General features: G+C 63.5%; 49 protein-coding genes (1 of these 49 running past the window's edge). 26 read left to right on the forward strand and 23 right to left on the reverse strand.

Annotated elements, in window-relative coordinates; all coding sequences use genetic code 11:
* From NKI08_RS18270 to NKI08_RS18280, 3 genes are all read right to left on the reverse strand, one after another.
* Nucleotides 1-910, reverse strand: the 5' portion of a protein-coding gene (locus NKI08_RS18270; RefSeq protein WP_352769471.1) for an aspartate aminotransferase family protein. It extends 470 nt beyond the left edge of the window; the window shows 910 of its 1380 coding nt (coding positions 1-910); its start codon is at nt 908-910; its stop codon lies off the left edge, out of view.
* Between the two features lie 35 nt (nt 911-945).
* Nucleotides 946-2439, reverse strand: coding sequence for an NAD-dependent succinate-semialdehyde dehydrogenase (locus NKI08_RS18275; RefSeq protein WP_352771264.1), 1494 nt, complete (start codon nt 2437-2439; stop codon nt 946-948).
* A gap of 127 nt (nt 2440-2566) precedes the next feature.
* Entirely contained in the window at nt 2567-3058 is a 492-nt protein-coding gene (locus NKI08_RS18280; protein WP_352473224.1) for an Lrp/AsnC family transcriptional regulator, read from the reverse strand.
* Between the two features lie 82 nt (nt 3059-3140).
* Between NKI08_RS18280 and ehuR the strand changes: the two genes are divergently transcribed.
* From ehuR to doeB, 10 genes are all read left to right on the forward strand, one after another.
* Nucleotides 3141-4526 (forward strand): MocR-like ectoine utilization transcription factor EhuR, encoded by a 1386-nt coding sequence (gene ehuR, locus NKI08_RS18285; RefSeq protein ID WP_352771266.1) that lies wholly within the window; start codon nt 3141-3143, stop codon nt 4524-4526.
* 122 nt (nt 4527-4648) lie between these two features.
* Complete coding sequence (ehuA, locus tag NKI08_RS18290; protein WP_352683223.1) at nt 4649-5434, forward strand: ectoine/hydroxyectoine ABC transporter ATP-binding protein EhuA; 786 nt, start codon at nt 4649-4651, stop codon at nt 5432-5434.
* A 65-nt stretch (nt 5435-5499) separates the two neighbouring features.
* Entirely contained in the window at nt 5500-6351 is an 852-nt protein-coding gene (gene ehuB / locus NKI08_RS18295) for an ectoine/hydroxyectoine ABC transporter substrate-binding protein EhuB (RefSeq protein ID WP_023677200.1), read from the forward strand.
* Between the two features lie 172 nt (nt 6352-6523).
* Nucleotides 6524-7183 carry an ectoine/hydroxyectoine ABC transporter permease subunit EhuC gene (ehuC, locus tag NKI08_RS18300; protein ID WP_352473226.1) on the forward strand — a complete coding sequence of 220 codons (660 nt, stop codon included), beginning with the start codon at nt 6524-6526 and terminating at the stop codon, nt 7181-7183.
* A 16-nt stretch (nt 7184-7199) separates the two neighbouring features.
* Nucleotides 7200-7859 (forward strand): ectoine/hydroxyectoine ABC transporter permease subunit EhuD, encoded by a 660-nt coding sequence (gene ehuD / locus NKI08_RS18305; RefSeq protein ID WP_352467665.1) that lies wholly within the window; start codon nt 7200-7202, stop codon nt 7857-7859.
* Nucleotides 7856-8629, forward strand: coding sequence for an ectoine utilization protein EutA (gene eutA, locus NKI08_RS18310; RefSeq protein ID WP_352771270.1), 774 nt, complete (start codon nt 7856-7858; stop codon nt 8627-8629). Before ehuD ends, eutA begins: the two co-directional genes overlap by 4 nt.
* 10 nt (nt 8630-8639) lie before the next feature.
* A complete protein-coding gene (gene eutB / locus NKI08_RS18315; RefSeq protein WP_352771272.1) occupies nt 8640-9632 on the forward strand; it encodes a hydroxyectoine utilization dehydratase EutB in 993 nt (330 codons plus the stop codon).
* Complete coding sequence (locus NKI08_RS18320; protein ID WP_352771274.1) at nt 9629-10621, forward strand: cyclodeaminase; 993 nt, start codon at nt 9629-9631, stop codon at nt 10619-10621. The genes eutB and NKI08_RS18320 overlap by 4 nt, the downstream gene beginning before the upstream one ends.
* Nucleotides 10622-10659: 38 nt before the next feature.
* Nucleotides 10660-11838 (forward strand): ectoine hydrolase DoeA, encoded by a 1179-nt coding sequence (gene doeA / locus NKI08_RS18325; protein WP_352501332.1) that lies wholly within the window; start codon nt 10660-10662, stop codon nt 11836-11838.
* Between the two features lie 5 nt (nt 11839-11843).
* Entirely contained in the window at nt 11844-12845 is a 1002-nt protein-coding gene (doeB, locus tag NKI08_RS18330) for a N(2)-acetyl-L-2,4-diaminobutanoate deacetylase DoeB (RefSeq protein WP_352501331.1), read from the forward strand.
* Between the two features lie 3 nt (nt 12846-12848).
* On the opposite strand, the gene NKI08_RS18335 is transcribed toward doeB, so the two are convergent.
* Complete coding sequence (locus NKI08_RS18335) at nt 12849-13508, reverse strand: GntR family transcriptional regulator (RefSeq protein ID WP_352455454.1); 660 nt, start codon at nt 13506-13508, stop codon at nt 12849-12851.
* A gap of 322 nt (nt 13509-13830) precedes the next feature.
* Here NKI08_RS18335 and NKI08_RS18340 point away from each other — a divergent pair, with 322 nt between their 5' ends.
* The 8 genes from NKI08_RS18340 to atzF are packed head-to-tail and all read left to right on the forward strand — an operon-like array spanning nt 13831 to nt 22105.
* Nucleotides 13831-14958 carry a BMP family ABC transporter substrate-binding protein gene (locus tag NKI08_RS18340; RefSeq protein ID WP_352473233.1) on the forward strand — a complete coding sequence of 376 codons (1128 nt, stop codon included), beginning with the start codon at nt 13831-13833 and terminating at the stop codon, nt 14956-14958.
* Nucleotides 14959-14978: 20 nt separating this feature from the next.
* Nucleotides 14979-16103, forward strand: coding sequence for an ABC transporter permease (locus tag NKI08_RS18345; RefSeq protein WP_352452345.1), 1125 nt, complete (start codon nt 14979-14981; stop codon nt 16101-16103).
* Nucleotides 16103-17029 (forward strand): ABC transporter permease, encoded by a 927-nt coding sequence (locus tag NKI08_RS18350; RefSeq protein WP_352452344.1) that lies wholly within the window; start codon nt 16103-16105, stop codon nt 17027-17029. Before NKI08_RS18345 ends, NKI08_RS18350 begins: the two co-directional genes overlap by 1 nt.
* 15 nt (nt 17030-17044) lie before the next feature.
* Complete coding sequence (gene biuH / locus NKI08_RS18355) at nt 17045-17746, forward strand: biuret amidohydrolase (RefSeq protein ID WP_352452343.1); 702 nt, start codon at nt 17045-17047, stop codon at nt 17744-17746.
* 10 nt (nt 17747-17756) lie between these two features.
* Nucleotides 17757-19289, forward strand: coding sequence for an ABC transporter ATP-binding protein (locus NKI08_RS18360; protein WP_352617359.1), 1533 nt, complete (start codon nt 17757-17759; stop codon nt 19287-19289).
* Nucleotides 19289-19957 carry a cysteine hydrolase family protein gene (locus NKI08_RS18365; RefSeq protein WP_352771278.1) on the forward strand — a complete coding sequence of 223 codons (669 nt, stop codon included), beginning with the start codon at nt 19289-19291 and terminating at the stop codon, nt 19955-19957. Before NKI08_RS18360 ends, NKI08_RS18365 begins: the two co-directional genes overlap by 1 nt.
* Entirely contained in the window at nt 19950-20300 is a 351-nt protein-coding gene (locus tag NKI08_RS18370) for a cupin domain-containing protein (RefSeq protein ID WP_352501326.1), read from the forward strand. The genes NKI08_RS18365 and NKI08_RS18370 overlap by 8 nt, the downstream gene beginning before the upstream one ends.
* Nucleotides 20297-22105 carry an allophanate hydrolase gene (atzF, locus tag NKI08_RS18375; protein ID WP_352771280.1) on the forward strand — a complete coding sequence of 603 codons (1809 nt, stop codon included), beginning with the start codon at nt 20297-20299 and terminating at the stop codon, nt 22103-22105. The genes NKI08_RS18370 and atzF overlap by 4 nt, the downstream gene beginning before the upstream one ends.
* 5 nt (nt 22106-22110) lie before the next feature.
* Here atzF and NKI08_RS18380 read toward each other — a convergent pair whose 3' ends face one another.
* Together NKI08_RS18380 and NKI08_RS18385 are read right to left on the reverse strand one after the other, a co-directional pair.
* Entirely contained in the window at nt 22111-22668 is a 558-nt protein-coding gene (locus NKI08_RS18380; protein ID WP_352771282.1) for a cytochrome c, read from the reverse strand.
* A 17-nt stretch (nt 22669-22685) separates the two neighbouring features.
* The gene (locus NKI08_RS18385) at nt 22686-23228 is read right to left on the reverse strand and encodes a phosphatase PAP2 family protein (RefSeq protein WP_352501323.1); all 543 of its coding nucleotides are present in this window, start codon (nt 23226-23228) and stop codon (nt 22686-22688) included.
* A gap of 41 nt (nt 23229-23269) precedes the next feature.
* Between NKI08_RS18385 and NKI08_RS18390 the strand changes: the two genes are divergently transcribed.
* Nucleotides 23270-23752, forward strand: a complete 483-nt coding sequence (locus NKI08_RS18390; RefSeq protein ID WP_352452336.1) for a DUF2127 domain-containing protein — start codon at nt 23270-23272, stop codon at nt 23750-23752.
* Between the two features lie 42 nt (nt 23753-23794).
* Here the strand turns inward: NKI08_RS18390 and cueR are convergent, their stop codons facing one another.
* The gene (gene cueR, locus NKI08_RS18395; protein ID WP_352473250.1) at nt 23795-24193 is read right to left on the reverse strand and encodes a Cu(I)-responsive transcriptional regulator; all 399 of its coding nucleotides are present in this window, start codon (nt 24191-24193) and stop codon (nt 23795-23797) included.
* A gap of 269 nt (nt 24194-24462) precedes the next feature.
* On the opposite strand from cueR, the gene NKI08_RS18400 reads away from it, so the two are divergent.
* From NKI08_RS18400 to NKI08_RS18410, 3 genes are read left to right on the forward strand one after another with little or no spacing between them, the layout of a single operon-like run.
* Nucleotides 24463-25530 (forward strand): type III polyketide synthase, encoded by a 1068-nt coding sequence (locus tag NKI08_RS18400; RefSeq protein WP_352771285.1) that lies wholly within the window; start codon nt 24463-24465, stop codon nt 25528-25530.
* Nucleotides 25527-26240 (forward strand): methyltransferase domain-containing protein, encoded by a 714-nt coding sequence (locus NKI08_RS18405; protein WP_352771287.1) that lies wholly within the window; start codon nt 25527-25529, stop codon nt 26238-26240. The genes NKI08_RS18400 and NKI08_RS18405 overlap by 4 nt, the downstream gene beginning before the upstream one ends.
* Nucleotides 26237-27457, forward strand: coding sequence for an NAD(P)/FAD-dependent oxidoreductase (locus tag NKI08_RS18410; RefSeq protein ID WP_352771289.1), 1221 nt, complete (start codon nt 26237-26239; stop codon nt 27455-27457). The genes NKI08_RS18405 and NKI08_RS18410 overlap by 4 nt, the downstream gene beginning before the upstream one ends.
* Here the strand turns inward: NKI08_RS18410 and NKI08_RS18415 are convergent.
* From NKI08_RS18415 to NKI08_RS18485, 15 genes are all read right to left on the reverse strand, one after another.
* Nucleotides 27454-29988 carry an NAD-dependent epimerase/dehydratase family protein gene (locus NKI08_RS18415; RefSeq protein WP_352771291.1) on the reverse strand — a complete coding sequence of 845 codons (2535 nt, stop codon included), beginning with the start codon at nt 29986-29988 and terminating at the stop codon, nt 27454-27456. The two genes, NKI08_RS18410 and NKI08_RS18415, sit on opposite strands and share 4 nt — an antisense overlap.
* Nucleotides 29989-30404: 416 nt before the next feature.
* Nucleotides 30405-30599: a hypothetical protein gene (locus tag NKI08_RS18420; protein WP_352473255.1), complete on the reverse strand. Its 195-nt coding sequence runs from the start codon at nt 30597-30599 to the stop codon at nt 30405-30407.
* Between the two features lie 126 nt (nt 30600-30725).
* Nucleotides 30726-31292: a hypothetical protein gene (locus NKI08_RS18425; RefSeq protein WP_352473256.1), complete on the reverse strand. Its 567-nt coding sequence runs from the start codon at nt 31290-31292 to the stop codon at nt 30726-30728.
* Between the two features lie 21 nt (nt 31293-31313).
* Nucleotides 31314-32036 (reverse strand): cytochrome c biogenesis CcdA family protein, encoded by a 723-nt coding sequence (locus NKI08_RS18430; RefSeq protein ID WP_352473258.1) that lies wholly within the window; start codon nt 32034-32036, stop codon nt 31314-31316.
* A gap of 26 nt (nt 32037-32062) precedes the next feature.
* Complete coding sequence (locus NKI08_RS18435) at nt 32063-32860, reverse strand: DsbA family protein (protein ID WP_352542788.1); 798 nt, start codon at nt 32858-32860, stop codon at nt 32063-32065.
* A 62-nt stretch (nt 32861-32922) separates the two neighbouring features.
* Nucleotides 32923-33636 (reverse strand): SCO family protein, encoded by a 714-nt coding sequence (locus NKI08_RS18440; RefSeq protein WP_352771294.1) that lies wholly within the window; start codon nt 33634-33636, stop codon nt 32923-32925.
* A gap of 44 nt (nt 33637-33680) precedes the next feature.
* Nucleotides 33681-33992, reverse strand: coding sequence for a hypothetical protein (locus tag NKI08_RS18445; protein WP_352771296.1), 312 nt, complete (start codon nt 33990-33992; stop codon nt 33681-33683).
* A gap of 13 nt (nt 33993-34005) precedes the next feature.
* Entirely contained in the window at nt 34006-34527 is a 522-nt protein-coding gene (locus NKI08_RS18450; protein ID WP_352771325.1) for a TlpA family protein disulfide reductase, read from the reverse strand.
* A gap of 2 nt (nt 34528-34529) precedes the next feature.
* Entirely contained in the window at nt 34530-35138 is a 609-nt protein-coding gene (locus tag NKI08_RS18455; protein WP_352771298.1) for a DsbE family thiol:disulfide interchange protein, read from the reverse strand.
* Complete coding sequence (locus tag NKI08_RS18460) at nt 35125-35298, reverse strand: hypothetical protein (protein WP_352473265.1); 174 nt, start codon at nt 35296-35298, stop codon at nt 35125-35127. The genes NKI08_RS18455 and NKI08_RS18460 overlap by 14 nt, the downstream gene beginning before the upstream one ends.
* Nucleotides 35299-35309: 11 nt before the next feature.
* Entirely contained in the window at nt 35310-35750 is a 441-nt protein-coding gene (locus NKI08_RS18465; RefSeq protein WP_352771301.1) for a DUF411 domain-containing protein, read from the reverse strand.
* 38 nt (nt 35751-35788) lie between these two features.
* Complete coding sequence (locus NKI08_RS18470) at nt 35789-36229, reverse strand: DUF411 domain-containing protein (RefSeq protein WP_352771303.1); 441 nt, start codon at nt 36227-36229, stop codon at nt 35789-35791.
* 35 nt (nt 36230-36264) lie between these two features.
* Nucleotides 36265-37701 (reverse strand): multicopper oxidase family protein, encoded by a 1437-nt coding sequence (locus NKI08_RS18475; RefSeq protein ID WP_352771305.1) that lies wholly within the window; start codon nt 37699-37701, stop codon nt 36265-36267.
* 125 nt (nt 37702-37826) lie between these two features.
* Entirely contained in the window at nt 37827-38210 is a 384-nt protein-coding gene (locus NKI08_RS18480; protein ID WP_352501311.1) for a hypothetical protein, read from the reverse strand.
* 99 nt (nt 38211-38309) lie between these two features.
* Nucleotides 38310-38723 carry a MerR family transcriptional regulator gene (locus NKI08_RS18485; protein ID WP_352771306.1) on the reverse strand — a complete coding sequence of 138 codons (414 nt, stop codon included), beginning with the start codon at nt 38721-38723 and terminating at the stop codon, nt 38310-38312.
* 76 nt (nt 38724-38799) lie between these two features.
* Between NKI08_RS18485 and NKI08_RS18490 the strand changes: the two genes are divergently transcribed.
* Together NKI08_RS18490 and NKI08_RS18495 are read left to right on the forward strand one after the other, a co-directional pair.
* Nucleotides 38800-41001 carry a heavy metal translocating P-type ATPase gene (locus tag NKI08_RS18490; RefSeq protein ID WP_352771308.1) on the forward strand — a complete coding sequence of 734 codons (2202 nt, stop codon included), beginning with the start codon at nt 38800-38802 and terminating at the stop codon, nt 40999-41001.
* Nucleotides 41002-41032: 31 nt separating this feature from the next.
* Nucleotides 41033-41629, forward strand: coding sequence for a cation efflux transmembrane domain-containing protein (locus NKI08_RS18495; RefSeq protein ID WP_352771310.1), 597 nt, complete (start codon nt 41033-41035; stop codon nt 41627-41629).
* Nucleotides 41630-41914: 285 nt separating this feature from the next.
* Here NKI08_RS18495 and NKI08_RS18500 read toward each other — a convergent pair whose 3' ends face one another.
* Nucleotides 41915-42337, reverse strand: coding sequence for a hypothetical protein (locus NKI08_RS18500; RefSeq protein ID WP_352473275.1), 423 nt, complete (start codon nt 42335-42337; stop codon nt 41915-41917).
* Nucleotides 42338-42528: 191 nt separating this feature from the next.
* Here NKI08_RS18500 and NKI08_RS18505 point away from each other — a divergent pair, with 191 nt between their 5' ends.
* The gene (locus NKI08_RS18505) at nt 42529-43341 is read left to right on the forward strand and encodes a class I SAM-dependent methyltransferase (protein WP_352771313.1); all 813 of its coding nucleotides are present in this window, start codon (nt 42529-42531) and stop codon (nt 43339-43341) included.
* 569 nt (nt 43342-43910) lie between these two features.
* Nucleotides 43911-45446 (forward strand): tlde1 domain-containing protein, encoded by a 1536-nt coding sequence (locus tag NKI08_RS18510; protein ID WP_352771315.1) that lies wholly within the window; start codon nt 43911-43913, stop codon nt 45444-45446.
* The last annotated feature ends 304 nt before the right edge of the window (nt 45447-45750 follow it).

Genomic DNA, 45750 nt, shown 5'->3' on the forward strand with positions numbered 1-45750 from the left:
ACACGATGACGCCTGACAGCGGCGCATAGGCCGAGGTCAGGCCCTTGGCGATCGTGATCAGGTCGGGCTTGATGCCGTAGTGGTCGGAGCCGAACATGGTGCCCAGCCGGCCGAAGCCGGTGACGACCTCGTCGGCAACCAGAAGCACGTCGTATTTCTTCAGCACCGCCTGGATCTTCTCCCAGTAGCCGGCCGGCGGCGGCACGATGCCGCCGGTGCCGAGGATAGGCTCACCGATGAACGCGGCGACCGTCTCCGGCCCTTCGGCGAGAATCATCTCCTCGAGCTTGTCGGCACAGTGTTGCGAAAACTGCTCCTCGCTCAGCGAGCGGTCGGCACGGCGGAAGTAGTAGGGCGCCTCGGTGTGCAGGACCGGCGCACGCGGCAGGTCGAAGGCGTTGTGGAACAGGTCGAGGCCGGTCAGCGATCCGGTCATGATGCCGGAGCCGTGATAACCGCGCCAGCGCGAGATGATTTTCTTCTTCTCCGGCCGGCCGAGCACGTTGTTGTAGTACCAGATCAGCTTGATGTTGGTTTCGTTGGCGTCGGAACCGGAGAGCCCGAAATAGACCCTCGACATGCCCTGCGGCGCGCGGTCGATGATCATCTTGGAAAGCGTGATCGACGCCTCGGTGCCGTGCCCGACATAGGCGTGATAATAGGCGAGGTTCTTGGCCTGTGCGGCGATGGCGTCGGCGATCTTCTGACGGCCATAGCCGACATTGACGCAGTAGAGGCCGGCGAAAGCATCGATGCTCTTGCGACCGTTATTGTCCCAGATGGTGACGCCTTCGCCGCCGGCGATGATGCGGGTCGGCGATTCACCCCGTGCATGCGTGCCCATATGGGTCGAGGGATGGAAGAAGTGATCGCGGTCCCAGGCGGCGAGTTCGTTTGACTGGTCGAGCATCTTTTTACTCCTGAGGAAAAGTGTCGGGCGCGGTTCTAGGCCACGTCCAGGCAGAGATATTTGAGATCGGTAAAGGCTTCGAGCCCGTGACGCGAGCCCTCCCGGCCGATGCCGGACTGCTTGACGCCGCCGAACGGGATCGGCGCGCCGGTGATCCTGACGCGATTGATGGCGACCATGCCATAGTCGAGCGCGCGGCCCATGCGCAATTGCCGGCCGCCGTTTTCAGTGACGACATAGGCGACCAGGCCGTACTCGGTGGCATTGGCGCGGGCGGCGACTTCCTCTTCGCTGTCGAAGGGCGTCACGGCCGCAACCGGACCGAAGGTCTCCTCGCGCATGATCAGGGCGTCGTCGTCAACATCGGCCAGCAGCGTCGGCTGGTAGAACAGCGGCCCGGCAGGATGGCGCTTGCCGCCGGTCAGGCAACGCGCGCCTTTGGCGAGCGCATCGGCCACCTGCTCCTCGACCTTCTTGACGGCGCGTTCGTGCATCAAGGGTCCGATTTCGGTGTCCTCAGCGAGGCCATTGCCGGTCCGCAATGCCTCGACGCGTTTGGCGAAAGCAGCGCAGAACCGATCGTAGAGCGGACGCTGGACATAGATGCGGTTGGCGGCGAGGCAGTCCTGGCCGGAGGTGGCAAATTTGGCGTCGACGGCTATTCTCACCGCCTTGTCGAGATCGGCGTCGGCAAAGACGATCAGCGGCGCATGCCCGCCAAGTTCCATCACCAGACGCTTCATCGTCGGCGCACTTTGCGCGGCAATCAGCCTGCCGATCTCGGTCGAGCCGGTGAAGCTCATGGCGCGAACGCGCGGGTCTTCGCACATCCGCCCGACGATGGTCGAAGCCCTGCCGGTGAGGACGTTGAACACGCCAGCCGGCAGGCCGGCACGTTCGCCAAGCTCGGCCAGCGCCAGTGCCGACAGCGGCGTTTCCGAGGAAGGATGCGCGACGATGGTGCAGCCGGCGGCAAGGGCGGCAGCCGCCTTGCGGGTCAGCATGGCCGCTGGAAAATTCCACGGCGTGACGACGCCGATGACACCGAGCGGTTCGCGTCGCACCACCATCTCGGCATTTGGCAAATGGCTGGTGACGCTTTCGGCGTTGAGACGTTTGGCCTCCTCGGCATACCACTCGACAAAAGAGGCTGCGTAGTCGATCTCGCCGCGCGATTCCTTCAGCGGCTTGCCTTGTTCGAGCGTCATCAGCAGGGCCAGGTCATTTTTGGCGGCGACGATCAGATCGAACCATTTTCGCAAGATTTTCGACCGTTCCTGCGGCAGCAATGCGCGCCAGGCAGGAAAGGCGCGCGATGCCGCATCGATCGCCAATGTCGTCTGCCGGGCATCGAGCGCGGCAACGAAAGCGACGGTGGATCCGGTGGCCGGATCGGTCACCTCGAAACTCTCCGCGGTCTCGCTCGCCGTCCAGTGGCCAGCGACATAGGCGAGTTCGCGCAGCAGCCGTCGGTCGGCGAGGCGGTCAAGTGCTTCATGGCGCTGCGAGCGGGCAAAATGTGCGGACATCATCGGGCTCCCGGTTCGGGTGATGCCGCAAGACTATCTCTGCCGCGCAAACAGAGAGGCTGTTTGCGTGCCTGCACGTAGAGAGATTGTCTCTATTGCACCGAGCGCGCAGACGATCTCTCCGGTATCAGGAAGATGCCGGCAACAGGTCCGCCACCGGCAGCACACTCTCCTCCTTCACCGTCTTGGTGACGATATAGGTGAAATAGCGGTCGATGCCGATCTCGCGTTCGAGCAGAGTGTCGACCAGCCGCTGATAGGCGTCGATGTCGCGCGCCATCACCTTCAGCAGGTAATCGACGCCGCCGCCGACAGACCAGCAGGCGACGATCTCGGGAATGTCGCGGATGACGCGCTCGAAACGGTCGAAATCGGCCTGGCGGTGGCTGGCAAGCGTCACCTCCATCAGCACGGTAGCGACCGGCGAGATGGCGCGCATGGCGATCCTGGCATGGTAGCCCGAGACGATGCCGGCCTTTTCCAGCTTGCGCAGCCGCATCCAGCACGGCGTCGGCGACAGGCCGACTTTTTCGGCCAGCGCCAGCTTGGTGATGCGCCCGTCGCGCTGGATGGCGTCGAGTATTTTCAGATCGATCGGATCGAGTTTCGCTGCAGCCATGATCGCCCACTTCCGGTGCCGGACACCATGACGGCGCATTATTTCGATTGTCAATTGCACTGATTTCGATCTCTAATAAGTCATGACATTTTGGCGACCAGATCCCGCTCTTATCCGGCGGCCGGCCTATCAATCGCTGGCCGACCAGTTCGCGCGCGCCATTCATGACGGGCGCCTGGCCAATGGCGCGCGCTTGCCGACGCACCGGCAACTGGCCGACGATCTGCAACTTTCCGTGCAGACGGTCAGCCGCGCCTACGAGGAGCTGATCCGCCGCGGGCTGGTTTCCGGCGAGGTCGGCCGCGGCAGCTTCGTGCAGACGCAGCGCCGCGAGCCGGAGCCGCCCTATCTGCCGGAGCGGCTGGGCGAGGTCATCGACCTCTCCATCCTGAAGCCGGTCTGCGAACCGATGCATCTGGAGCGGCTGAGGCAGGCACTGGGCTGGCTCGCCGAAAACCTGCCGTCGAGCTCGGCGCTGTCGTTCAGGCCGAACATGGTGTTCCCACGCCACCGTGCGGTGGGTGTCGAGTGGCTGCGGCTCTGCGGCCTCGACGCGTCGCCGCAGAACATCAGCCTGACCAACGGCGCCACCGCCGGTATGACGGTAGCGCTGATGAGCGTAGCGCCGCCCGGTTCGACCGTCGCCACCGAGGCGATCGGCCACCACACGCTGATCCCGCTGGCGCGTTATCTCGGCTTCAACCTCGAGGGTTTGCCGATCGACGACAATGGGCTGATCCCGGAAGTGCTCGACGAGGCCTGCCGGCTGTCCGACATCCGCGCCGTGTTCGTGCAGCCCTCGGTGATCAACCCGACGGCAACGCTGATGGATGCCGCCCGGCGCGAGCAGATCGCTGCGGTGGCGCGCAGGCACGACATCGCCATTATCGAAAACGACGTGCTCGGCCCGCTGGTCGAGGACCGTCCGCCGCCGGTCGCGGCGTTTGCCCCCGAGCGCACGCTCTACGTCACCTCCTTTACCAAGATCGTGGTGCCGGGCCTGCGCATCGGCTATCTCGCGGCGCCCGATCGTTATGTCGCCGCGGTCGCCAATCGCCATCTCGTCTCGAACTGGATGGCGACGCCATTGGTGGCCGAGATCGCCACCAAATGGGTGACCGACGGCACCGCGATGGAACTCGTGCGATGGCAGCGCCTGGCTTTGCGGCGGCGTCTGGACATAGCCGCCGAGGTGCTTGCCGGAGTGGATTATCGGGCTCATCGCGACGGGCTGCATGTCTGGCTGCGGCTGCCCGAGGATCGCGGCGAGGAAAGCTTTGTGTCCCAGGCGCGCCTGCAGGGCGTGGCGATTGCGCCCGGTACGTCGTTTCGCATTTCGCAGATGCCTTGGCATCCCGCCGTACGGATTTCGCTGGGCTCGACCACGGAGGGGGAACTGCGTGCCGGTCTCGGCGTTGTCACCAAGCTTCTGCTCGGCGATCCCGAGCATCTCCTGCTTGCCATCTAGGCAACAAATGGCGGGGAATTGTGCGGAGTTCGGAATATTGTCATGATATTATTTTCTTGATTGACATGATTTGCCGCGATCCGCATCGTTAAAGGCATAGCTTCTCCAGCACGGGAAATTCATTGTCGGCGCCCATCATCAAGATCGACGGCATTTCGAAAAGCTTCGGCACCTTCAAGGTGCTGGACGGCCTCTCGATGCAAGTCATGCCCGGCGAGAAGCTGGCACTGATCGGCCCGTCGGGTTCGGGCAAGACGACGATCCTGCGCATCCTGATGACGCTAGAGCGTATCGACAGCGGCCACATCCAAGTCGACGGCGAACAGCTGTACCACATGGAGCGCAACGGCCGGCTGCTGACGGCCGATGAACGGCATTTGGCAAAGATGCGCCAGAAGATCGGCATGGTCTTCCAACTGTTCAATCTGTTTCCGCACAAATGCGTCATCGACAATGTGACGCTGGCACCGATGCTGACCAAAGGCGTGCCGCGGGCCGCCGCCGAAAAGCGGGCGATGGAACTGCTCGACATGGTCGGCATGGTCGAGAAGGCCAAAGCGATGCCGGCGCAGCTTTCAGGCGGCCAGAAGCAGCGCGTCGCGATTGCGCGGGCGCTGGCGCTGTCGCCGAAAATCATGCTGTTCGACGAGGTCACCTCGGCGCTCGACCCTGAGCTCGTCGACGAGGTGCTCAACGTCATGCGCAAGCTCGCCGCCGAGACCGACATGACCATGCTGCTGGTCACCCACGAGATGGGTTTCGCCCATGACTTCGCCGACCGGGTGCTGTTCTTCGATCGCGGCAGAATAGTCGAGGAGGGCAAGCCCGACGAGATTTTCCGCCATCCCAAACAGGAGCGCACGCAAGGTTTCCTGAAGAAGATCATTGCGGCCGGACATCGGGTCTGACTGCCATGCGAGGCGGCAACGCCTCAAGCAAGCCAAGAAGACAGACAAACAAGGAGTTGGGAACAATGAAGAAATTTGCCATTTTGGCCGGCGTCGCCGGTATTGCGCTGACGGCGGTGCTGGCCGCCTCGACGGCCGGCTCGGCCGACGACAGCAAGCTCGAAGAGCTCAAGGCGCAAGGCTTTGCCCGCGTCGCCATCGCCAACGAGCCGCCCTATACGGCGGTCGCTGCCGACGGCAAGGTTTCGGGTGCGGCGCCTGACGTTGCCCGTGAAATCTTCAAACGCCTTGGCGTCAACGATATCGTCGCCTCGATCTCGGAATATGGCGCCATGATCCCCGGCTTGCAGGCCGGCCGTTTCGACGTCGTCACCGCCGGATTGTTCATGAAGCCGGAACGTTGTGCTGCGGTCGCCTATTCGGAACCGGTGCTGTGCGACGCCGAGGCGATGCTGGTGAAGAAGGGCAACCCGAAGGGCTTCAAGAGCTACGAGGACGTCGCGAAGGACGCGAGCGCCACGATCGGCGCGCCGGGTGGCGGCACTGAAGAGAAGCTGGCGCTCACCGCAGGTGTGCCGCGCGAGCGCGTCATCGTCGTGCCGGACGGCCAGAGCGGCCTGAAGATGCTGCAGGACGGCCGCATCGATGCTTATTCGCTGCCCGTGCTGTCGATCAACGACCTGGTCAAGAAAGCCAATGATCCGAACCTCGAAGTCATCGCGCCGGTGGTCGGTGCGCCGGTCTATTGCGACGGCGCGGCCTTCAAGAAGGGCGACGAAGCGCTGCGCGACGCCTATGATGTCGAGCTGGCGAAACTGAAGAAGTCCGGCGAGTTCGCCAAGATCATCGAGCCTTACGGCTTCTCGGCGGCGGCGGCAATGTCGACGAGCCGCGACAAGCTCTGCTCGGCGAAGTAAAAAGTGCCGCTCACCCTAGCTTCTCCCCGTCAAAAATGGGGAGAGGGGGGCGCCAACGCTGGAGCTTCACCTTTCTCCCCGTCCCTATAACGGGGAGAAGGTGCCGGCAGGCGGATGAGGGGCGGCGCCGGCGTTCTGTAATGATCACCAAGCGAGGAAACGCTTAGCCCTAATGACCCAATGGTCCGGCTATTTCGGCCTGATATTGCAAGGAGCGCTTGTCACCATCGAGCTGACGCTGATGGGGTCGGTGCTGGCCTTGATCATGGCTTTTCTCGCCGGGCTGGGGCGGCTGTCGCGGTTTTTCGTGCTGCGGGCGCTGGCCACCGCCTATATCGAGTTCTTCCGCGGCACCTCGATTTTTGTGCAGCTGTTCTGGGCCTATTTCGTGCTGCCCATTGCCGGCATTTCGCTGACGCCGCTGCAGGCCGGGGTGCTGGCGCTGGGCCTCAATGTCGGCGCCTATGCGGCGGAAGTGGTGCGTGGCGCCATCAAGTCTATCGGCCGCGAACAATATGAGGCCTGTACCGCCCTCAATCTCGGCCGCTGGCAAGCCATGCGCCATATCATCCTGCCGCAGGCGCTTCTGGTGATGCTGCCGACCTTCGGCAACAACGCCATTGAATTGCTCAAGGCCACCGCCGTCGTTTCGCTGATCTCGCTCGCCGACCTGACCTTCCAGGCACAGGTGGTGCGCTCGCAGACCGGCAATACTCTGGTGCCGTTCAGCACCATCCTCGTCATCTATTTCGTCCTGGCGCTGCTCATCTCCTGGGGCGTGCGGTCGCTGGAACGCCGCATGGCTCGTGGCCTCGACGGGGTGCGCGTATGATGGATCGGGCCTGATAATGGAATGGGATTGGGATTTTGTCCGGCAGATCCTGCCGACGCTGATCGAGGGGGTGAAGATCACCATCCTGGCGACGCTGCTCGGCTCGGTACTGGCGGCGATCGTCGGGCTGGGCATCGCGTTGGCGCGCCGGTCGCCGAACAGGGCTCTGTCGCGCACCGTCGGTTTCCTTGCCGAGTTCATCCGTGGCACACCGCTGTTGGTGCAGCTCTATTTCATCTTCTACGTGCTGCCGGATTTTGGCGTCCTGTTGCCGCCGCTGGTCGCGGGCGTCATCGGTCTCGGGCTGCATTACGGCACTTACACGGCCGAGGTCTACCGCGCCGGCATAGACAATGTGCCCCGCGGCCAGTGGGAAGCGGCCAAGGCCTGCAATCTAAACGCCACCCAGACCTGGACGCACATCATCATTCCGCAGGCAATTCCGCCGATGATCCCGGCGCTTGCCAATTATTTCATCGCCATGTTCAAAGAGACGCCGCTGCTGTCGGCGATCACCGTGCTCGAACTGATGAACCAGGCCAAGAGCGTCGCCAATACCTATTATCGGTATATCGAACCGATCACCTTGGTCGGCGCCTTCTTCCTCGCCATCAGCCTGTTCTCGGTGGTGCTGCTGCGCTGGCTGGAACACCGTTATGGGCGGATCGAACGATGATTGCTGCACCCGAAATCCGCCTGCATTCGGCCCGGCCGGCGCTCGACGCGCGTCCGCTGGAAAAGCGGGTAGGCCTGATCATCCTTGCCACCGACCACACGAGCGAACCGGATTTTCGCCGCATGGTGGCAAGCGATCGTATCGGCGTCTATGTCGCGCGTATTCCCTACGCCAACCCGACGACGCCGGAGAATTTGCGCAAGATGCAGCCGTCACTGACGGCGGGCGCAGCCCTGATCCTTCCTGACGAGCCGCTCGACGCGATCTGCTATTCCTGCACCTCAGCTTCCGTCGTGATCGGCGATGCCGAAATCGAGGCGGCGGTGCAGGCCGCCAAGCCCGGCGTGCCGGTGGTCACGCCGCCGATGGCCGGGGTGCGCGGCCTGAAGGCGCTGGGCGCCAGGACGATCAGCATCCTCACTCCCTATACGATCGAGACCAGCCGGCCGATGGCGGCCTTTTTCACCGAGCATGGCTTCGAGATCGCCAGCTTCACTTGCCTCGGCTTCGAGGATGATCGCGAGATGGCGCGGATTGCGCCGAAATCCTTGGTCGATCTGGCTCGCGAGGCGACGGCCGAACACTCGGACGCGCTGTTTGTCTCCTGCACGGCACTGCGGTCCGCGGCGGCAGTTGTCGGTATGGAAGAAGCCATCGGCCGTCCTGTCGTCACCAGCAATCAGGCGACGGCCTGGAATTGCCTGCGGCTTTGCGACGACGACGAGCCGCGCCCTGAATTCGGCCGTCTGATGACGCTGCCGCTGAACTGATTGCAGAGCCATGACCACGTCCAGGATAAGCCTGTCCGAAATCCACGCCGCGCGCGAGCGCATCGCAGGCAAGGTCGAGCGTACGCCGACCGTTCCTTCCCGGAGTCTTTCCCAGCACTTGGACGCTCCTGTTTATCTCAAGCTCGAACACCGGCAGACCACCGGCGCCTTCAAGCTGCGTGGTGCCTCGAACGCTATCGCTTCGCTGACAGCAGAGGAGAAGGCGCGCGGCGTCGTCGCGGCCTCGACCGGCAACCACGGCCGGGCACTTGCCTATGCTGCTCAATCGCAAGGCATCCACGCGACGATCTGCATGTCGCGGCTGGTGCCGCAGAACAAGCTCGACGAGATCCGCCGGCTCGGCGCCGGGATCCGCATCGTCGGCAACAGCCAGGACGATGCGCAGCGGGAGGTCGAACGGGCGGTCGCGGAAGAGGGGCTGATCATGCTGCCGCCCTTCGACCATCCTGCCATTGTCGCCGGGCAAGGCACGCTCGGGCTGGAGATCATCGAACAGGTTCCTGATGCCGCCCTTGTGCTGGTGCCGCTTTCTGGCGGTGGGCTGGCGGCTGGCGTTGCCGCTGCCGTCAAGGGCGTCAGCCCGGCGACAAAGGTGGTGGGCGTTTCAATGGCGCGCGGTGCGGCGATGAAGGCGAGCCTCGACGCCGGACATCCGGTTTTGGTCGAAGAACTGCCGACGCTGGCGGATTCACTCGGCGGCGGCATCGGCCTCGACAACCGGCTGACCTTCTCGATGTGCCGCGACCTGCTCGACGATGTGATCCTGCTCAGCGAGGACGAGATCGCCGCCGGCATCCGCCATGCCTATGAGCAGGAGCGCGAGATCGTCGAAGGCGCCGGCGCGGTCGGCATCGCGGCCGTGCTTGCCGGCAAGGTCAAAGCGAATGGCCCGACGGTGCTCGTGCTGTCCGGCCGCAACATCGATATGACACTGCACCGCAAGATCATCTGCGGCGAAGCAATTGCGGAGAGCGCAGCATGAGCCGGATGACGATCCTCACCGAAGCTGAATTGCGCAAGATCGTGGAGCTTGATCTCGATGCCGTTGCCTGCGTCGAGAACGCGTTTCGCGCGCTCGCCACCTTGCCGGTGGCGATGCCGCCAATCCTTCGGCTCGACATTCCCGAGCATCGCGGCGAGGTCGACGTCAAGACCGCCTATGTACCGGGCATCGACGGTTTTGCGATCAAGATCAGCCCCGGCTTTTTCGACAATCCGAAGCTCGGCTTGCCCAGCGTCAACGGCATGGTGGTGCTGCTGTCGGCGAAAACCGGTCTGGTCGAGGCGCTGCTGCTCGACAATGGCTATCTCACCGACATCCGCACGGCGGCGGCCGGCGCGGTTGCCGCCAAACATCTGTCGCGGCCGGGTTCCTCCGTTGCCGCGATCTTCGGCGCCGGTGTTCAGGCCGGACTGCAGCTCGAGGCGCTGATGCTGGTGCGGCCGATCACCAAAGCCCGCATCTGGGCAAGGGATGCCGCCAAGGCCGAAGCCGCGGCCGACGCATTGTCCGAAAGACTGGGCATCGCCGTTCACGCCGAGCCCGACGCGGCAAAGGCTGCGGCCGATGCCGACATCATCGTCACCACGACGCCGTCGACCGAGCCGCTGATCAAGGCCGGCTTCGTCTCCGCCGGCCAGCATATCACTGCCATGGGCTCGGATGCCGAGCACAAGAACGAGATCGCGCCGGCGATCCTGCGCATGGCCGATCTCTACGTCGCCGATAGCGCCAAACAGACGCGCCGGCTGGGCGAACTGCACCATGCTATCGCGGCGGGCGTGATGGCGTCCGATGCCGAAATCACCGAGCTTGGCCACATCATCGCCGGCGAAAGGCATGGCCGGCGCTCGGACAGCGACATCACCATTGCCGACCTGACCGGCACCGGCGTGCAGGACACGGCGATCGCCACGCTCGCCCGCGACCGTGCGCGTGCAGCCAAGACCGGTACGATTTTCGAAAGCTGATGCTGGCCGCAAGGCCCAACAAACGAGGACCAAGAACAATGCAGCCCAATTTGAAATTCTCGCGCGGCGAATATGCGGAGCGCCTCGCCAAGACGCGGAAGGCGATGGAGGCCAAGGGCGTCGATCTGCTCGTCGTCAGCGATCCGTCCAACATGGCGTGGCTGACCGGCTACGACGGCTGGTCGTTCTACGTGCACCAGGCTGTCATCGTGCCGCCGTCGGGTGAGCCGGTGTGGTACGGGCGCGGCCAGGACGCCAACGGCGCCAAGCGCACCGCCTATCTCGCGCACGACAACATCATCGGCTATGCCGACCACTATGTGCAGTCGACCGAGCGCCATCCGATGGATTTTCTGTCCAGCGTGCTCTCCGATCGCGGCTGGGGCAAGCTCAGCATCGGCGTCGAGATGGACAATTACTGGTTCTCGGCCGCTGCCTTCGCAGCGCTGCAGAAACACTTACCCTATGCCCGCTTCGTCGACGCCACGGCACTGGTCAACTGGCAGCGCGCGGTGAAGAGCCCGACCGAAATCGACTACATGCGCAAGGCCGCCCGCATCGTGGAAGCGATGCACCAGCGCATCGTCGACAAGATCGAGGTCGGCATGCGCAAATGCGACCTGGTCGCCGAGATCTACGATGCCGGCACGCGCGGCGTCGACGGCATCGGCGGCGACTATCCGGCGATCGTGCCGCTGCTGCCGTCGGGCGCCGACGCATCGGCGCCGCATCTGACCTGGGACGACCGGCCGATGAAATCGGGCGAGGGCACCTTCTTCGAGATCGCCGGCTGCTACAACCGCTACCATTGTCCGCTTTCCCGGACTGTGTTCCTTGGTAAACCGACGCAGGAATTCCTCGATGCCGAAAAGGCGACGCTGGAAGGCATGGAGGCGGGACTTGCCGCCGCCAAGCCCGGCAACACGTGCGAGGACATCGCCAACGCCTTCTTCGCGGTGCTGAAGCGGTACGGCATCGTCAAGGACAACCGCACCGGGTACCCGATCGGGCTTTCCTATCCGCCTGACTGGGGCGAGCGCACGATGAGCCTGCGTCCAGGCGACCGCACCGAGTTGAAGCCCGGTATGACCTTCCATTTCATGACCGGCTTGTGGCTTGAGACGATGGGGCTGGAAATCACCGAATCCATCCTGATCACCGAGACGGGCGTCGAGTGCCTGGCGAATGTGCCGCGCAAACTGGTGGTGAAGAATTGAGCCCGATGTCCAGCCTTCGCCCGTCACCGATCACGCCGACCGTCGATTTCGAGCGCGACGGCGTGCAGCACGGTTTCCTGCGCCTGCCTTACAGCCGCGACGATTCCGCCTGGGGATCGGTGATGATCCCGATCTGCGTCATCCGCAACGGCAAGGGGCCGAGCGCATTGCTCACCGGCGGCAATCATGGCGACGAGTACGAGGGGCCGCTGGCGCTCTATGACCTCGCCCGTACGCTCGACCCGAAGCAAGTCAGCGGCACGATCATCATCGTGCCGGCGATGAACTATCCGGCGTTCCGCGCCGGCACACGCACCTCGCCGATCGACAAGGGCAATCTCAACCGCAGCTTTCCCGGCCGGCCCGACGGCACGGTGACCGAGAAGATCGCCGATTATTTCCAGCGCGAGCTTCTGCCCCGTACAGACATCGCGCTCGACTTCCACTCCGGCGGCAAGACGCTCGACTTCGTGCCGTTCTGCGCCGCCCACATCCGGCCCGACAAGGTGCTGGAAGCGAAGGGTTTCGCCGCGGTTGAAGCCTTCTCCGCACCATGGTCGATGAAAATGCTGGAGATCGACGCGGTCGGTATGTTCGACACTGCCGCCGAAGAGATGGGCAAGCTGTTCATCACCACAGAGCTTGGCGGCGGCGGGACTTCGCGCGCGGAAACGGTGCGGATCGCGCGTCGCGGCGTGCTCAATGTGCTGCGCCATGCCGGCATTGTCGCCGGCGCGGTCGAGATGCAGCCGACCCGCTGGCTCGACATGCCGTCCGGCGATTGCTTCTCGTTCGCCGAGGACGACGGGATGATCGAAACGATGATCGATCTCGGCGAGGCGGTGGCAGAGAACCAGGTGCTGGCACGTATCCATTCTATAGGCCGCACCGGCGGCGCTCCGCGGGAGATCCGGGCCAAAATGTCCGGTCTGTTGGCGGCGCGGCATTTTCCGGGGCTGGTCAAGGCCGGCGACTGCGCTGCCGTGGTCGCCGTGCTGGTCGATTGACGGTTAGGAAGCCGATGTCGGGAACGGTTCGGTCCTGCCTTTGGGGCGATCGCCGATGGCAAAGACGGCGCTCGCCTCGCTGACGATCGAGACATGATCCTTGGCGGCTGTTCCGGCCGCCGCACTGTCGCCGCGCATGATTGCTGTCACGATGGCGTCATGCTCCTGCCATGACTGGGCCAGCCGGCCGGGCAGCATGAATTGCGCGCGCCGGAACGGCGCCAGCCGGCCGCGGGTCATGACGGTCAGTTCATAAATGTGCTTGCTGTGGGCGCCGCGATAGAGCCGGGTGTGGAATTCGGTGTTGAAAAGCTCATACTCTTCTTCAGCACCGAGCTGCACCAAGCGCGCCGAGGCCTGGTGCTCGGCCTCCAGCGTGCGGCGCTCACCAGCGGTCATGCGCTCGGCCGAGAACCGCGCGCAGATCGCTTCAAGCTCGGCCATGCTTTCGAACATCGAGGCGAGGTGCTCCTGCGTCACCACGGCGACGGTGGCGCCGCGGTTCGGCCGCCTTTCGACCAGCCCCATGGCGCTGAGCCGGCTGAGCGCTTCCCTGATCGGCGTGCGTGAGACGTCGAAGCGGGCGGCGAGCGAGGCCTCGTCGAGCTTTTCGCCCGGGCGCAGGAAACCGGTGACGATCCGGTCGCTGATCGCCCTCACCATCTGATCGACGGTCGTGCCCGACCTGATCAAATTGCGCTTTCCCGACACGTCTCCTCCGTCCAGTCTTTTCGCTAGAGCCGTAAGCCACTCACCGGCTTCGATTCCTCCGCACCTCTGTATGCCTATGTTTTAGCCTTCATGTCAAATTGGCGATTTTGGGGGCAAAAAGTGTATGCAATTGCTACGGCTTTGTGCAGTCCACATCGGCACACTCATTGATATTGCTGAATAAATCTCATTTCTGAAACTGGCATGCTGATTGCATACACTTCTTTCATTGAGGTGTTAACCGGCCCCAAAGGCCCCACAGAGGGAGCATTCAATGTCCGAGAGATTCATGCTTAGCCGCCGCGACCTGCTCAAGACCTCCGCCGCCGGAGCGGCGCTCGGCCTTGCGTCCGCATCGTTTCCGATCAGCAGGGCCTTCGCCGCGACGGCCACCGTCGGCTTCATCTATGTCGGGCCAAAGGACGATTACGGATACAACCAGGCGCATGCCGAAGGCGCCGCCACGCTGAAGGGGATCGAAGGCATTTCCGTCGTCGAGGAGGAGAACGTGCCGGAGACGGTCGACGTGCAGAAGACGATGGAATCGATGATCAATCTCGACGGTGCGTCGCTGATCTTCCCGACCTCGTTCGGCTATTTCGATCCGCACATGCTCGCCATGTGCGCGAAATTCCCCGACGTGCAGTTCCGCCATTGTGGTGGCATGTGGAACAAGGACAAGCATCCGATGAATGCCGGTTCCTATTTCGGCTATATCGGCATGGGCCAGTATCTGAACGGCGTCGTCGCCGGTCACACCAGCAAAACCAAGAAGCTCGGCTTCGTCGCGGCAAAGCCGATCCCGCAGGTGCTGCTCAACATCAATTCCTTCCTGCTCGGCGCGCGCTCGGTCGACCCGACCATCACCTGCCAGGTGATCTTCACCGGCGAGTGGTCGCTAGCGGTCAAGGAGGCCGAGGCCACCAATGCGCTGGTCGACCAGGGTGCCGACGTCATCACCTGCCATGTCGATAGCCCCAAGGTGGTGGTCGAGACGGCGGCCGGGCGTGGCGCCTTCGTCTGCGGCTATCATGCCAACCAGAGCCCGCTGGCGCCGGAAAAATACCTGACCGGCGCGGAATGGAACTGGGCCAAGGTCTACAAGATGTTCGTCGACGATCTGGTGGCCGGCACGCCGCTGCCCAATTTCACGCGCGGTGGCCTGGCCGACGGCTTCGTCAAGATGAGCCCGCTCGGCCCCGCTGTCGGCGAGGCCGCCCGCAAGCAGTTCGACGGCACGCTGGCCGAAATGATGAAAGGCGGCTTTTCCGTCATCAAGGGTCCGCTGAAGAGCAACAAGGGCGTCGTCGTCGCGACCGAAGGCCAGGCCTTCGCCGAGACCGCGCTCGAACTCGAAAGCATGGACTACCTGGTCGAGGGCGTCGTCGGTTCGACCGCCTGAACCGGATCGGAGACGGGGCCATGGCAGACACTGTCAGCACTGCGGGCGCACCGGCGCTGTTTGGCGCCAGGAATTATCCGGCGGCGCTCGAATGGGCGGCGCGGCGGGCGGAAGCCTTCGTCATACCGCTCGCGGCGCTGATCGTCGGCATGGCGCTGTTCAGCGTGTTCATCGCGCTGGTCGGCAAATCGCCGGTGCAACTCTACGAGACGATGTGGCGCGGCGGCTTCGGCTCGTGGTTCTCGATCCAGAACTCGCTGTCGCGGGCAGCACCGCTTTTATTGGCAGCGCTCTGCGTGGCGCTGCCGGCCCGGCTCGGCCTCGTCGTCATCGGCGGCGAAGGCGCGATCGTGCTGGGCGGCGTTGCCGCCGCCGCCATCGGCGTCGCGGCGAATGGCGCGCCGGCTTTTCTGGTCATCCTACTGATGGGCGTGGCGGGCGCGGTCGCCGGCGGCATCTGGATCGGTGCCGTCGGCGCACTCCGCCACTACCGCGCCGTCAACGAAACCATCTCCAGCCTGCTGATGGCCTATATCGCCATCGCGCTGATGAACCATCTGGTCGAAGGGCCGCTGCGCGATCCGGCTTCGCTCAACAAACCCTCGACCGAGCCGCTGGCGGATGCCTACCGCATCGGCAACATTCCAGGCATGGACGTGCACTGGGGCCTGGTCGTCGGCATTCTCGCCTGCGTCCTGTCCTGGCTGTTGATCGAAAAGACGCGCTGGGGGTTTGCCGCCCGCATCGCCGGCGGCAATGTCAGGGCAGCTCAGGTGCAAGGGCTTGCCGTCGGGCCGCTGATCGTCGGCTTCACCGGGCTCGCCGGCGGCTTTGCCGGGCTGGCCGGCATGCTGGAGGTCGGCGCCGTGCAAGGCAGCGCCAACGCCTCGCTCGCCGCCGGCTATGGCTATACCGGCATCCTCGTCGCCTTCCTCGCCCGCCACAATCCGCTCGCCATCATCCCGGTCGCTTTCCTGCTCGGCGGTATCGGCGCTTCCGGCGGGCTGATCCAGCGCCGCATGGACCTTCCCGACGCCACCGTGCTGGTGCTGCAAGGCATGCTCTTCGTCGTCATCCTGTTCAGCGAAACCTTTTACGGCCGCTTCAAGGTCTTCAATCCCGATCTGTGGAAGAGGGGCTCCTGATGGACGCGACCGAGATCGGCCTGTGGGGCGTGCCGCTCGCCATTCTCGGCGGCGCCATCCGCGTTTCGACGCCCTTCATCTTCGTCTCGCTCGGCGAAGCCATCACCGAGCGCTCCGGCCGCATCAATCTTGGCCTCGAAGGCACGCTGGTCTTCGGTGCGATGACTGCCTACGCCGTCGCGGTGATGACCGGCTCGCCATGGCTCGGCCTGCTGGCTGCCGCAGGTGCCGGTCTTTGCTTCGGGCTGTTCCACGGCTGGATCTGCAAATTCCGCGGGGTGAACGACATCGCCATCGGCATCGCGCTTATGCTGTTCGGCTCCGGTCTCGCCTTCTTCTTCGGCAAGCCATTCATCCAGCCCTCGGCACCAGACCTGCCGGCCCTCGCCTTCGGTGGCTGGTCGGATATCCCGCAGGTGCAGGCGGCGCTCAACGTCAACGTGCTGTTCCTGATCGGGGCCGCACTTGCGCTGTTCCTGTGGTGGGCCTTCCGCAACACCCGCGCCGGCCTGGTCGTGCGCGTCGTCGGCGACAGCTCCGATGCGGCGCGCGCCATGGGCCTCAATCCGAACACCGTGCGCCTGCTTGCGACAGGCGTCGGCGGTGCGCTCGCCGGCATCGGCGGCGCCTATCTGTCGCTTTATTACCCCGGCAGCTGGACCGAACGCATCTCGTCGGGGCAGGGGCTGATGGCGGTGGCGCTGGTCATCTTCGCGCGCTGGAACCCGCTTGGCTGCTTTGCCGCGGCACTGTTGTTCGGCGGCGCCGGCGCGCTGGGCCCGGCGTTGCAATCGGTCGGGGTGACGCAGGGCTACTATCTCTTCTACGCCGCGCCTTACATCCTCACGCTCATTATCATGATCGCCACATCGTCGCCGAACCGCTCGCTTGCCGGCGCGCCGGGCGAGTTGTCGATCACCAAATGACTGGAGTTTTTTCCGATGAACGCCAGAGCCGAGATCACCCAGCGCTACATCGATGCCGACCCCTATCCATGGCCCTATAATGGCGAGCTGCGGCCGGACAATACGGCATTGATCATCATCGACATGCAGACCGATTTCTGCGGGCCGGGCGGCTATGTCGATCATATGGGCTACGATCTTTCGCTAGTGCGGGCGCCGATCGAGCCGATCAAGTCGGTGCTCGCAGCCATGCGGGCCAAGGGCTACACCATCATCCACACGCGCGAGGGCCATCGGCCCGATCTCGCCGACCTGCCGGCCAACAAGCGCTGGCGCTCGCGCCGCATCAATGCCGGCATCGGCGACCCCGGGCCTTGCGGGCGCATCCTGGTGCGCGGCGAACCCGGCTGGGACATCATCCCCGACCTCTATCCGGCGGCTGGCGAGCCGATCATCGACAAGCCGGGCAAGGGCTCGTTCTGCGCCACCGACCTGGAGCTGATCCTGCACCAGCGCGGCATCGAAAACATCGTGCTGACCGGCATCACCACCGATGTCTGCGTCCACACGACGATGCGCGAGGCCAATGATCGCGGCTTTGAATGCGTCATGCTGGAGGATTGCTGCGGCGCGACCGATTACGGCAACCATCTCGCCGCGATCAAGATGATCAAGATGCAGGGCGGCGTGTTCGGCGCGGTGTCGAATTCGGTATCCTTCGTCGCGCAGCTGCCGTGAGGACACGATCTTGAGCGGAAGCATCGGCAAGAAAGCCGTCGGCGTCGAGACCATCGGCATGACCATGCGCTTCGGCGCCTTCACCGCGCTGGACGATGTCTCGATCAAGGTGCCGGCGGGATCGTTCCATGCGCTGCTCGGCGAAAACGGCGCCGGCAAGTCGACGCTGGTCAAATGCATGATGGGTTTTTACCATCCGACCGCCGGCGACATGCTGGTCGATGGCCGCGAGGTCGCGATCGCCAGTCCGAAGGATGCCTCGGCATTGGGGCTCGGCATGGTCTACCAGCATTTCACGCTCGTCCCGTCGCTGACCGGCGCGGAGAACCTGGTCATTTCGCGCGAGAAGGTGCCCGGCGTCATCGACTGGCGCAAGGAGCGCGCCGCACTTGCGCAATTCATGCAGCGGATGCCGTTCAAGCTGCCGCTCGACGTCAAGGTGGCGGAACTTGCGGCCGGCGAGAAGCAGAAGCTCGAAATCATCAAGCAGCTCTATCTCGGCCGCAGTTTCCTGGTGCTCGACGAGCCGACTTCGGTGCTCACTCCCGGCGAGGCACACGAAGTGCTTGGCCTGGTGCGCGACATGACCAGGACCGGCGACCTCACCGTGCTGATGATCTCGCATAAATTCCACGAGGTGACGGCCTTTGCCGACGATATCACCGTGCTGCGCAAGGGCAGGCTGACCGGAACCGGAAAGGTCTCCGAACTTTCCCACAAGCAGATGGCGGCGATGATGATCGGCGACCAACCGATCGCCGCACTCGACAGCCGCGCCCCGGTGCCGGCCGGCGCCAGACAGGTGCTGACGGTAAAGTCGCTGAAGGCGCCCGACCGCACCGGTTTGAAAACCATCGACATCGGCGAACTCGATGTGAAGTCGGGTGAGATCGTCGGCATTGCCGGCATCTCCGGCAACGGCCAGAAGGAGTTTCTCGAAGTCCTTGCCGGACAACGGGCGCGCAATGGCGGCGACGTTCTGGTGAAAGGCTCGCCCTATGGCGCCAGCCGCAGCGAGGCGCGCACGCTCAATGTCCGCTTCATTCCGGAGGAGCCGTTGCGCAATGCCTGCGCACCGAAGATGACGGTGGCGGAAAACATGGCCTTCCGGACCTTCGACCTCAACGAGGCCGGCAAGCCGGTCAACTGGATCAGGATGAGTGCGATCAGGGACTACGCGGCCCGCCTGGTCGAACAGTTCAAGGTCAAGACGGCATCGCTCGCTTCGCCGATTTCGTCGCTCTCGGGCGGCAATGTGCAGCGCGCCGTGCTGGCGCGCGAGCTGACCGGCGAGGTCGATTTGCTCATCGTGTCCAACCCCTGCTTCGGCCTCGACTTCTCTGCCGTCGCCGAAATCCGCGCCCGCATCATGAAGGCGCGCAACGCCGGTGCCGCCGTGCTCCTTATGTCGGAGGACCTTGATGAGCTGCTCGAGCTCTCGGACCGCATCTTCGTCATGTCGGATGGCGCGCTGGTCTATGAAACGCCGATCGCGCAGGCGAGCGTGCAGACGATCGGCGAGCACATGGCGGGACATCACTGATGGCGGAGATCGAGGCGCTGCCGTTTCCGTTTGTGTTCAAGCCTGAGGCGATGGCGCTGGTCGTCATCGACATGCAGCGCGACTTTGCCGAACCCGGCGGCTTCGGCGCCAGCCTCGGCAATGACGTCAGCCGGGTCACGGCGATCGTGCCGACGGTGAAGAGGCTGATCGCGGGGTTTCGCGCCGCTGGCCTGCCGGTGATCCACACGATGGAGTGCCACAAGGCAGACCTTTCGGATCTGCCGCCGGCCAAGCGCAATCGCGGCAATCCGTCGATCAGGATCGGCGATGTCGGGCCAATGGGTCGTGTGCTGATCATCGGCGAGCCGGGAACGGCGATCCTCGATGAACTTGCCCCACTGCCTGGCGAGATCGTCATCGAAAAACCCGGCAAGGGCGCGTTCTATGCCACCAGCTTCGGCGACGACCTCAAGCGGCTCGGCGCACAGCAGCTAGTCTTTGCCGGGGTGACGACGGAGGTCTGCGTGCAGACGACGATGCGCGAGGCCAACGACCGCGGCTATGAATGCCTTCTGGCGGAGGATGCCACTGAGAGCTATTTTCCGGAGTTCAAGGCGGCAGCCCTTGCCATGATCAGGGCGCAGGGCGCCATCGTCGGCTGGACGGCAACGACGGACCAGGTGCTCGAGGGACTTTCCAATGCCTAACGTCGCATACGCGGCTCTCATCCAAGGGGGCTGGCGTGATCTGCCATTCGAGCATTTTCGCGAAGGCATCACAGTGCATTGGCTGCTCAAGGGTGGGCCGATGGAACCGTCGGTCGCCATCCTGAACTACCGGGCTGGCGCCAGCGTGCCGCGTCATCGCCATGCCGGGCTGGAGACGATCATCGTGCTGGAAGGCACGCAGAGCGACGAGAACGGCGATCATGCCGCGGGCAGCGTGATCCTGAACCCGGTCGGAACCGAGCATTCGGTGTGGACCAAGGATGGCTGCGTCGTGCTCATCCAGTGGAACCTGCCGGTAGTCATTCTGGGCGAGGCCAAATGAGCGACATCCGCTTCGACATAGCGAGCCTGCACGTTGCCTATCAGGCCGGCGTCGGCATTGGCGAGGTGATCGATGTGGTCCATGCGCGGCTCGCGGCGGCCGATGACCCCGGCATCTTCATCCATCTGGCGAGCAGGGCGGAGTTGCTTGCCGAGGCGGAAAAGCTCGGCCCGTTCGATCCCGCGGCAAAGCCGCTGTGGGGCGTGCCGTTCGCGGTCAAGGACAACATCGATGTTGCCGGCATGCCGACCACGGCGGGTTGTGCGGAATATGCCTACTTGCCGGCGAAAGACGCCACCGTCGTCGCGCGGCTCAAGGCCGCCGGCGCGCTGGTTGTCGGCAAGACCAATCTCGACCAGTTCGCCACCGGCCTGGTCGGCGTTCGCACGCCCTATCCAATCCCGAGGAATGCGATCGACCCGAAACTGGTGCCGGGCGGTTCCTCGTGCGGCTCGGCCGTGGCGACGGCGCGCGGCATCGTCTCCTTCGCGCTCGGCACCGATACCGCCGGTTCGGGGCGCATACCCGCCGGCCTCAACAACATCGTCGGGCTGAAGCCGAGCGTCGGCGCGCTATCAGCCGCCGGCGTCGTGCCGGCCTGCCGGACGCTCGACTGCGTCTCGGTCTTCGCGCTCACCGTCGATGACGCCTATCACGTGTTCGAGGCGGCGGCGGCAAAGGACGACGCCGATCCCTATTCACGTGACCTCTGCATTCAGGCTCTTGCCGCGCGCCCGCCGGTGCTGACTGTCGGCGTGCCGGCCAGGGCCGACTGGACGTTCTTCGGCGACGAGGCGATGCAGGCGGGTTTCGAGGCCGCTCTTGCCTCGCTGGAGACGCTGGGCTGCCGGCTGGTCGAAATCCCGTTCGGTGATTTCTACGCCACCGCCACTCTGCTCTACGAAGGCGCCTGGGTGGCCGAGCGTTACGCCGCGATCAGGGACTTCATGGATGCCAACGAGGCCGCCATGCATCCGGTCACGCGGCAGATCATCGGCGGTGCGCGAAAACTTTCCGCTGCGGACGCTTTCAACGGGCTCTATGCCCTGCAAGGCTATAAGGCCAAGCTTGCGCCGGTCATCGCCTCGGTCGACGTTTTCTGCGTGCCGACCGCGCCGACGCACTACACAGTCGAAGCGGTGCTGGCCGATCCGATCGTCACCAACAGCCGGCTCGGCACCTACACCAACTTCGTCAATCTGCTCGACATGTGCGGCATTGCCGTGCCGAGCGGAACCCGTAGCGACGGTCTGCCGATGAGCGTCACCTTGCTTGCCGCGGCGGGCAAGGACCACCTGACTGCGTCGCTTGCGCGCGATGTCCATGCGGCAAGCGGCCTTGCGCTTGGTGCTATCGGTTGGCCGCAGCCGCAGCGCGGCGATGTTCTGGCGGGCGTGGATGAAGGCACGATCGAACTGGCCGTGGTCGGCGCGCATCTGTCGGGAATGGCGCTGAACGGCCAGTTGCAGCAGCTCGGCGCGATGTTCGCCCGGGCTGCAAGAACGGCGCCGCTCTATCGGCTTTACGCGCTCGCCGGCCAGTCGGTGTCGCGACCTGGGCTCGAGCGCACCTGCAACGGCAAGGGGACAGCGATCGAGGTCGAAGTCTGGCGGCTATCGCCGCAAGCCTTCGGCCGCTTCGTCGCCGCGATCCCGCCGCCGCTCGGCATCGGCACGCTTCTGCTCGATGACGGAACTTCGCCGAAAGGCTTCCTCGTCGAAAGTGCCGGTCTCACCGATGCAAAGGAGATTTCGCATTTCGGCGGCTGGCGCAATTTCATGGCGGGTCAGCTGCAGCGGAGCTGACGCTATCACTCGACCTTTTGCCGGAACTTCGAATGGCAGCTCGAGCAATCCTGCAAGATGAGATGCAGGAGGTGCTCCGCCGGCAATTTAGTGGGATCGGCTTCCGCGAGTGATGGTCGCTTGCCAAGCAGGCTGCCACCGCCCATTGCCAGGCCGGAACCCATTCTCATGCCGTCGGTGATATGCGGCGGTGCCCGCTCGGCGTCGGAGGCCAGGGCGCTGGCCAGCGTTCCGATATGACGAGCCAGTGCTTCGAACTCCGCGCGGGCGAGGTCGATATCCGGCTTGGCGCCTGAAGGCGCACCCAATGTCGCGCTGGGGAATTCGGCAATCAGGGCAGGCCCGGTGCGTGCGCGGATGGTCTCGGCCGCCGCCTTGAAGGCCGCGGCGTCGTACGCCTGCTTGCCGTCGAACATCCCGGCTATTGTCTTTGCGGCCTGGGCCATTTCCTTCATCGAGGCCTGGCGAGCCTGGATGACCGCATCACGACCCGAATGGGCGGCGGCGAGCACGACAGAGACGCAGGCAAGCGACAGGACCGCTATGATAGCTGCTCGTCTCATCGTTGGCACATAAGGAGCTAGAGAATTCTTGTGACCAGACTGTCCAGTCGGGAGTTCTCGCGATAGGCAAATCGGACCACAACGGCACCTAAGACGCCAGTGGTGGCACCGCCTATCACGTCGGTGAGATAGTGGGTGCCGATATAAATTCTCGACCAGCAGATCAGCAATGCCATGATGGAGAGGGCCAGCGTCCGGCGCGGCAGACCTTGCATTGCAAGAGCAGCAACAACCGCAAAGCTGGCTGTCGCGTGGTCGGAGGGAAACGACCAGTCGGCGCTGGGCGCAATCAGCAGATGCGTCACGCCGGCATCGTAGGGCCGCAGCCGGTGGACGAATAGCAAAATGAACTGATTGATCGCCAGACCGAGCAGGAACGCCAAGCCGGCGGACAAGGCAGCATGGCGCACATGGTAGCGGTCGGCCTTTGCCCACCATTGCAGGGCAACAGCCAGCACCATCAGCGGAACGCCGATTTGTGAGACGGCGATCATTGCCTTATCAAGAAAAGGGCTGATCCCGGCTGCCGCGTTGATCCAGTGGGTTAGAGCTGCATCCATCGTTTCTCGTTTCCGCTGTTGTCGATCGCAAGGTGAATTTTGTGAAAGCAGTAGACGAACGCCGCATCCATCAGATTTTCGAGCTCAGCATCTGGCTTAAAGGGGCGCATGCCCTGATCGAATGCGTGGGCGGGATCCTGCTTTATGTCGTCACCACCGACGCCATTGCCTCCTGGGTCAATACATTCACCCAAGAGGAATTGATCGAAGATCCGAACGATTTCATAGCTGGCTATCTGTCGCAGATGGCAAGCCACTTTTCCGTCGCCAGCAAGGAGTTTTATGCCTTCTACCTGCTTAGCCACGGCCTTATAAAACTGCTGCTCGTTGTCGGGCTTTTGAGAGGCAAGCTGTGGTCGTATCCGGCATCGCTTGCGGCGCTGGGCGCATTTATGTTCTATCAAGTCTACCGCTACTCCTACACTCATTCGTTCGGCCTGCTTGTCCTGACCGTATTCGATGCTGTCGTCATGGTGCTGATCTGGCATGAATGGAAGGTCGTGCGGCAGCACAAGCCGGCATGACAGCGAAGTTTGCACGTCAGCCGCTCCGATTTTCAATCCACCTCACTGGGCGACGCCTTGTCCTGCCAGCTCGTCGATAATCGGGCAATCCGGCCGCTCGTCGCCGTGGCAGTGACTGACCAATTGGTGAAGCAAGCCGCGCAATCCGACCAGTTCGGCGATCTTCCTGTCGACCTCGACCAGCTTGGCTTTCGCGATCGCCTTCACGTCGGCGCTGTCACGTTCCCTGTCCTGGTACAGCGACAGCAGCTGGCGGCATTCGTCGACCGAAAACCCCAGGCTTCGCGAGCGCTGCAGGAAGCGCAGCCGGTGAATATCGGCCGTCGAGTAATCACGATAGCCATTGTCCGTCCGGGCCGGGTGCAAGAGCCCGATATCCTCGTAGTAACGGATCGTCTTGGCCGGCAAGCCGGATTTTTCGGATGCGACGCCGATGTTCATGGTGGAAATCTCCTTTGTCGGAGGAAATAGACCTTCCAGTAGATGGAAGGTCAACATGATGTGGCGATTTTGGATGCCTGACGCAACCGCCCGCCCGCTCCAACCGTTTGCCTGCCAGTACATACTGAACCTTCGGGAAGAAATCGGTCCTCGGAAACGTTTTTACCGAACAGTGCTCAAAACCCGGTGTTCGACACCGGGTGCCGATGAGCAAAGACCCTCCGGCGCTGGCTCGACGCAACACCGTGCAGACGCCGAGGAGACAGAACATGCCCGTCAAGGCCTATATCAACCGGATCGCGACAGCGGTGCCGGAGTACGAGGTTCATCAATTCTACCTGCGTTTCGCGGCCTCCATGCTCGCGGCCGATCGCCGGAGGATATTCGAACGCATGGCCGATCTTGCCGGCATCGAGCACCGATATTCCTGCTTTGCGCCGGCGTCCGACCCCGACGGACCGTCCGCCGACCTGGCCGGAACCTTCATCCGGGGCGCGTTTCCCGGAACGGCGGCGAGAATGGCGATGTTCGACGATGCCGCACCTGTTCTGGCGCAAAAGGGCATCGACGGATTGCAGCTTGGCGACGACGCTTCCCGCATCACCCATTTGATCGTCACCACCTGCACCGGCTTTTCGGCGCCGGGCATCGATCTCGAGCTGGTTGCGCGTTGCGGGCTGCCGAACGGGATCGAACGCACGATGATCGGGTTCATGGGTTGCTATGCGGCGATCAACGGCCTCAAGCTGGCCCGCCACATCGTCCGCTCCGACCCGCAGGCCAAGGTCCTGCTGGTCAATATCGAGCTCTGCACGATGCATCTGCGACAGACCACCGAGCTGGAAAAACTGCTGTCGTTCTGCCTTTGGGGCGACGGCTGCGCGGCTGCGCTCATCACTGCCGAGCCGGCCGGCATCGAGCTCGATAGCTTTCACTGTCTGGTGGCGAGGGAACGGCGGGACCTGATGCGCTGGAACATTCGCGACCACGGCTTCGAAATGGTTCTTTCCGGCCAGGTGCCGGCAGCGATTCATGAAGCATTGCGGAACAGCCAGGCCGCCATGCTCGGCGGCCGGCCGACCGAGGCAATCGACCTTTGGGCCGTGCATCCGGGTGGACGTTCGGTGCTCGACGCCGTCGAAAGGGCCCTGGAACTGGAGCCCACCGCGCTGGAACCATCGCGCGAGGTGTTGCGCCAGTATGGGAACATGTCGTCGGCGACCGTCATGTTCGTGATGAAGGAGATGCTGAAGGCGCCACCCGGCCTGCTCGGTTGCGGCATGTCGTTCGGACCCGGGCTGACGGCCGAAACCATGCTCTTTCGAACGGTGTCATGAGCGGCCTGGAGCACCGGCAGCTTGCGCCGGAAATCCTCGACGGACTTGCGGCCGACGATCCGCGAGCGCTGGCCGCGCGCCGCGACCTTCGGCGCATCAATATGCTGATGTTTCAGGTGCCGATCATGACGTCGTTGCTCAGGAGGTTTGTGCCAAAGCCGCCACGCCGCATTCTGGAGATCGGCGCCGGCGATGGCTCCTTCATGCTGACGGTGGCGCGGCGCATGACCAGGCATTGGCCCGGGGTCGAACTGGTGATGCTCGACCGCGTCGGCCTCCTCACCGCGCAATTGCGCGGCGATTTTGACCGGCTGGGATGGAGGGCGGAAGGCGTCACCGCCGATGTCTTCGACTGGGCAGGAAAGATCGAGGGCGCGCGGTTCGACGCCGTCACCGTCAATCTGTTTCTGCATCATCTCGACGATGCGCAACTCGTGCGTCTATTTTCGCTGATCGGGCCGAAAGCCCCGTTGCTCATTGCGACAGAGCCGCTGCGGGCGAAATTGCCGCTGGCCGCGACCCGTCTTCTGCCGGCAATCGGCGCCAACGACGTCACACGAAACGACGCGGCGCAAAGCGTGCGTGCCGGCTTTCGCGGCAGCGAGCTTTCCGGTCTCTGGCTTGCGGCCAACGGCAAACCGGTCGAGGAACGACGCGCCGGCCTGTTTTCCCACATTTTCGTCGGCGCCAGCGCCGGCAACGACCCATGACGGGATTGTCGACCCATGACGCGATCATCATAGGCGCCGGCCCGGCGGGCACATCCGTCGCGCTCACGCTGGTCCGGCGCGGATGGGCTGTGGCAATTGTGGAAAAGAGTGCGTTTCCACGCCGCAAGGTCTGCGGCGAATACATCTCGGCAAGCAATCTTGCGCTTCTCGACCGGCTCGAGATCGGCGATGCCTGGCGTACCAATGCCGGCCCCGAAATCCGCCGCGTCGGCCTGTTTTCCGGCGAGACCTGCGTCGAGGCGGCAATGCCTGGTGCAGGAGCTGGGCCTCGTGCGAAAGATGGCTTTGGCCGGGCGCTCGGCCGGGACATTCTCGACTCTCTGCTTCTACAGGCAGCGCGATCGGCGGGTGCCGAAATCTTTCAACCCTGCCGCGCCGTCGCCATCGAGCCGGACGGTGGGATGCAAAGGGTGCGAATTCAGGCCGGGGATGAAGCGGCGATATTGCGAGCGCCGGTGATTGTCGCCGCACACGGCTCGTGGGAACCGGGACCATTGCCCAGCCAGCTCGCAAAGGCCAATCGCCCGTCGGACCTGCTCGGCTTCAAGGCGCATTTCACCGGGTCGTCCCTGCCGCCGGATTTGATGCCTCTGCTGGCCTTCCCCGGCGGCTATGGCGGCATGGTTTCGGCGGATCATGGCCGGTTGTCGATCTCGTGCTGCATCCGGCGCGATATGCTCGCGCGGCTGCGTAAACAATATGGCACCAAACAACGGAGTCACGTGTCGGCCGCCGATGCGGTCTCGCGCCATCTCGTGGACTCGTGCCGAGGCGTCAGGAACGCCCTGGAACCGGCTCTCCTCGACGGTTCGTGGCTTGCCGCAGGTCCGATCCGGCCGGGAATTCGCTCGTGCTACGAAGAGGACATCTTCCGCGTCGGCAATGCAGCTGGAGAGTCTCATCCTGTCATCGCCGAGGGCATCTCGATGGCGCTTCAGTCCGGCTGGCTGCTGGCTTGCGAACTCGCATGCGCGCCAAGTGGCCGGGCAGGGCGCGAGGCTGCCGCCACACGCTACGGGGCGGCCTGGAAAAGACTGTTCTCGACACGGGTCTACGCCGCCGCGGCCGTTGCCGGAATTGCCCTTCGCCCCGGCAGCGCCACCTTGATGGCAGCGATCGTCCGGAATTTCCCGCAGACACTGACGCTGGGCGCGCAACTGAGCGGCAAGACCAAGCCGGTTCCCGGCTTCGTCTAGGCGACATAGCGGTCCCATGAGCCGTAGTGCTCCTTGCTTCGGCGCCCCCGAGGCAGGCTGAGGCCGATCACAACTAGCCCTGCAACGGCATTGTTCAATGTCGAACCTCTGGTCGCGCCGTCGAGCAGCCAGGGCGCTGCGATCAGCCATAACCCGAACGGCAGGTTGAGGAAACGCAATGGCCGTGCCACCTCGGCCATGGCGCAGACCGCGATCGTGATGATCATGGCGCCCGAGAGGTGATCGCTGTTTGCAATGGCGCCAGCCGTGCCGAAGACCAGCCGCGAGACCATCAGCCAACCGCCGACGATACAGCATGCGACCAGCGTCCATGGAAACGTGACACCGCGAATGGCTGCGGCGGACTGTGCGGCAAGCGCGGCGGAAAAGCCGGGATCGTTCTTGTCCGCCTCGCCGTTCGGCTCCGGCCCGCCTTGGAAAAAGGTGCGCCAGAACGGACGGTCTGCCCGCACGCTGCGCAGCATGTACTGGCCCATGGCGACCACCTCGTCCAGCGTCAGCGGGATCATGACCAGCATGGCCGCCGCCGCGATCAGGCACAGTGTGCAATAGGTGCCGATCATGATCGGCTGGATGATGATGAAGAAGATCGAGACGCCGCCCAGCGGCACCACCAGGATGAAGAAGAAGGTCACCATCCAGGGCATGGTGCGCCAGCGGGTCGCCGTGCCCATCGCGCCCATCAGGGTTTCGATCATATAGGCCACGGCGCCAAGCCCGGCATCAGCGACTGGCCAGGCTCGAGAAACGTCGGATGTGATGATGAATTCCGTGCCGTTCCTGCCGTCTCCGCCGGGGAAGAACGGCTCCCAGACAGCACCCACATGGCCGAGCTGGTAGGCAGTGAGATAGCGGGCGATAAGGAAACCGAAGAAACCGAGCGCGATGATCGGCAGGCGCTGCAGCCAGGATGACGGCGAGTAGGTCCAGCCGGGCGGAACGGTGCTCTCGTCCATCATCCCTTCGTGGCTCATGCCCGGCATCATCGGGACGAGCACCGAGAAAGTGATGGCCAGCGCGCCGACGATCGTGTCGTTCATGGTGGCGGCGGCGCTCGGCGTCCAAAAGAACAGCGGCGCGAACAGCAGCCATAGGCCGGCGATCGTCGTGCCCCATTGCGCCCAGGAAAAACGCGGCGACAGTGCGAGCCCGCCAAACAGCATCAGCAGCAAGCCCGAGACAATGTCGCTCCAGCCGGTGAGCGCGTTGCGCAGCACCGGTTCCCACAGTCCACGCTCTTGCGTGACGTCACGCACAGTGCCGGCCGCCGCCGGATCGAACAGCGCGAACTGAAGCGGGCTGGTGAGGAGCCACACGCCAAGCGTGATGACCAGGAAATGAGCCCAGAGCATCTGCTTGCCCATCCCCGCCATCTCGGCCATGTGTCCGGGTTTCATCTTGTCGTGTTTGGCCTCGAACGCCTTGTCTTTCTCTCGCGCTTTTGTTCCGCTGCCGGCCACCTTGGCGGCGTTGAGCTTGTTGGCCCGATACCAGCCGGCGGGATCTGCCTTGAGCGCGTCGACGATCCGCGGCAACGTCTCGCGCAGGGAATGCCGGGGCTGCCAGCCGAGGACATTGCGGGCACGGCTGATATCGATCGCGTAGTGGTCGTCGGCGATATCGACCATCCAGGGACGAACGAATGATTCTTCGCCCAGCACGTCCTGTTGGACCCAGGCACCCGCCTTGGCGAGCGCCTTCGGCACCTCCCGTGTCTCCCAGTTCTCGCCACGGATCAACCGACCAATCTCGGCTTGAAGTTCGCCGTAGCCCATGACCTCAGGCTCGCCGAGAAGCAGCGCCAGCTCCGTGGGAAGTTTCTTGCGCCGATCTATAAGGCGCGCCACCGCCTCGATGAGGTCTTCCAGATGCAGGAACGACTGCCCGGTGCGCAGGTCACCCGGATATACATGCCCGGTCGGATCCTCTTCGTAGATACGCGCAATCTGATTGGCGAGGAATGCGTTACGGCCAAGATCATCATAGACGCCGGCCGGCCTGGCATAGACGACAGGGATCGCCCCGTGCTGCTCATGGATCAGGCGCTCGGTCTCGATCTTCGAGGTGCGGTAGGGTAGGTTCGATTCGAGCGGCCAATCCTCATCGATGATGTCGCCTGGTCGGCCAGCCTTGTGCGCCAGCATCGAACTCATGAAGACAAACTGCTCGACCTCAAATTGTTTCAGGGCGCGCAGGAGCTTCTCGGTGCCGCCAACCGTAATCTTTTCGTAGAGCGGGTTCCGTTCGCCTGTGAGATCGAAATAGGCCGCAAGATGGATCACCGAGGCGAGGCGGGCGCCATAGCCCGTCCGCACGCGCGCCAAGCCGGCTGCCACGGCGTCCTCCGATGTCAGGTCGATGCAGACGCACTCCGCGGCCGGCGGCGGCTGACGCGTCGCCGCCCGGTCGAGGCCGACGAGAGCAAACCGGTCGGCGAAGCTGTTGACCAGAGCCGAGCCGATGAAGCCGGTGCTGCCGGTAACAATAACCGTGTCTTTGCGCTTCGCCATCCAGACCTCATAGCCGGCGATTTGCCACTCCTGAGAGGGCCGAAGGCGACAGACGTTAAGAGCCGGAGGGCCGGACCAGTTCCGACGCCGACCCGATGACGCTGCTGCTTCCGGTGACGCCTACAACTTTCCGTCCTTTTTGCTCTTTTGACCCCGACTGCCTATGCCGTCAGGTTCGCAAATATTTGACCAGCGCCGCGATCGCGAGCACGAGGGTGACAAGCACCAGGACCCAAATGAGCGCCATGCCGCCCATCATCCACATTGAACCGTCCATCATCATTACAATCATCCCTCCCGCCGCCGCTGCCACCGGCGATTGCGAGGGGAACTAGTTCGCCATGTACGCCCGTCAAGGCGAACTCGATCAGCCCACGAAGGCGGTGGCTTGACGGTCAATCAGGGCATGTTCAATGCTATCGACGAACGAGTTCATAGTAGGCTTCGGCCAAAACATGCTGGCCGTGCGGTAACTCGGGAATGGCAGGGCTTTGATCCAGTGCCTCCAGCGCTCGCAGCAAATGCTCCGCGACATCTGATCTGCCTTGCCGATATGCCTCTCTGAACAGGGCCAGTAGCTGCCTTTCGAAATTCATGGTTCGGTCCGCCATTGGAAGATCTCCGGAAGTTGGCAATGAGCCTAACCGTTCCAGCCACCGGAAGGTCAAGCGCTCCTTTCAAGAAGCTAGAACAGGTTGAGAGCGCTTGTTGAACCGCATCCGAGGCGTCGCCCGGCTCTACTCTCCACCGCCGCAGCCGTCGGAGAGATCCCAGACGTCGACGACCTGCTTGCCGGTGAAACCGTGCTCGCGGATCAGGAACTTCGCCAGCCCGCCATACACTTTCCAGCGCCAGCATTGACAGCAGCATGGGCCTTTCTCGTTGGAATTGGCCATCGCATAGTCGTAGGCCTGCTGCTCTTCGCCGGAGAGTTTCACATCGTAGTAGGGAATCAATTTTTGGGCGATGCCAGCCGGAATGTCGTATGGATCGACGGGGATCATGGCGATATCGCGATACTTGGTCAGCCCATTCAACTGCTCGATGTAGCGCTTCATTTCCATCGGGCTGCAACATGAGCCCTTGATCCGCGACGTGCTTGGCATGGTTGCGATCGACTCCGTGAATTTGGCCGAACACGTGCTGTTGCCATTTTCGCTGAGGTCTTTGAAGCGACCCGCCATACCGGGGTCTTCCGCAGCGATTGCCAAATCCGGTTCGTTGACAAAGCCGGCAACCATCGCGGCGCCGAAAACACCGCCGAAAACAACCATTCGTCTGTTTGGGGACATTGTCCGGACCATGACTAATTCCTTTCCCGGTCTTCAGCCGATGCGCGTGAATATTGGAAACTGTTCGAGCAGCCAGAACGAGAATGTCGACATCCGTCCGGTGACCATGGCGAGCCCCATGACGACCATGATACCCCCGGCGGCGAACTGCAACATCGAGCCGGTCCGGCGCATCGCCTTCAGCCGCCGCGCCAGACTGTCGGTGAACAGAGCGGCAAGCAAGAAGGGAAGGCCGAGGCCGAGCGAATAGACGGCGAGCAGCGTCACGCCTTCGGCGACGGTGGCCGACGCGGCGCCGACGGTCAGGATGGCGCCGAGGATCGGGCCTATGCACGGGGTCCAGCCGAAGGCGAAGGCGAGGCCGAGAACATAGGCCGACGTCGCCTTGCCACCGGGCATATCGGCATGAAATCTCGCTTCGCGCATCATCCAGGATGGGCGAAGCAGACCGGTGAGGAACAGGCCGAACAGGATGACGATCGCACCGCCGGCAAGGTTGAGCTCGATGCGGTGGCGGAGCAGCAATCGGCCGAGCGCCGTGGCGCTGGCGCCTAGCACGATGAAGACGGTCGAGAACCCGAGCACGAAACAGAGGCTCAAAGCGGCCGCCGACAGGCGCGCCGACCCGTCCATCGGCGTCCTGCCGGCGACATAGGACACATAGCCCGGCACCAGCGGCAGCACGCAAGGAGAGAGAAACGAGACGATGCCAGCCACGAAGGCGGTCAGCACGCCGATGTTGGAGAGTTCGGGCATCGGTCAATTGTTCCCGCTTGCCGGCGTTACTTCTTCAGGGCCCTTGCCTGCCCGATCAATTTCTTCATCGAAGCAAGATCGGTCGCGCCTTGAAAAATCTGGTCGCCGACGACGAAAGTCGGCGTTCCGGCGATTTTCAGCGCCTGAGCCAGTTTCGCATTTTGGTCAATCGCCGCTTGGATGTCCGGATGCTGCATATCGGTCTTCAAGCGAGGGACGTCGAGGCCGACCTCGGCCGCGATCCTGAGAACGATCGTCTCGTTCACCCGGCTCTTGGCGTCATACAGGGCCTTGTGGAACTCCGCATATTTGCCCTGCATCTGAGCCGCGAGCGCTGCCTTGGCCGCAAATACGGAATCAGGGCCGAGGATGGGGAATTCCTTGTAGACGATGCGCAACTGCGGGTCGTTGGCCGCGGCTTGCGCCATGATCGGCGCCACTTGGCGGCAATAAGGGCAATTATAGTCGAAGAATTCGGCCATGGTGACGTTGCCTTGCGCATTGCCGCCGACGGGGCTTTGCTTGTCGCGGAAAATGTCGTCCGCGCGCGACGCCAGAACCGCCTTTACCTGGGCCGCCTCGGCCTCGCGCTGGCGCTGATCCAGGCTTTGCAGCGCCTGCACCAGGACTTCGGGATGGGCGAGGATATAGTCGTGGATGCGCTGGTCGATTTGGTCCTGGGACATTCCGCCAGCCGCCATCGCCGATCGCCCGGCGCCCTGAAGGCCCGGATTTAGCAGGAACCATCCGGTCACGGCGGCAAGCAGCAGGGCGCGGACAAGCCAGCTCCCATATCGGTTTGCCTGTTTTACGCTGATCGTCATATGCATCTCTCCTTGTTCTCCGTCGAGGCGCCCGGTCGGCATGCCGCCGGCGAAATTGCGCGTCAAAAGAAGTTTTTCAATTTTGCCAGCCAGCCTTCGTCCGGCTCCCCACCCGTTTCCTGTTCATGGTGCGGACGCTCGACGCCGTTGGTGAGCGCGTTGACGAAGGTGACAAGATTGACCGGCGCGAAATCCAGGCCGTGAAAATTGGCGCGCCACCGGCCTTCCTTGTCGATGACATGAGTGACGATGCCGTGCGCCTGAATGCCGTCATCTGTCTTGCTGAATCTGTGGCCGAAGGCTTCCGCCAGCTTGCGGGTCGCGTCCTCCGGCTGATCGGGTGTCGTGGTCAGGAACAACCAATTGACCGGATCGAGCCCGTGCGCCGGCCCGTAGCTGCGCAGCACGTCCGGCGTGTCCCGCGTCGGGTCAGTGGTGATAGTCACGAAGGTGACCTGGTCCTTCATCGGCGTGGCGTTCACCATCGCCTGGATCTCGGCGATCTTCTCGGCGTGGAGCGGGCATACGTCCGTGCACGACGTGTAGACGAAGTGGAGGACGACGACCTTGCCATGCAACTCGGTCGGCCGCACGATACGCCCCTCAGCGGTGCGCAGGGTGAAATCGGGTATCGGCTTATCAATCGGCTGGAAATACTTCTCGTCGCCCTTGAGCATGGCGTCGACTTCATCGAGCGAATGCGCCTGCGCGCCGTGAAAAAGCCCGAGGATCAGCGCCGCCAGTGCGATCAGGCCGCACAGCAAGCGCGTGCCCAAAGTCGGCGAGAGCGCTTGCCGCTCGTTTTGGGTCTGGATAGGCATCAACCGCTGCCTTTCGTGGTGCCTTCCCCATCCGCTTTTGGGGCAGCGTTTTCCGTTTGGCAGGTGCGGCCTGTCATCCGGTTCATGCACAGGCCGAGCGCGCACATGGCCACGCAAGGCAGGACGCTGAGCAGCAGTGGCGCAATGCCCGCGGCGACCAGCCATGTCCAGTTGAAGGCGAGGCCGGCGACGGCAATGACCATGCCGGCAGCGATTAGTCCGCGCCGGTCACCGAGATAGTGGCGGATGGCGTGAAGAATGCTGCGGCCGAGCGAAGCCTGCGAGGTTTGGGGCGATTCTGTTGTGGTCATGTCATTTCCTTTCTCAGTTGGCCCCGAAATGGCTGCGGATGAACGCCATCATTTCGGGTGAATCCCATTCGGCTGGGCCGATCAGCCGGCCGATTTCCTTGCCCTCGCGGTCGATCAGCAAAGTCATGGGAAGGCCGAGGGCGCCGAGCGTGAACATCGCCTTGCCCGTTGTGTCGATGTTGAGGGCGAGATGCTCGACGCCGATCTCGGCGAAGAACTTTTTCACGATGTCCGGACCGCCGCGATCCATCGACAGCGCGATGACCTCGAAGTCCGGTCCGCCGAGCTTGGCTTGCAACCGGTCGAGCGTCGGCATTTCCTTGCGGCAGGGAGCGCACCATGTCGCCCAGATGTTGAGCAGCAGGACCTTGCCGTGGAAATCCGCAAGCGTTTTCGGTTGACCGTCGGCGTCCTGAAAGCTGATTTCCGGCACGGGGACGGGAGCCTCATGAACGGCGAAGTCCTGCGGCGGCTCGACGGCCGATGCGGGCTGCGCCACCGCGAGCAAGGCGCCGAAGAGTGCGAGAGCGAGCATCTTCACGGTTGCCGCTCCTTCGCCTCGGCCCTCAGGCGCTCGACGAGCGGCATGATCGTTTTCTCAAGGGCCTCTTCCGTCACCGCGCCAATGTGCTTGTAGACAATGCGGCCGTCGGCACTCACGACAAAGGTTTCCGGTATGCCGTAGACGCCCCAATCGATGGAGACGCGGCCGTTCAGATCCGCGCCGGTACGCGTATAAGGATCGCCCATCGTGTCGAGCCATTGTGCGGCGTCATCGGGCCTGTCCTTGTAGTTGAGCCCATGCAGCGGCACCGTCTTGCTCGCCGCCAGTTGTATGAACACAGGATGTTCCTCGCGGCAGGCCAAGCACCAGGATGCGAAGACGTTGACCAGCGAAACGTCGCCCCGCAGGTCACCGCTCGACAAACCAAACGTGCGACCCTGGACCGGCGGCAGGCTGAATTGGGGCACCGGCTTGCCGATCAGCACCGATGGAATGTCGGACGCATTGCGCGTGAGCCCCCAGGCGAGCAACACGGCCAGCCCGACGAAAATCATCACGGGCAGGACGACCAGTAATCGTCGAAGCAAGGCGCGCCGAACGGCTGCCGGTCCCGCATCGGATTGAATGTCACCGCTGGTCATGATGCACCCGGCCGATTGTGGTCCGACGACCCGTCAGCACGTATCTTGCGAGTGCTGCGACGGCGAGCACCAGAACCAGCAGCACGAGGAAACCGGCAACGGACAGGAAGGTCATCGCAAGCCAGGTTCTGGCCGGACAATCGGAAATATCGGTCAACATCGCGGTGCCTTTCACTCCGTCGCGTAGACGGTCGGCGCCTTGCCGTCCTTGGTGAAAGCATAGATCGTCCAGGTCCCGTCTTTCTCGCCGCCCATGCCGGGCGCGCCCGTCGGCATGCCGGCCAGCGTGATGCCGGTGATTGCTGGCCTTTCGGTCAAAAGCTTCTTGACGATCTTGATCGGCACTAGGCCGTCGACGACATAGCCGTCGACCATCAGCGTATGGCAGCCTTGCAGGTCGGCCGGCACGCCGGCATCGCCGCTAATCTGCGAGAGGTTGTTGACCGGCCTGATCTCGACCTTGAAGCCATTGTGCTCCAAATAGTTAGCATAGGATTCACAGCAGCTGCATTGCGGGTTCTTGTACATCACCGCTTCGATCGTCGCGGCGACGGCCGGAAGGGGCATGGCGATCGCGACGGCGAAGGCCGCAAGCGAGTAGGTCAGTTTCATGGCAGTCTCCTCGGGTTCCAGAAATTCATCGCCGGCCGTCACTGCGTCGCGTAGACGGTCGGCGCCTTGCCGTCCTTGGTGAAGGCGTAGATCTTCCAGGTCTCGGTCTTCTTGCCGCCCATTCCCGGCGAGCCCATCGGCATGCCGGCCATGGCGATGCCGGTGATTTGAGGCCGTTCCGTCAGCATCTTCTTGACCAAGTCGACCGGCACGAAGCCGTCGACCACGTAGTCGCCGATCACCACCGAATGGCAGCCTTGCAATTGCGCGGGAACGCCGAGCCCAGCGCTTATCTGGCTGAGGTCGTTGGTCGGCTTGAGCTCGACCTTGAAGCCGTTCTGTTCGAGATAGGCGGCGTAGGTCTCGCAGCAGCTGCAGCTCGGGTTCTTGTACATCACCGCCTGGATCGTTGCGGCGAATGCAGGCATCGGCATTGCGATTGCGACCGCGAGAGCGGCGATTGAGTAGGGCAGTTTCATTTGCAGTTCTCCTTGGGTGATTGGGTGGCGAAAAATCAGGTCACGCGGAAGACGGTCATCAGACCCGCCATCTGGTGGTCGGCGACATGGCAGTGCAGCATCCAGTCCCCGGGATTGTCGGCGACGAAGGCGCATTCGATCACATCCTTGGGGGCGAGCAGCACCGTGTCCTGCCATTGGCGGTGCGGCACCGGCGAACCGTTGCGCGAGATGACCGACAGGCTGAAGCCGTGGACATGCATCGGGTGCCACCAGGCGGTTTCGTTGCGCATGGTGAGATGGCAGGTCACACCGCGTTTCAGCGTGAACTGCGGCGCCATGCCGGCATGGCCGTCGCCGGTCATCGACATGCCGTTGATCGCCCAGGCCGCACCGCCGTTCATGCCCATCATCCCCATGCCCATCATGCCGCCGACGCCCTTGAGCTTGCCGCCGCCCATCATGCCGCCCTGCAGCACGATTTCCTGGCGCTCGGCGCCAGCGAGGTCGGGTTGGGGCAGAGGGTTGCGCGGCAGGCCGGCTGGCGCGTCGAGCGGATGCGCCCTGATCGGCGGCGCTGCGTCATAGGCCAGCGTGGTCATCGTATAGGCGAGGCCGTCGTAGAAATCGTCGATCACCGCGTGGCGGCTGCCGGGGTGGCCCTGCATGTCGAGCACGATGTCGATGCGCATGGCGGGCGCCAGCACCAGGCGACCGCCCTCCGGTTCATGCGGATCGCAGGGCTGGCCGTCGATGGCGACGACGACCGGACGGTGGCCTTCGAAGCGCAGCGCCATCATGCGGGCAAGCGAGGCATTGGCGAGCCGCAGCCTGACGCGCTCGCCGGCTTTCACGCCCCGATCGCCTGGCCCCGTGCCGTTGACGGTGACGACATTGCCGACGCGGCCCGACATCGACGCATCCATGGCGCTGCCGAAGCCGCCGGCGATCTGCCCATCGGCCGCAAGCCGCCAGTCCTGCAGCAGCCACAGAATGTCACGGTCGACGGCGACCGGCTCGACCTCCTCGACGACCAGTGCGCCGGCAAGGCCTCGGCCGAGCTGGACCAGGCTGTCGGCGTGCGGATGGTACCAGAAGGTGCCGGCGTCCGGCGGGGTGAATTCATAGATGAAACTTTGCCCCGGCCCGATCGGCTTCTGGGTCAGGCCCGGCACGCCGTCCATGGCGTTTGCCAGGCGAATGCCGTGCCAGTGGACGGTCGTATCCTCGTCGAGACCGTTCTCGACAGTGATGCGGACCGGCTGGCCTTGCCGCAGGCGCAGGGTCGGGCCGGGAATTGTGCCGTCATAGGCCCATACCGTGGTTTGCGGACCACCTGCGTCGATTAACCGGGCATGGGCTGGCGCGACCTTGATACGGCGCTCATCAACTGCGGCTGCCCGCGCCGGGCGCATCGACGTCGAGACGGCGACGCCCGCCGCCGCAAGCAGGAACCCGCGGCGCGACAGGAAAAGACTGGAATTGCTATTCACCCTTACGTTCCTTGCGATCTCGATCGACGGCGAGCGTCGACTGATTGCTTGTCCGCGCCCGTCGCGCATCAACGCGAGCGGGCGACCGGACGCCGGACATCAGCCGTGGGACGGCTGAAACGGCGTCAGACGAGAGCGCTGGCTCTGGGAGGGTATGGGTCGGGCAGGGAACTTCGCCCGTGCAGGAACGGCGCCGGCAGCGGCGATATTTGCGACGGCAGCGGGATTGTCACCATGTCGAGCTTCTGCGGCAGCAACGCAAGCGCCGGGGCAATGCAGGTCGGCGGGCAGTATATCCCCTTGCCGTCACCGCCGGCACCCTTGAGGCACCCCTTGCAGTCACCCTTCATGGCGGCATCGGCCATCTTGTCCATGCCGGGCCCCGCAGGCATGGTCATGCCATCGCCGGCAGCCATGCCGGCCGTCATCGTTGCCGACATGATGCTGGCCTGTGCACCGGACAGGCTGAGCCCCACGGTCAGGAAGACCGCGAGCAGCGTGACAAGCATGTGTTTTGGCGACAGCCGAGCCAACATCTGCTCAGGCTGACCGCAAAGTACGGTTTTTGCAAGTGCCAATGCTGTGACATAGCGACCAAGGGGAGCCAATCAGTGCCGGGCATGCTCGCATTTATCGTGATCCGCCAGCACCTCGATGACACGGCATTCGCAGACTTTTCCGTGCCGGCAGCCTTCGACCATATGCTCCAGCTCGGCTTTCAATGCTGTAAGGCTGCGTATCCGCTGAACCACGTCGGCCAGATGCGCCTGGGCAATGGCGTCGGCGGTCGCACAAGGCTGGCTGGGATTATCCTGCAGCGTCAGCAGCGCCCTGATGGCTTCGATCCCGAACCCCAACTCGCGCGCGTGCCTGATGAAGGCGAGCCGGCGCAAGTCTGCCGCTTCATACTGCCGGCGATTGGCTTCGCTGCGGGCAACGGCAGGAACCAACTCTATCTGCTCATAGTAGCGGATGGTTGGAACCTTCACGCCGCTGTATCGGGCCGCTTCACCGATGGTCATACCTGCTGGCATTTTCGCTTGCTCCTCTAGTCGCTAGAGGATGTAGCGTCGCGCTCGAAGATACAAGAGGTTCACCATGGCTGCGACCAAACACCAGACCCGCTACCGCGTGGAAGGCGTGGAGTGCGCCGGTTGCGCCAGCAAAATCGATACGGCCGTGCGGCGGATGCCTGGTGTTCAGGACATCAACGTATCCGTTTCGGCGGGCACTCTGACGGTCACTCATACTCCCGAAAGCAATCTCCGCGCGCTCGAGAGGAAGGTCACCGGCCTCGGCTACGCCGTCGCTCCGCTGACCTCCAAGTCTGGGACGCCGGCGCCCGATCAATCCGCCGATAACCATGCCGACGGAAGGCGCAATCACGACGAGAACGTAGCGGGGTCACATGATAACGATGATGCGCCGGCGTCGGAGCTATGGTGGGACAGCGCCAAGGGCCGCCTGGCCATCGCCAGCGGGGTCGCCTTGGCCGTGGCTTTCGCGATTGATTACGCCTGGCCCGCGACCGGCCCGTGGGCCTTCATCGCCGCAATGCTGCTCGGCCTGGCTCCGATCGCGCGCCGAGCGGCCATGGCCGCAGCGGCAGGCATTCCGTTCACAATCGAAATGCTGATGACTGTGGCGGCGGCCGGGGCCGTCAGCATCGGTGCCGGCGAGGAAGCGGCGACGGTGGTCTTCTTGTTCCTGATCGGCGAGTTGCTCGAAGGGGTTGCGGCCGGCAACGCACGGTCCAGTATTCAAGCGCTCACGACCCTCGTTCCCAAAACCGCGTTCGTCGAGAAAGACGGCCAGACCCGCGAGGTGCCGGCCGAAAGCCTGGCTGTGGGCGCCATCATCCTCGTGCGGCCGGGCGACCGGATTCCGGCTGACGGCGAGATCACCGAAGGCGGGAGCGCCATCGATGAATCACCCGTCTCCGGTGAAAGCGTGCCGGTGCGCAAGGACGTCGGCGACACGGTCTTTGCCGGCACTATCAACGGCGACGGCGTGCTGCGCGTCAAGGTGACGGCGACCGCCGCAGACAACACGATTGCACGCGTGATCAAGCTGGTCGAGGAGGCGCAGGAAAACAAGGCGCCGACCGAGCGCTTCATCGATCGCTTTTCGCGCTGGTACATGCCCGGCGTTGTCGCCGTCGCGGCGCTCGTGGCCACCACACCGCCGTTGCTCTTGGGCGGCGATTGGAACGAATGGATATACAAAGGGCTGGCGCTGCTGCTCATCGGCTGCCCGTGCGCACTGGTCATTTCAGTGCCGGCGGCGATCGCGGCGTCGCTTTCGGCCGGAGCCCGGCGCGGCCTGCTGATGAAAGGTGGGGCGGTGCTGGAAGGGCTCGCGACCATCAACGCCGTGGCGCTCGACAAGACCGGCACGCTGACGCTCGGCAAGCCACAGGTCACCGATGTCGTTGCGGTGGGTGCCGGTGAACGCGACATCCTTTCGCTGGCGGCAGCGCTTGAGATCGGCTCGAGCCATCCCCTCGCTTTGGCCATCCTCCAAAGGGCCAAAGCCGGCAACATTCCCGTGCCGCCTGCCGCCGAAGCCAAAGCGATCGGCGGTAAAGGGGTTATCGGTCGTGTCGGCGGCAAGAACCTGTTTCTGGGCTCGCCAGTCGCGGCGGGCGAGATAAACCTGCTGCCAGCAGACCAGGCGGCACGCATCGTGGCATTGAACGATGAAGGCAAGTCAGTGGCGGTGCTGCTTGTAGACAACGCGCTGGCCGGCTTCATTGCCATGCGCGACGAACGCCGGCCGGATGCTTTCGCCGGGTTAAAGGCGCTGACCAATGCAGGCATCAGGACAGTCATGCTAACCGGCGACAATAAGCGCACGGCGGCTGCCATTGGCAAACAGCTCGGCATCGAGGTGCGCGCCGAACTGCTCCCGGAGGACAAGCAGCGCATCCTCGGCGAGTTGAAGGGGCAGGGGCTTAGGGTAGCCAAGGTCGGCGACGGCATCAACGATGCGCCGGCACTTGCCGCCGCCGATGTCGGCATTGCCATGGGCGGCGGCACCGATGTGGCTCTTGAAACGGCTGACGCAGCGGTGCTGCATGGACGCGTCGGCGACGTTGCGGCCATGATCAGGCTGTCCCAAGCAACCATGGCCAACATCAAGCAGAACGTCACCATTGCGTTGGGCCTGAAGGCAGTGTTCCTGGTGACGACGATCGCCGGCATCACCAGCCTCTGGCCCGCCATTCTCGCGGACACCGGGGCGACGGTGTTGGTGACGGCCAATGCCATGCGGCTGTTGCGTTGGAAGAGCAGCTGGTAAGAGCGACAACGGCATCGTGTTAGGGCAGACCATGCAGCAAGCCATTGCGTCGGAAGGCCTTCGCCGGGTGGTGCTTGTCGTCGCACTGCTGAACCTGGGTTATTTCGGCATTGAATTCGCCGTCGCGCTGGCGATCGGCTCGGTGTCGCTGTTCGCCGACAGCGTCGATTTTCTGGAAGATGCCTCGGTCAATCTCCTCATACTGCTCGCCATGGGATGGTCGCTGCGTGCCCGCTCGCGGGTCGGCATGGCGCTGGCGCTTATCCTGCTGGTGCCGGGCCTGGCGACGCTGTGGACCGCGTGGGAAAAGTTCAACATGCCGGTGCCGCCGCAGCCAACGGCGCTGACGCTGGCGGGATTAGGCGCTCTGGCGGTCAATCTGTCGTGCGCCTACATGCTGGCGCGCTACCGCCATCACAGCGGCAGTCTTACCAGGGCGGCATTCCTCTCGGCCCGCAACGATGCGGTCGCCAATATTGCGATCATACTGGCCGGATTGGTGACGGCCTTCCTGTGGCGCTCGGCGTGGCCGGATTTGATCGTCGGCCTGGGAATCGCGGCACTGAATGCAGATGCGGCGCGCGAGGTCTGGGAGGCAGCTCGGGAAGAGCACCGGGCCGTTTCGTGAACTCCAAAACGCTGAGCGCGCTGCCGCATTGCCAATCCGCCAATGCAGCAGTCAGCCAGAAACTTGCGCGATCTCTAATATAATATCACCCTTTCAAAGCGGTCGGAGGGAGAACCGCTCATAAGTAAAAATCGGGAGGAAAAACCACGAACAGCATGAGCCTCACCACACTTGGACGAAGTCGACCGGGTCGAAGCGGTGAAGCGATGAACCGCTCAAGGCCACGCACGTCATCAAAAGGCCCGCGTCTCCGAAGCGGACGCGGGCCGATTTCGTCGGTATACGCTAGGCAGGTATCAAGACAGCGATGCGGTGGATGCCGACCACCTTGCTGGTGTTGGCTGCCTCGTCGGTCTTGCCCTTGGAGCAGGTGTACACGTCACCTTCCTTGAGCTTGAATTCCTTGTCCGCCTTCTTGATCGTGAATTCACCGGCAGCAATGGTGCAGACCATGTCGTTGTCCATCACCATTTGAGGGGCGGCTGCTCCGGGCTGAAAGACTATATCGACAATTGAGATGCTCTTGTAGGCGGGGATATCGGAATTGCCGGTGCCGACCTCGACCAATCTGACGCCGGGTGCAATCTCCTTGCCTTCCTTCGGGCCGTATTTCTTCACCTTTGCCGCCGCCGCCAGCGTGAACAAAGGCGTTACCGCTGCCGCCGTCACGCCGAGCGCAATCGCGGACCTGCGATTCATGGTTTTCATCGCGTCCTCCCATTTAATGTTTGGCCACGCACCAATGCGCATGACCACAATACATTAGCACACATGCAGATAATTGCAGCACGGCGTTTCGGAGCTTACGGAAGCGAACCGCCTCCCGGTCGAATGCGACCGAACAGCAAACAATTCCATGCTATGCTGGCGAGCCATCAAACGGGCGACGGGGGATAGCAATGTTGGAAACGGACAAGGTATTCGCTGGCTCAATTCCGGAAAACTACGACCGCTATATGGTGCCGTTGATTTTCGAGCCGTTCGCCGCAGATCTTGCACGACGAGCAGCGTCCTTGTCGCCAAGCGCCGTTCTGGAAACCGCCGCGGGCACCGGGGTTGTCACCCGCGCATTGGCGCCAAAACTGTCCGCCGATGCAAGCTGTGTCGTAACCGACCTCAACCAGCCGATGCTCGACTACGCCGCTTCGCGGCAAGCTCCCGACGATCGCATCAAATGGCGTCAGGCTGATGCTCTGGCGCTACCGTTCGAAAATGCGGCATTCGATCTCGTTTGTTGTCAGTTCGGTGCGATGTTCTTTCCCAACCGCTCATCCGCCTATCGCGAAGCCCGGCGAGTCCTGAAGCCCGGAGGACATTTTCTATTCAGCGTATGGGATCGCATCGAAGAGAATGTATTTGCCGACGATGTGACGAATGCCCTGGCGAGGATTTTTCCGAACGATCCGCCGCGCTTTCTGGCACGCACGCCGCATGGCTACCACGATACGGCATTGATCCGTAGCGAGCTGGAGGACGCAGGTTTTTCCGGTGTGGTGATCGAGACGAGGGCCGAACAAAGCCGTGCCTCCTCGCCGCGCGTTCCGGCCGTTGCTTATTGCCAGGGCACTCTCCTTCGCAATGAAATCGAGACCAGAGAGGCGGGAAAACTGGACGCTGCAACCGACTACGCCGCAGCCGCGATTGCTGACAGGCATGGCAGCGGCGAGGTTGCTGCCAAAATCCAGGCTCACATAGTGGTGGCTGTGGCCTAGGTGTTGGATATCCCGCTCCGGCACTTGGCGACATTCAGCTGCTGTGCGGCAAACATCTTGCCGCTATCCCGAATTCTCAGAGGTTAACGTTCATTCGCCCGAGTGGCAGGTCGACAAGTGCCAGGTCGATAATCGCCGGTTTGACCGATCGCCGGGGCTTGATGGCGGCGGCTGCCGGCCGCGCGATTCCGGTCGGCCCGGCTTCACTTTGGCAGCCATGGCCGACTCCGCCCAGCAAGGTCTAGTCATTTCGCTTTCTTGACTCGGCCGACAAAAACGGGCAGCAAAGTCATCATTGGAGGGCAGTTTTGCCACCTATGCAGGTTTTGGAGGGCGTTTTTCGGTGTGACCGTCGCCCAATCGGCGGTCGGTAGAGGGATTGGTTAACCAACTTTGTCCATCTTTTGAATCAATCGGCAACAGACGCAAAGCGTGCTGGGGGCACCAGGCGAACTGTGAATGTCACGGCTGCGAAATCCGCTAGCCGGCATCGGCCGATTGAGAGTGGTTGAATGGCGTTTGTAAGTGCGAAAACCCGGGGTGACAGTCCTGCAACTGGATTGACTTCGATGAGGCCCGGCCTGCGCTGGGTCGCGGTTCCGGCCGTCGGCGCAGCCATTGCTTTATGGTCGGTGGCGACCTTGGCCGGCCTTTATTCAGTGGGAACCTCGCTCAGCGCCGCTTCCAACGGTCTCCCGCAAAGCCTGCTCGCGCCGCGCACCATCGCGCTCGCCGATCCTCGCCGCAGCCTTCCAAAGGCGCAGGCCCCGACATGGGCCGCAGCAAACGCGGCGCTGTCGGCCAAGCTGCTGCAGCACGGATGCGATGCCAACTGCCTGCGGTCGGCGTCGAACTTCGTCCACCAGGGAAAATCGGCCCGCCTCAAGCGCAACACCGTGCCGCTTGTCGCTGATGCGTCGCGGCAATCGAGCTTCGACGACGTGGTCGCCAAGGCCGCGCTGTCGCCGCAAAAGCTTGCCGCCGCCTTTGCCCGTGCCTCAGCCGGCTCTCCCGTCATGCTCGCCAGCCTGCCGGCCGACGCCCGGTTCGCCGAGCCGGTACGCATACCCGACCCGAACGGCCCGGCGTCAGTGCGCTTCGGGCCCGCGGTGGCGGAGATCGAACGCTCGTCGCGCCTTGCGCTGGCGCTGGCGAATACATTGCCGGAGCAGATGATCGACGTGCTCCCGGCAGTCGTCGCGGCAAGCGAGCCCGCGGCTTCGCAAGAGCCGCAAGAACCTGAGGTCCAACTGGCCTCGCTGCCGCCGCAAGACGACATGCCCGACAGCATTCCGCTGCCGACGCTGCGTCCGCGGGCGGACATCGATAAGCTGGCCGAGGCGCCGCGGGCTCAAGCGTCAAGAGATCAGGCGCCAAAAGACCAGGCGCGAAAAGATCAGGCGCAAAAGGATCAGGCATCGAAAACGGAGCCGCCCAAGGCGCAGGCCTCCAGGACCGCCAAGGCGAGCAAGGTGCAGACGGCCGACGCTCCGCCGGTCGAGACGCAACCCGGCAGCCTGTCGCCTCGCAATTCGTCACAAGCGGCAGTGCCGGGTGTATCGGGCAAGCCGGGCAAACGTTCGAAGACGCAGGGCGGCGACATGCTGGCCTATGCCAAGCCCGACATGCCTTCCGGCGGACTCGGCGGAGCCTTCAGGAACCTGTTCACCACGCCCAACATGGGTACCGGCGTCGCCGTCTACGACATCTCGGCCAAGACCGTCTATATGCCCGACGGCTCGCGGCTGGAGGCACATTCGGGACTGGGCGCGATGGTCGACCAGCCACGCTACGTCCACAAGAAGAATGTCGGCCCGACGCCGCCGGACACCTACAATCTGACGATGCGGGAATCGCGCTTCCACGGCGTTGAGGCCATCCGTCTGACGCCGGCCAGCGGCAGCAACAAATATGGCCGCGACGGCCTGCTCGCCCACACCTACATGCTGCGCGGCGGCCGCGCCGAATCGAATGGCTGTGTCGTCTTCAAGGACTATGCCCGCTTCCTCGCCGCCTACAAGAAGGGCAAGATCAAGCGCCTCGTCGTGGTGCCGCGCCTGTCGAAGCCGCTGACACGCGTCGCCCAAGAGGGGCGAGGGGCTTAGGTCGCTCGCGGCAGCCCTTCATGGCTTCGTCATCCCAGGGCGGAGCGAACGCGAAGCGGAGCGCAGACCCTGGGATCCATGCCGTTACGTCAGCCGAAGAATGCAACGACGCAGATTGAAAGCCGTTCTGTAGCGATCCCTTTCACCTCCTGTCCTTCCCGCATCAAAAAGTCCCGCCCGTTGCAGCGCGGAGAGGTCACGGCATGATGGGGTGGACGGCGCCCGACGGCATCGGATGTGCCAGAATGAGTTCGTTGAGATCTCAAACAAGGGAGCCGTCCGTGGAACACCTTATCCGTATTGG

The organism is Mesorhizobium sp. M0768 (genome assembly GCF_040320195.1).
Classification (GTDB): Bacteria; Pseudomonadota; Alphaproteobacteria; order Rhizobiales; family Rhizobiaceae; genus Mesorhizobium.

Bases quoted from the DNA above. Each gene is read 5' to 3' on its own strand.
- cueR (WP_352473250.1), bottom strand. From the start codon at position 24,193: ATGAACATCGGCGTCGCATCCGAAAAATCCGGCTTGCCGGCCAAGACG.
- NKI08_RS18455 (WP_352771298.1), bottom strand. From the start codon at position 35,138: ATGACCAGCGGTGACATTCAATCCGATGCGGGACCGGCAGCCGTTCGG.
- NKI08_RS18365 (WP_352771278.1), top strand. From the start codon at position 19,289: ATGGCGGAGATCGAGGCGCTGCCGTTTCCGTTTGTGTTCAAGCCTGAG.
- NKI08_RS18385 (WP_352501323.1), bottom strand. From the start codon at position 23,228: ATGGATGCAGCTCTAACCCACTGGATCAACGCGGCAGCCGGGATCAGC.
- NKI08_RS18370 (WP_352501326.1), top strand. From the start codon at position 19,950: ATGCCTAACGTCGCATACGCGGCTCTCATCCAAGGGGGCTGGCGTGAT.
- NKI08_RS18495 (WP_352771310.1), top strand. From the start codon at position 41,033: ATGCAGCAAGCCATTGCGTCGGAAGGCCTTCGCCGGGTGGTGCTTGTC.
- doeB (WP_352501331.1), top strand. From the start codon at position 11,844: ATGTCCAGCCTTCGCCCGTCACCGATCACGCCGACCGTCGATTTCGAG.
- NKI08_RS18380 (WP_352771282.1), bottom strand. From the start codon at position 22,668: ATGAGACGAGCAGCTATCATAGCGGTCCTGTCGCTTGCCTGCGTCTCT.
- ehuR (WP_352771266.1), top strand. From the start codon at position 3,141: ATGACATTTTGGCGACCAGATCCCGCTCTTATCCGGCGGCCGGCCTAT.
- ehuC (WP_352473226.1), top strand. From the start codon at position 6,524: ATGACCCAATGGTCCGGCTATTTCGGCCTGATATTGCAAGGAGCGCTT.
- NKI08_RS18460 (WP_352473265.1), bottom strand. From the start codon at position 35,298: ATGTTGACCGATATTTCCGATTGTCCGGCCAGAACCTGGCTTGCGATG.
- NKI08_RS18430 (WP_352473258.1), bottom strand. From the start codon at position 32,036: ATGCCCGAACTCTCCAACATCGGCGTGCTGACCGCCTTCGTGGCTGGC.
- NKI08_RS18410 (WP_352771289.1), top strand. From the start codon at position 26,237: ATGACGGGATTGTCGACCCATGACGCGATCATCATAGGCGCCGGCCCG.
- NKI08_RS18465 (WP_352771301.1), bottom strand. From the start codon at position 35,750: ATGAAACTGACCTACTCGCTTGCGGCCTTCGCCGTCGCGATCGCCATG.
- ehuD (WP_352467665.1), top strand. From the start codon at position 7,200: ATGGAATGGGATTGGGATTTTGTCCGGCAGATCCTGCCGACGCTGATC.
- NKI08_RS18345 (WP_352452345.1), top strand. From the start codon at position 14,979: ATGGCAGACACTGTCAGCACTGCGGGCGCACCGGCGCTGTTTGGCGCC.
- biuH (WP_352452343.1), top strand. From the start codon at position 17,045: ATGAACGCCAGAGCCGAGATCACCCAGCGCTACATCGATGCCGACCCC.
- NKI08_RS18485 (WP_352771306.1), bottom strand. From the start codon at position 38,723: ATGACCATCGGTGAAGCGGCCCGATACAGCGGCGTGAAGGTTCCAACC.
- eutB (WP_352771272.1), top strand. From the start codon at position 8,640: ATGACCACGTCCAGGATAAGCCTGTCCGAAATCCACGCCGCGCGCGAG.
- NKI08_RS18335 (WP_352455454.1), bottom strand. From the start codon at position 13,508: ATGGTGAGGGCGATCAGCGACCGGATCGTCACCGGTTTCCTGCGCCCG.
- NKI08_RS18435 (WP_352542788.1), bottom strand. From the start codon at position 32,860: ATGACGATCAGCGTAAAACAGGCAAACCGATATGGGAGCTGGCTTGTC.
- NKI08_RS18425 (WP_352473256.1), bottom strand. From the start codon at position 31,292: ATGGTCCGGACAATGTCCCCAAACAGACGAATGGTTGTTTTCGGCGGT.
- NKI08_RS18280 (WP_352473224.1), bottom strand. From the start codon at position 3,058: ATGGCTGCAGCGAAACTCGATCCGATCGATCTGAAAATACTCGACGCC.
- NKI08_RS18505 (WP_352771313.1), top strand. From the start codon at position 42,529: ATGTTGGAAACGGACAAGGTATTCGCTGGCTCAATTCCGGAAAACTAC.
- NKI08_RS18405 (WP_352771287.1), top strand. From the start codon at position 25,527: ATGAGCGGCCTGGAGCACCGGCAGCTTGCGCCGGAAATCCTCGACGGA.
- NKI08_RS18350 (WP_352452344.1), top strand. From the start codon at position 16,103: ATGGACGCGACCGAGATCGGCCTGTGGGGCGTGCCGCTCGCCATTCTC.
- NKI08_RS18415 (WP_352771291.1), bottom strand. From the start codon at position 29,988: ATGGCGAAGCGCAAAGACACGGTTATTGTTACCGGCAGCACCGGCTTC.
- NKI08_RS18510 (WP_352771315.1), top strand. From the start codon at position 43,911: ATGAGGCCCGGCCTGCGCTGGGTCGCGGTTCCGGCCGTCGGCGCAGCC.
- NKI08_RS18420 (WP_352473255.1), bottom strand. From the start codon at position 30,599: ATGGCGGACCGAACCATGAATTTCGAAAGGCAGCTACTGGCCCTGTTC.
- atzF (WP_352771280.1), top strand. From the start codon at position 20,297: ATGAGCGACATCCGCTTCGACATAGCGAGCCTGCACGTTGCCTATCAG.
- NKI08_RS18275 (WP_352771264.1), bottom strand. From the start codon at position 2,439: ATGTCCGCACATTTTGCCCGCTCGCAGCGCCATGAAGCACTTGACCGC.
- NKI08_RS18445 (WP_352771296.1), bottom strand. From the start codon at position 33,992: ATGACCACAACAGAATCGCCCCAAACCTCGCAGGCTTCGCTCGGCCGC.
- NKI08_RS18340 (WP_352473233.1), top strand. From the start codon at position 13,831: ATGTCCGAGAGATTCATGCTTAGCCGCCGCGACCTGCTCAAGACCTCC.
- NKI08_RS18320 (WP_352771274.1), top strand. From the start codon at position 9,629: ATGAGCCGGATGACGATCCTCACCGAAGCTGAATTGCGCAAGATCGTG.
- NKI08_RS18450 (WP_352771325.1), bottom strand. From the start codon at position 34,527: ATGCTCGCTCTCGCACTCTTCGGCGCCTTGCTCGCGGTGGCGCAGCCC.
- NKI08_RS18490 (WP_352771308.1), top strand. From the start codon at position 38,800: ATGGCTGCGACCAAACACCAGACCCGCTACCGCGTGGAAGGCGTGGAG.
- doeA (WP_352501332.1), top strand. From the start codon at position 10,660: ATGCAGCCCAATTTGAAATTCTCGCGCGGCGAATATGCGGAGCGCCTC.
- eutA (WP_352771270.1), top strand. From the start codon at position 7,856: ATGATTGCTGCACCCGAAATCCGCCTGCATTCGGCCCGGCCGGCGCTC.
- NKI08_RS18400 (WP_352771285.1), top strand. From the start codon at position 24,463: ATGCCCGTCAAGGCCTATATCAACCGGATCGCGACAGCGGTGCCGGAG.
- NKI08_RS18480 (WP_352501311.1), bottom strand. From the start codon at position 38,210: ATGCTTGTCACGCTGCTCGCGGTCTTCCTGACCGTGGGGCTCAGCCTG.
- NKI08_RS18470 (WP_352771303.1), bottom strand. From the start codon at position 36,229: ATGAAACTGCCCTACTCAATCGCCGCTCTCGCGGTCGCAATCGCAATG.
- ehuB (WP_023677200.1), top strand. From the start codon at position 5,500: ATGAAGAAATTTGCCATTTTGGCCGGCGTCGCCGGTATTGCGCTGACG.
- NKI08_RS18500 (WP_352473275.1), bottom strand. From the start codon at position 42,337: ATGAAAACCATGAATCGCAGGTCCGCGATTGCGCTCGGCGTGACGGCG.